50 protein-coding genes (1 of these 50 cut by a window edge) are annotated in these 56,962 nt (G+C 68.2%); 30 read left to right on the forward strand and 20 right to left on the reverse strand.

What is annotated here, in order from left to right:
* The first annotated feature begins 1,979 nt into the window (after positions 1-1,979).
* The 5 genes from AC1RVW_RS01100 to AC1RVW_RS01120 all read left to right on the forward strand — a co-directional run bounded on the left by AC1RVW_RS01100 (position 1,980) and on the right by AC1RVW_RS01120 (position 7,614).
* Complete coding sequence (locus tag AC1RVW_RS01100) at positions 1,980-2,246, forward strand: hypothetical protein (protein WP_493197515.1); 267 nt, start codon at positions 1,980-1,982, stop codon at positions 2,244-2,246.
* Positions 2,243-4,141 carry a site-specific integrase gene (locus tag AC1RVW_RS01105; protein WP_493197517.1) on the forward strand — a complete coding sequence of 633 codons (1,899 nt, stop codon included), beginning with the start codon at positions 2,243-2,245 and terminating at the stop codon, positions 4,139-4,141. Before AC1RVW_RS01100 ends, AC1RVW_RS01105 begins: the two co-directional genes overlap by 4 nt.
* Before the next feature lie 90 nt (positions 4,142-4,231).
* Entirely contained in the window at positions 4,232-4,393 is a 162-nt protein-coding gene (locus AC1RVW_RS01110; protein ID WP_409196868.1) for an HHHH-motif protein, read from the forward strand.
* A gap of 114 nt (positions 4,394-4,507) precedes the next feature.
* Entirely contained in the window at positions 4,508-6,250 is a 1,743-nt protein-coding gene (locus AC1RVW_RS01115; RefSeq protein ID WP_493197519.1) for an ABC transporter permease, read from the forward strand.
* A gap of 2 nt (positions 6,251-6,252) precedes the next feature.
* Positions 6,253-7,614: an ABC transporter ATP-binding protein gene (locus tag AC1RVW_RS01120; RefSeq protein ID WP_493197521.1), complete on the forward strand. Its 1,362-nt coding sequence runs from the start codon at positions 6,253-6,255 to the stop codon at positions 7,612-7,614.
* Between the two features lie 24 nt (positions 7,615-7,638).
* Here the strand turns inward: AC1RVW_RS01120 and AC1RVW_RS01125 are convergent, their stop codons facing one another.
* Positions 7,639-9,972: a TonB-dependent receptor gene (locus tag AC1RVW_RS01125; protein WP_493197523.1), complete on the reverse strand. Its 2,334-nt coding sequence runs from the start codon at positions 9,970-9,972 to the stop codon at positions 7,639-7,641.
* A gap of 123 nt (positions 9,973-10,095) precedes the next feature.
* A complete protein-coding gene (locus tag AC1RVW_RS01130) occupies positions 10,096-10,455 on the reverse strand; it encodes a DUF2946 family protein (RefSeq protein ID WP_493197525.1) in 360 nt (119 codons plus the stop codon).
* Between the two features lie 71 nt (positions 10,456-10,526).
* Between AC1RVW_RS01130 and AC1RVW_RS01135 the strand changes: the two genes are divergently transcribed.
* From AC1RVW_RS01135 to AC1RVW_RS01160, 6 genes are all read left to right on the forward strand, one after another.
* A complete protein-coding gene (locus tag AC1RVW_RS01135) occupies positions 10,527-10,898 on the forward strand; it encodes a DUF2946 family protein (protein WP_493197527.1) in 372 nt (123 codons plus the stop codon).
* A gap of 103 nt (positions 10,899-11,001) precedes the next feature.
* Complete coding sequence (locus tag AC1RVW_RS01140; RefSeq protein ID WP_493197529.1) at positions 11,002-13,170, forward strand: TonB-dependent siderophore receptor; 2,169 nt, start codon at positions 11,002-11,004, stop codon at positions 13,168-13,170.
* Position 13,171: 1 nt separating this feature from the next.
* Complete coding sequence (locus tag AC1RVW_RS01145; protein ID WP_493197531.1) at positions 13,172-14,728, forward strand: ABC transporter substrate-binding protein; 1,557 nt, start codon at positions 13,172-13,174, stop codon at positions 14,726-14,728.
* Positions 14,725-15,690 (forward strand): ABC transporter permease, encoded by a 966-nt coding sequence (locus AC1RVW_RS01150; protein WP_493197533.1) that lies wholly within the window; start codon positions 14,725-14,727, stop codon positions 15,688-15,690. Before AC1RVW_RS01145 ends, AC1RVW_RS01150 begins: the two co-directional genes overlap by 4 nt.
* Positions 15,687-16,523: an ABC transporter permease gene (locus tag AC1RVW_RS01155; RefSeq protein WP_493197535.1), complete on the forward strand. Its 837-nt coding sequence runs from the start codon at positions 15,687-15,689 to the stop codon at positions 16,521-16,523. The genes AC1RVW_RS01150 and AC1RVW_RS01155 overlap by 4 nt, the downstream gene beginning before the upstream one ends.
* Entirely contained in the window at positions 16,520-17,926 is a 1,407-nt protein-coding gene (locus AC1RVW_RS01160; protein ID WP_493197537.1) for an ABC transporter ATP-binding protein, read from the forward strand. The genes AC1RVW_RS01155 and AC1RVW_RS01160 overlap by 4 nt, the downstream gene beginning before the upstream one ends.
* A 62-nt stretch (positions 17,927-17,988) precedes the next feature.
* Here AC1RVW_RS01160 and AC1RVW_RS01165 read toward each other — a convergent pair whose 3' ends face one another.
* On the reverse strand, positions 17,989-18,417 hold the full coding sequence (locus AC1RVW_RS01165; RefSeq protein ID WP_106937930.1) for a universal stress protein: 429 nt from the start codon (positions 18,415-18,417) through the stop codon (positions 17,989-17,991).
* 206 nt (positions 18,418-18,623) lie between these two features.
* On the opposite strand from AC1RVW_RS01165, the gene AC1RVW_RS01170 reads away from it, so the two are divergent.
* Complete coding sequence (locus tag AC1RVW_RS01170) at positions 18,624-21,827, forward strand: EAL domain-containing protein (protein WP_493197539.1); 3,204 nt, start codon at positions 18,624-18,626, stop codon at positions 21,825-21,827.
* 10 nt (positions 21,828-21,837) lie between these two features.
* On the opposite strand, the gene AC1RVW_RS01175 is transcribed toward AC1RVW_RS01170, so the two are convergent.
* The 6 genes from AC1RVW_RS01175 to AC1RVW_RS01200 form a co-directional block, all read right to left on the reverse strand.
* Positions 21,838-22,173: a hypothetical protein gene (locus tag AC1RVW_RS01175; RefSeq protein ID WP_493197541.1), complete on the reverse strand. Its 336-nt coding sequence runs from the start codon at positions 22,171-22,173 to the stop codon at positions 21,838-21,840.
* Between the two features lie 159 nt (positions 22,174-22,332).
* Positions 22,333-23,631, reverse strand: a complete 1,299-nt coding sequence (locus AC1RVW_RS01180) for a cation:proton antiporter (RefSeq protein WP_493197543.1) — start codon at positions 23,629-23,631, stop codon at positions 22,333-22,335.
* 34 nt (positions 23,632-23,665) lie between these two features.
* Positions 23,666-25,981, reverse strand: a complete 2,316-nt coding sequence (locus tag AC1RVW_RS01185; protein WP_493197545.1) for a xanthine dehydrogenase family protein molybdopterin-binding subunit — start codon at positions 25,979-25,981, stop codon at positions 23,666-23,668.
* Positions 25,978-26,967 (reverse strand): FAD binding domain-containing protein, encoded by a 990-nt coding sequence (locus tag AC1RVW_RS01190; RefSeq protein ID WP_493197547.1) that lies wholly within the window; start codon positions 26,965-26,967, stop codon positions 25,978-25,980. Before AC1RVW_RS01190 ends, AC1RVW_RS01185 begins: the two co-directional genes overlap by 4 nt.
* Positions 26,964-27,470 (reverse strand): 2Fe-2S iron-sulfur cluster-binding protein, encoded by a 507-nt coding sequence (locus tag AC1RVW_RS01195; protein WP_493197549.1) that lies wholly within the window; start codon positions 27,468-27,470, stop codon positions 26,964-26,966. Before AC1RVW_RS01195 ends, AC1RVW_RS01190 begins: the two co-directional genes overlap by 4 nt.
* Positions 27,471-27,622: 152 nt before the next feature.
* Positions 27,623-28,405 (reverse strand): exodeoxyribonuclease III, encoded by a 783-nt coding sequence (locus AC1RVW_RS01200; protein WP_493197550.1) that lies wholly within the window; start codon positions 28,403-28,405, stop codon positions 27,623-27,625.
* Between the two features lie 220 nt (positions 28,406-28,625).
* Here AC1RVW_RS01200 and AC1RVW_RS01205 point away from each other — a divergent pair, with 220 nt between their 5' ends.
* The 7 genes from AC1RVW_RS01205 to AC1RVW_RS01235 all read left to right on the forward strand — a co-directional run bounded on the left by AC1RVW_RS01205 (position 28,626) and on the right by AC1RVW_RS01235 (position 36,755).
* Positions 28,626-30,929 (forward strand): FdhF/YdeP family oxidoreductase, encoded by a 2,304-nt coding sequence (locus AC1RVW_RS01205; protein WP_493197552.1) that lies wholly within the window; start codon positions 28,626-28,628, stop codon positions 30,927-30,929.
* A 131-nt stretch (positions 30,930-31,060) separates the two neighbouring features.
* Positions 31,061-31,549, forward strand: a complete 489-nt coding sequence (locus AC1RVW_RS01210) for a hemerythrin domain-containing protein (protein WP_493197554.1) — start codon at positions 31,061-31,063, stop codon at positions 31,547-31,549.
* 98 nt (positions 31,550-31,647) lie between these two features.
* Entirely contained in the window at positions 31,648-32,157 is a 510-nt protein-coding gene (locus AC1RVW_RS01215; protein WP_155742663.1) for a low affinity iron permease family protein, read from the forward strand.
* Complete coding sequence (locus AC1RVW_RS01220; protein ID WP_081271029.1) at positions 32,154-32,555, forward strand: response regulator; 402 nt, start codon at positions 32,154-32,156, stop codon at positions 32,553-32,555. The genes AC1RVW_RS01215 and AC1RVW_RS01220 overlap by 4 nt, the downstream gene beginning before the upstream one ends.
* 9 nt (positions 32,556-32,564) lie before the next feature.
* Positions 32,565-35,177: an excinuclease ABC subunit UvrA gene (locus AC1RVW_RS01225; RefSeq protein ID WP_493197556.1), complete on the forward strand. Its 2,613-nt coding sequence runs from the start codon at positions 32,565-32,567 to the stop codon at positions 35,175-35,177.
* A gap of 115 nt (positions 35,178-35,292) precedes the next feature.
* A complete protein-coding gene (locus tag AC1RVW_RS01230; protein WP_106937920.1) occupies positions 35,293-36,165 on the forward strand; it encodes a glucose 1-dehydrogenase in 873 nt (290 codons plus the stop codon).
* Positions 36,166-36,344: 179 nt separating this feature from the next.
* Positions 36,345-36,755, forward strand: a complete 411-nt coding sequence (locus tag AC1RVW_RS01235) for a hypothetical protein (protein WP_081271026.1) — start codon at positions 36,345-36,347, stop codon at positions 36,753-36,755.
* A gap of 133 nt (positions 36,756-36,888) precedes the next feature.
* Here AC1RVW_RS01235 and AC1RVW_RS01240 read toward each other — a convergent pair whose 3' ends face one another.
* From AC1RVW_RS01240 to AC1RVW_RS01260, 5 genes are all read right to left on the reverse strand, one after another.
* The gene (locus AC1RVW_RS01240) at positions 36,889-37,962 is read right to left on the reverse strand and encodes an extracellular catalytic domain type 1 short-chain-length polyhydroxyalkanoate depolymerase (protein ID WP_493197558.1); all 1,074 of its coding nucleotides are present in this window, start codon (positions 37,960-37,962) and stop codon (positions 36,889-36,891) included.
* Between the two features lie 28 nt (positions 37,963-37,990).
* Complete coding sequence (locus AC1RVW_RS01245) at positions 37,991-38,416, reverse strand: CopG family transcriptional regulator (protein ID WP_409196390.1); 426 nt, start codon at positions 38,414-38,416, stop codon at positions 37,991-37,993.
* A gap of 69 nt (positions 38,417-38,485) precedes the next feature.
* On the reverse strand, positions 38,486-38,902 hold the full coding sequence (locus AC1RVW_RS01250) for a hypothetical protein (RefSeq protein WP_409196391.1): 417 nt from the start codon (positions 38,900-38,902) through the stop codon (positions 38,486-38,488).
* 53 nt (positions 38,903-38,955) lie between these two features.
* Positions 38,956-39,330, reverse strand: a complete 375-nt coding sequence (locus tag AC1RVW_RS01255; protein WP_409196392.1) for a response regulator — start codon at positions 39,328-39,330, stop codon at positions 38,956-38,958.
* 22 nt (positions 39,331-39,352) lie between these two features.
* The gene (locus AC1RVW_RS01260; protein WP_081271022.1) at positions 39,353-40,069 is read right to left on the reverse strand and encodes a glycosyltransferase family 2 protein; all 717 of its coding nucleotides are present in this window, start codon (positions 40,067-40,069) and stop codon (positions 39,353-39,355) included.
* 251 nt (positions 40,070-40,320) lie between these two features.
* On the opposite strand from AC1RVW_RS01260, the gene AC1RVW_RS01265 reads away from it, so the two are divergent.
* A complete protein-coding gene (locus tag AC1RVW_RS01265; protein WP_493197560.1) occupies positions 40,321-40,635 on the forward strand; it encodes a hypothetical protein in 315 nt (104 codons plus the stop codon).
* A gap of 37 nt (positions 40,636-40,672) precedes the next feature.
* Here the strand turns inward: AC1RVW_RS01265 and AC1RVW_RS01270 are convergent, their stop codons facing one another.
* On the reverse strand, positions 40,673-41,569 hold the full coding sequence (locus AC1RVW_RS01270; protein WP_493197562.1) for a LysR family transcriptional regulator: 897 nt from the start codon (positions 41,567-41,569) through the stop codon (positions 40,673-40,675).
* Positions 41,570-41,668: 99 nt separating this feature from the next.
* Between AC1RVW_RS01270 and AC1RVW_RS01275 the strand changes: the two genes are divergently transcribed.
* Positions 41,669-42,535, forward strand: coding sequence for an SDR family oxidoreductase (locus AC1RVW_RS01275; protein ID WP_493197564.1), 867 nt, complete (start codon positions 41,669-41,671; stop codon positions 42,533-42,535).
* Between the two features lie 41 nt (positions 42,536-42,576).
* Complete coding sequence (locus AC1RVW_RS01280) at positions 42,577-43,284, forward strand: NAD(P)-dependent oxidoreductase (protein WP_493197566.1); 708 nt, start codon at positions 42,577-42,579, stop codon at positions 43,282-43,284.
* 11 nt (positions 43,285-43,295) lie between these two features.
* On the opposite strand, the gene AC1RVW_RS01285 is transcribed toward AC1RVW_RS01280, so the two are convergent.
* From AC1RVW_RS01285 to AC1RVW_RS01300, 4 genes are all read right to left on the reverse strand, one after another.
* The gene (locus AC1RVW_RS01285) at positions 43,296-45,044 is read right to left on the reverse strand and encodes a RecQ family ATP-dependent DNA helicase (RefSeq protein WP_493197568.1); all 1,749 of its coding nucleotides are present in this window, start codon (positions 45,042-45,044) and stop codon (positions 43,296-43,298) included.
* Entirely contained in the window at positions 45,044-45,376 is a 333-nt protein-coding gene (locus tag AC1RVW_RS01290; protein WP_493197570.1) for a hypothetical protein, read from the reverse strand. The genes AC1RVW_RS01285 and AC1RVW_RS01290 overlap by 1 nt, the downstream gene beginning before the upstream one ends.
* 2 nt (positions 45,377-45,378) lie before the next feature.
* Entirely contained in the window at positions 45,379-45,825 is a 447-nt protein-coding gene (locus AC1RVW_RS01295) for a DUF2934 domain-containing protein (RefSeq protein WP_493197572.1), read from the reverse strand.
* Between the two features lie 182 nt (positions 45,826-46,007).
* Complete coding sequence (locus AC1RVW_RS01300; protein ID WP_493197574.1) at positions 46,008-47,180, reverse strand: PAS domain-containing sensor histidine kinase; 1,173 nt, start codon at positions 47,178-47,180, stop codon at positions 46,008-46,010.
* A 125-nt stretch (positions 47,181-47,305) separates the two neighbouring features.
* On the opposite strand from AC1RVW_RS01300, the gene AC1RVW_RS01305 reads away from it, so the two are divergent.
* On the forward strand, positions 47,306-49,744 hold the full coding sequence (locus tag AC1RVW_RS01305) for a catalase (protein WP_493197576.1): 2,439 nt from the start codon (positions 47,306-47,308) through the stop codon (positions 49,742-49,744).
* 13 nt (positions 49,745-49,757) lie between these two features.
* Here AC1RVW_RS01305 and AC1RVW_RS01310 read toward each other — a convergent pair whose 3' ends face one another.
* Positions 49,758-50,111, reverse strand: a complete 354-nt coding sequence (locus AC1RVW_RS01310; RefSeq protein ID WP_493197577.1) for a hypothetical protein — start codon at positions 50,109-50,111, stop codon at positions 49,758-49,760.
* 167 nt (positions 50,112-50,278) lie between these two features.
* On the opposite strand from AC1RVW_RS01310, the gene glgX reads away from it, so the two are divergent.
* The 7 genes from glgX to AC1RVW_RS01345 all read left to right on the forward strand — a co-directional run.
* Positions 50,279-52,423 (forward strand): glycogen debranching protein GlgX, encoded by a 2,145-nt coding sequence (glgX, locus tag AC1RVW_RS01315; protein ID WP_285412575.1) that lies wholly within the window; start codon positions 50,279-50,281, stop codon positions 52,421-52,423.
* Between the two features lie 249 nt (positions 52,424-52,672).
* Positions 52,673-53,473 (forward strand): hypothetical protein, encoded by an 801-nt coding sequence (locus AC1RVW_RS01320; RefSeq protein ID WP_493197579.1) that lies wholly within the window; start codon positions 52,673-52,675, stop codon positions 53,471-53,473.
* Complete coding sequence (locus AC1RVW_RS01325; RefSeq protein WP_493197580.1) at positions 53,443-54,342, forward strand: lactonase family protein; 900 nt, start codon at positions 53,443-53,445, stop codon at positions 54,340-54,342. Before AC1RVW_RS01320 ends, AC1RVW_RS01325 begins: the two co-directional genes overlap by 31 nt.
* A gap of 217 nt (positions 54,343-54,559) precedes the next feature.
* On the forward strand, positions 54,560-54,751 hold the full coding sequence (locus tag AC1RVW_RS01330) for a CsbD family protein (RefSeq protein ID WP_493197582.1): 192 nt from the start codon (positions 54,560-54,562) through the stop codon (positions 54,749-54,751).
* A 54-nt stretch (positions 54,752-54,805) separates the two neighbouring features.
* Positions 54,806-55,054 carry a CsbD family protein gene (locus tag AC1RVW_RS01335; RefSeq protein ID WP_081271008.1) on the forward strand — a complete coding sequence of 83 codons (249 nt, stop codon included), beginning with the start codon at positions 54,806-54,808 and terminating at the stop codon, positions 55,052-55,054.
* 29 nt (positions 55,055-55,083) lie between these two features.
* The gene (locus AC1RVW_RS01340; RefSeq protein ID WP_493197584.1) at positions 55,084-56,064 is read left to right on the forward strand and encodes a hypothetical protein; all 981 of its coding nucleotides are present in this window, start codon (positions 55,084-55,086) and stop codon (positions 56,062-56,064) included.
* An 84-nt stretch (positions 56,065-56,148) separates the two neighbouring features.
* A protein-coding gene (locus AC1RVW_RS01345; protein WP_493197586.1) for a PAS domain S-box protein crosses the window boundary here: on the forward strand, positions 56,149-56,962 show its 5' portion. 662 nt of this gene lie beyond the right edge of the window; the window shows 814 of its 1,476 coding nt (coding positions 1-814); its start codon is at positions 56,149-56,151; its stop codon lies beyond the right edge, outside the window.

A 56,962-nucleotide genomic window follows, 5' to 3' on the forward strand; every position in this document is an offset into this window, starting at 1 on the left:
CGACGAGGAACCGGGGGGGAGGGGAGAGAAGCTCCGGGGCTACTGAATGTCGCCGTCCCCCCATTCAGCCGAGGTTCTCTACTGGCAGAGCTTTCCCAAACTCTTGAGTCGGCGGGATGCAGACAGGCCGGACGTCTCGCCCGGTATGGTGAATCACCGGTCTGCATCGAACGCACAGAGGCGCCGCCCCCCAAACCCGCATCGCCGGCCTGTTCCTCTTCGTGGACGGGCCTGGCCTCGTCATGAGGGCTCACGAATACCCCGCGCCACTCAGCCCCAAGTAGGCGGCCTGTCCGCGTCCACCGGCGAGCGCGCTCGGAGCTACGCGCGTTCACACTGTCGGCGACCGCATGCGCAGCGCCGGAAGCAACCGTCGGACTGCCGTCGTTCCCGTCGTAAGTGCGCCCCGTTGCTTGGGCCTTGATCAGGCTGACAAAGTCGAGCGCCGCGCAGAAGCACTTCCGGTGGATCACCTCCGCGCATGCATGCGATTTGGGTTCGGAGGGCCGGCGGCGTGACGTCTCGGGCACCCCACGCGGCTTTGCCGGCGTCGCCTGGAACCTTCCGGCCCATGCCAAAGGTGCATCGAGCGCCCAGGCCGACTGGCTTGCCCGGTTCGGGCTTTTTTCAAGGCGCTTGCAGCGCCTTGCTCAAACTGGGAGGGTACGTTCCGTTCCGCGCCGGGTTGTGCAATCACGTCTGCGGCAGGCATCGGTCGCGCGTGGCACGGGCGTCTGAACGTTGCCGCATTCCTTTCCGCCCGCCGGCAGACGTTCTGGTTGAATGCCGGTCAGACCCGACTGGCCGTGATGTGAGCATCGTTGGGATTTGAGCACGTAGTGCGTCACAACGCCCAGGGCCATCCGCGCCAAGGACCTGCGCATGCGCCGACGAGGTGCTCTTGCACGGACACGGGACAGCAGCCTTCAGCGGCTCGTTTGCGAAGCTGCCCCTCAGCCCGAAAGCGTCGGCCGCCCGCTGTCGTGGTGCACTGCGGCCCAAGATGCGCGGGCCGCTTGTCGTCGGCCCAGTTGCTTGCGCCGTAGTTTTTACCCTGGCGGCGCGCCGCCTCCCTGTTGTGGAGGGGGTCCACCCGTCCGCAGCACACCCCTCTTGGACCGTGCTACAGGAACGGAGACGTGCGAAGCAAGTGGCCCGCTGCCCTACACACGACTCGCCCTAATTCGATAAGTGTGCGCAAGCTAACTTTTAACAAGGCGGGTTAACTTGGCAAGACAGCCCGCTTCCGCACAAAGGCTCGTTCGCCCGTCAAATCCCAAAAGTACTCACAAAAGGGAACTGTGGAGACAACCGGGCGATGAGGACGTGCCCTTGGCGCGCTTGCCCAATACCTCTCACATTGCCTCGCGACAAAGAGGCTGAGCGCAACCCTCACGGCTTGCAGGAACAGCACGCTCGGCGACCGGCGCTGCCCAACGTCCCGCGCAGGGCGGCGAACCCTGACTCTGGCATCACGTGCTCCCCCCATCGGCACACCGGCATTTAAGGGGGCAGGGTGGCACGCCGAGGGCCCCCTCGTAAATCCTTAATGCAAGCACCCACTTAGGAGTGGAAGCACATGCAGTGCCTCACCATACGCCTAACTACCTCGACGCAATGCGCTTAAGTGGATGGCGTCATCGGAAAAAATAGCAATTGAATCAAAGACTTAGCGCATACCTCGACTTTCGTTTCTTCGAAATGGCTAGAGATCACCTAAAATTGACGTTGATGATTATGCAAAATCAAAACAGCCGGCCGAGCCGGCGCGGCCCGGGTGCCGCAAAGAAGATGGAGCACGCCTGCTGCCGCAGCCGCGGCGGGTCAGCCTCCACCAATCCTACGGACCAACCCTTGCAACAGCGTGCGGCCGTACGCTCGACGGCCCGAACACGGATGCCCTCGAGACCACCGTCGGCCTGGGGCCGAGCGCGCATTGCACGAGCAGCCGGCGGCGCCAAAATGCAGGGAGCGGGGCGATGACCCGCCATGACGCGCCGAGTGCCGCGGAACTGGCTCAGTTGGAAGACGGCGTGCTTGAGCGCCTGGCGCTCGACTGGCGTGCGAGTGCATCGCGCGGCGAAAAGCAGGCCTACGGGGTTGCCCACATGCTGGAGGTCGAACTGCGACGCCGCGTTCGCGGCAGGCGGGCCGAGCAGCAGCCGCCGCTCCCCGCGAGCGCCCCGCGGCCGTGGTGGCAGTTCTGGCAAGCACGACGGGCACCCGGTGTGCCGCGCTCGCCGTGAAAAAAACGACACCCCCGCGCAAGCTCCATCGGGGCCACTTCGCGTTCATGCGCGCGCTCGCTCAAGGGGTCGAGGAGCGCGCTGCCTGGGATCGCTACCTGCGCCTGGAGGGCGAGCACGTCGACCTGCGCACGGTGCGCCACACCGTGGCCTGGATCCGGGACGCGTTCGCCGCCGCCGCGCGCCGTGAACAGAAGCCCGGCACCGCGCGCCTGATCCTGCTTGACGCCGAGCGCTTCACCGCGACACCGGCGCTGCCGAGCTTGGCCGAGTTTGCCCAGGCCCAGGGCATGGAGGACTTCTCGGAGGCCGAACAGATCGAGGCGTATGAAGCCGCCTTTCCACAGGGCGGCGGCGCCGCGGGACCGGCGCGCGCGCGGGGAGGCGCTCAGCCTTCGCGCCGCGCACGCGTCATCGAGCGCCAACTGGAGGCGCTGCACTGGCTCGAGAGCCTCGTCGCACAGGATCCGCGCCCGGGCGACAGCGTGGCCGCCTGGCTGCATCCGGCGCTGGCCGAGCGGCTCGAACGCGCGGGCCTTGCGACGCTTTCCGCGCTGGTGCTGCACATCAACGACGCCGGCGCGCGCTGGTGGGCGAACGTCCCAGGCGTGGGCGAACACAAGGCCGCGCGCATCCTCGACTGGCTTCACGCCAATGAGCAGGTGCTGGGGCTGCGCATCGGCGTGCATGCGGCGCGCCGGCGCGCGCAGCTCGGCCCCGCCGCGCTGACCGAGGTGGTTCCGCCCGCCACGGCGCTGGTGCCCTACGAGAAATTCGTGCTGCCGCCTGGGCTGGACGGCCGCGCCGGGAGCGCCCGCGCGCCGAGGCAGGCGTGCCGACTCTCTGCGGCCAATGACCACGAGGCGATCGGCGCGTGGCTGCTCGCGAAGGGTGGCGGCGTCGCGAAGGAGCCCTTGTCGGCCACGCAGCGCTCGTACCGCAAGGAGGCCGAGCGGCTGCTGCTCTGGGCGGTGCTGGAGCGCGGCAAGGCCATGTCCTCGCTCACCCGCGAAGACGCGGCCGCCTATCGTGCCTTCCTTGCCCGGCCGCCCGTTGCCTGGTGCGGACCGCGACATCACCAGCGCTGGTCCCCGATGTGGCGGCCGCTTGAGGGCCCGCTGACGACGGTGGCGCTGCGCCAGGCGCTGGTCATTCTCCGCAGCCTGTTCGCCTTCCTCACGTCCCAGGGCTATGTGACGGGCAATCCCTTCGACGAGACGCTTTTGCCCTCGCAGGCCGGGCAGCCGCTGGGCACCAACCGCACCCTGAGCTTCGCGCAGTGGGACCACATCGATGCGCGGTTGCGCTCGCATGGGGACACCGAGGCCGGTCGACGGTTGCGCCGCGGCATGCACTGGCTGTATGCGACCGGGCTGCGCCTGGCCGAGATCGCTGGCGCCTGCTGCGGGGATCTGCGTCTACGACAGGACGCGACGCCGGGCGACGGTTCGGTGCCGCCCGTCTGGCTGCTGACGGTGACCGGCAGAGCAGGGGGGCGCCGCGAGGTTCCGGTGGCGCTGGCGCTGATCGAGGACCTGGAGGAAGAACTGGCGCGCCACGGCTTCGATCGACGGGTCGACGCACCCGCCAATCGCGACGTTCCCGTGCTGGCGCGTTTCGACACGGGGGCCGAGCATCCGGCCGCCTGGTCGTCCTCGGGGCTCTACCAGGCCATCAAGGCGTTCCTGGCGCGCATCGCACAGGATCTCGATGCCTCCGACGCCGAACACCTGCGAAAGGCCAGCACGCACTGGCTGCGCCATACCCACGGCGCGCACGCCCTGCAGGGCAGGGCGGGGCGGGCACCGTTGCCGCTGGCGGTGGTGCAGAACAACCTGGGTCACGCGTTGCCCAGCACGACCCGGATGTATGCCGCGAAGCGGCGACCCGCCTGAAAAATGTCATCCGAGTGTTAACCAGGATCGTTGAGAGGCTGCGCCTGATATACGACGCATTCTTCGATGCCATTGCTTAGAAAGACCACCATGAAAACCAAGCAGCTCATCTCCGCCGGCATCCTCGCATTTGCCGGCATGGCCTTGTTGGCCCCAGGCATCGCCTCCGCCGCGCCCCGCCACCACCCCAAGCACAAGGTGTGCAAGTGGGACGCACGCCATCACCACCGTGTGTGCCACTGGGTACGCTGATCCACCAGGAAAAGCCCGCCCCGCCAAACTCAGGATGCCTCGCGAAGCGGGGCATTTTTTCATTCGTTCGAAAAGAGCTGCGGCTATCGTCGAAGCAAAGAACTGCAAGCCCGCATGAAAAGTACCGCCCCCCAGCTTGCGATCGTGGAAGAGCGGCGCACGCTCGGCTGGATCGATGCGCTGTTCCTGCTGATCCTGCTGGGCCTCCTGTGGAGCGCGCTGCACTTCGGCAAGGGCATGCTCGTGCACTTCGATCCGGCGGCGGTGCCGCAGATCGACAGCTCGCCGAGCCAGATTCCCTATTACGCGGGCCGCACGCTGATGCGCATGTGGATCGCGTTCGGCTTCTCGCTGTTCTTCGCCATTGCCACCGGCTACCTGGCGGCAAAGAACCGCACGGCGCGCGCCTTCATCCTGCCGGCCCTCGATGTGCTGCAGTCGGTGCCGGTGCTGGGCTTCCTGTCTGCCACCGTGGCGGGTTTCATGGCGCTGTTCCCCGGCAGCCTGCTGGGCGTCGAGTGCGCTGCCATCTTCGCCATCTTCACGGGACAGGTCTGGAACATGGCGTTCGGGTTCTATCACTCGATGGTGACCATTCCCAACGACATGCAGGAGGCGGCGTCGACCTACGGGCTGACGCGCGCGCAGCGCTTTCGCACCGTCGAGCTGCCGGCTTCGGCTCACAGCCTGATATGGAACTCCATGATGTCCTTCGGCGGTGGCTGGTTCTTCGTGGCGCAGAGCGAGGCCATCAGCGTGATGAACAAGGACATCAAGCTGCCGGGCCTGGGTTCCTACATGGCGCAGGCCATCGCGCAGGGCAACAACACGGCCGCCCTCTGGGCCGTGGTGGCCATGATCTTGCTGATCCTCGTGAGCGACCAGCTGGTCTGGCGCCCGCTGCTGGCGTGGGCCGACAAGTTCAAGATCGAACTGACCGAATCGGCGACGCCGGCAACCTCATGGGTCTACAACCTGCTGCGCGGCGCCTACCTGTTCACCTGGATCGGCGAGCGGCTCTGGCTGCCGCTGAAGGACCGGGTGTCGCGGGTGCCCAATCCGGCCGCGCGGGTTCCGGTGCGGCTCGGGGCCGGCGGGCAGAAGCTGCTCTGGCGCGCGGCGGGCTTCGTGCTCGCCGTGTGGATCGGCTTGGAGATCCTCAGGGCCCTGGCGGCTGCCGTGGCGGCGCTGCACGGCGCGCTGACGCTGGCCGCCTTCGGCCACATCGTCTGGCTCGGCGCGCTGACGGCCCTGCGCGTCGCCGCCATGACGGTGCTGGCCACGCTGATCTGGGTGCCGGTCGGCGTGTGGATCGGCTCGCAGCCGCGCGTTGCGCGGTTCGCCCAGCCGCTGGCGCAGATCGGCGCGTCGTTCCCGGTGAACATGACCTTCCCGATCGTCGTGGGCTTCTTCGTGGCCGCCCACGTCACGCTCGACTGGGGCAGCATCCTGCTCATCGCGATGGGCACGCAGTGGTACATCCTGTTCAACGTGATCGCGGGCGCCATGGCCATCCCCAACGACCTCAAGGAAGCGGCACGGGTCTACGGCCTGCGCGACTGGAACCTGTGGCGCACGCTGATCCTGCCGGCGATCTTTCCGTACTGGGTCACGGGCGCCTGCACGGCCGCCGGCGGGGCGTGGAACGCGAGCATCGTGGCCGAACTCGCCACCTGGGGCAGCACGACCCTGAAGGCGCAGGGCCTGGGCGCCTACATCGCCACGGTCACCAAGGAGGGGGACACGGCGCTGATCATCGCCAGCATCGGCGTGATGTCGATCTTCGTCGTGCTGATGAACAAGCTCATCTGGCGCCGCCTGTACGCATTCGCCGAGCGCCGATTCAAGCTGGATTGAAAATGAACACAACCTCCCGTTCCCTCGAGTCGGCCAAGCCGGTGGCCGAGCTGTGCGCCGTCACCAAGACGTTCAGGACCGCCGGCAACCACGAGCTCAAGGTGCTCGACAACATCGACCTCGCCGTCCACGAAGGCGAGTTCCTGGCGCTGCTGGGGCAGTCTGGTTCGGGCAAGTCGACCATCCTGCGCTGCCTCACCGGCCTGATCGCGCCGACCTCGGGCCGCGCGCTGGCCGGCGGCAGATCGCTCGACGGCGTGAATCCCGATGCCTCGGTCGTCTTCCAGACCTTCGCGCTCTACCCGTGGCTGACCGTGGAGCAGAACGTTGCGGTGGGCCTCATGTCGAAAAAGATCGGCCGCGCCGAGCGCGACGCCGCGGTCAACCGCGCGATCGAACTGATCGGCCTGGGCAACTACCACGCGGCCTTCCCCCGCGAGCTGTCGGGCGGCATGCGCCAGCGGGTGGGCATCGCGCGGGCGCTGGTGTCCCGGCCCAGGCTGCTGTGCCTGGACGAGGCCTTCAGCGCGCTGGACGTGCTGACCGCGGAGAACCTGCGCCAGGAGCTGATCAGCCTGTGGCGCGGCCCGAACGGCGATCTCAGCTCGGTCTTCATGGTCACGCACAACATCGAGGAGGCCGTGGAGATGGCCACGCGCATCGTGGTCGTGTTCCCCCGGCCGGGGCGTGTCGGGCTCGTGCTGGAGAACAAGCTGCCGTACCCGCGGGACACCAAGCACCCTGAATTCCAGCGGCTGGTCAGCGTGATCCACGAGTCCATCACCACGATGACGCTGCCCGACCTGCCGCCCGAGGCGAGCGAGAAGGGCCAGCCGATCTCGCGCGCCCGCACGCGCATGGAGTCCATTCCGCTGGTGCCGGTGGGCCAGATCCTCGGGTTGATGAGCATCCTCAGCGACTCGCCGGACCTGTCCAACATCTACGACATCTCGGACGAGATCGGCAAGGAGTTCGGCGAGACGATCGCGATCCTCAAGGCGGCCGAGATCCTCGACCTCATCGACACGCCCCGCCAGGAAGTGCGTTTCACGGAACTGGGCCGCAAGTTCGTGGCCGCGGACCGCCTCGGCAAGCGCGCGATCTTCGAGGAGCAGGTCTTCAAGCTGCGGCTCTTCCACATCATCATCGCGCTGCTCAAGGAGTACGAGGAAGTCGAGGCCGAGCGCGTGATCAAGGACATCGGCAGCGCCTTGCCTTACGACAATCCCGAGAAGACCTTCGAGACCATGATCGCCTGGGGCCGCTACGCGGGCCTGATGGACTACAACGCGAAGACCGGCATGGTGTTCGTCCCGCAGAACGATGATTCGAGCGACGACGCCCACCTGCACGGGGTGAACTGAACGGCCCTCGATGCGCGCCCGGCCTCACAGGTCGAACCGCAGCTCGGCCGTGTAGGTGCGCTGCGGATACGGGTGGAAGTTCCAGTACTGGTAGTTGTTGGCGTTGTCGATGCCGAAGGCGGCCGACCACTGCTTGTCGATCTGGTAGCGCACGCGGAAGTCGACCGTGAAGTACTTGCTCGCGCCGAAGTAGGCGAAGGCGTTCACGTCGCTGTTGTCCAGGTTGGAGTACTGCCGGCCGCTGTAGCGCGCCGCGGCCGTGAACGACCAGCGCGCATCGGGCTTGTACGTGGCGTAGACGGTCGAGCGCCAGCGCGGCACGCGCGGCTGCCACTTGCCCACGGCGGCCGGAAACGCGGCGTCCGCCACCGTCTTCGAGTCGGCATAGGTCAGGCTGCCGCCCAGGTCGAGGCCCTTGATGAGCACGTTCTGCCCGGTGTAGGCGATCTCCACGCCGGTGGTGCGCACCTTGTCGATGTTCTGCACGCGCGAGACGGTGGAGTTGGGAATCAGCTGGCTGTACAGCGCGTTCTTCGTGGTCTCGTGGAACAGCGTGGCGCGCAGCAGGCCGTTGCCCAGGTCCTTCTCGGCCGACAGTTCGCCGGTCCATGACTTCTCGGGCTTCAGCGTGGGGTCGTTGATGAAGGAGAGCGCGCCGCCCGAGGTGGCGCCGTAGAGCTCGCCGACTGTGGGGTAGCGCACGGCGCGGCCCACGGAGGCCTTGAGCACCGTGTCCTTGGTCAACTGGTAGGCCAGCGCGGCCTTGGGCGACACGTCGGATTCGCTGCGCGAGGCGTACGACTGCGCAGTGGCCGCCGTGGCCGTGAAGCCGTCCTTGGCTTCCCAGTGCTCGTAGCGCAGGCCCAGCACGGCCTTCCACTTCGGCGCGAACGACCAGGCGTCCTGCGCCCAGGCGCTGTAGGTTTCCGTGCGCCCGCCCACGTTGCTCACGGGCGTGAACGCCGCGCCGTCCTGCCAGTTGCCCAGCACATTGGTCTTTACGATGCCGAGCTTGTACGCATCGCGCCCCACGCCGAAGTCGACGATGTGCGCGCCGCCCGCGCCCTGCGGGCGCCAGGTGCCCTTGGCCGCCAGGGTGTTCCAGCCGGTGCCGCCCTGGTCCTGCAGCGTGCCCGCGCCGCCGTAGGCCGCGAGCGGCAGCGCGGTGGTGGGCGCGCGCTGCGTGTCCTTCGAATAGTCGTAGAGGCTCGCGGCCAGCTCCCAGTCGAACACGCCCTGGGTGTTGCTCTTGACCGAGAGGCCGTGCATGTAGTGCGTGGCGCTGTCCGCGGTGAGGGGGAAGGCGGCGGGGGCCAGGTTGAAGCTGCGCCCGTTGATGTTCACCGGGCCGCTGTACACCGGCTGGCCCTGCGCATTCGTGAGGTAGCTGGCGGACTGCCCGTTCGCGGTGTTCTGCCACCAGCCGAGCGTGTAGGTGGCGCGCACCGTGGGCGAGAAGTCGTAGGCCAGCTTGAGCTTCGCGTGGTCCTGCAGCGTGTGGTACTGCGTGCCCGTGCCCAGGATGTACCAGGGCGTGTTGGTGGTGTTGAGGCCGCCGAGCGCGCCGTACACCGGCGTGCCCGCGCGCCCGGGCGTGCCGGAGGCGAGGGTGGCGGTGGTGAAGGTCAGCGGCTGGCCTTCGCTGTCGGTGCGGTTGATGTCGATCCACCAGGACCAGTCGCCGCTCCTGCTGCCCAGCGATGCACTGGTCTGCCAGCTGTTGAAGGTCTGGCGGGTGCTGTAGAGGTTGTTGGGCTGCGACGAGTAGCCGACCTTCACGTGCGCCTCCAGCTGCGTCGGCATGCGCGTGACGTAGTCGACCACCGCGCCGGCGGAGTTGCCGGGGTAGGCGGCAGAGAAGGGCCCGTACATCACGTCCACGCGCTCGATCTCCTCGGGCGTGACCAGGCCCCAGCGCGGCGCGAAGTTGGTGCCGTTGGCGATGCCGTTGCCCAGGTAGTTCGACAGCAGGATGCCGTCGGCGTAGACCGCCGAGCGCGCGCTGTTGCCCGTGCCCAACGCGCGGGTGGACAGGATGGCGTGGTTGTAGTCGCCGATGTAGCGCTTGCGCACCAGCAGGCTCGGCAGGTACTTGAGCGCGTCCTCGCTGTCGGTGGCGTTGATGCGCGTCTCGATCTCCTCGCGCGTGACGCCCTCGATGGTGGTGGGAATCTGCGTGGGCAGCGAGGTCGGCTGGCCGCCGGTGACGGTGACGACGCCGAGCGACTTGGTGCGCTCGGGCGTGTTGTCCGCGGTGGCTTCGGCGGCTTCTGCGGCCGCTGCGCCTTGCGCGAAAGCGGGCACGGCCAGCCAGGGGAATGCCGCGCCGAGCGCGAGCGACAAAAGGGTCTTGTTCATGGAAAGCTCTCTTTCGGCGCCAGGAAGGCGCCGACTCATTGCAGGGAAATGCGTTGCAGCGAGCGACGACTGCGCACGGCCAAGGCCATGGACAGCGTCACGTGCGACGGAACCGAAAACGAGTCAGGAGAGCGAAGGAGGCCCGCGCGCGGGCAAGGGCGCGGCAGTGGCCGCGGCAATGCGCGCGGCCGGGATCGGCTGCACGGCATGGCCCAGCGACAGAATGCGGGGGAGGTCGATGGGCTGCGCCGCGGGCGGGGGCGCACCGGTCAGCATGCACATCGGGCAGTCCAGATGGCTGGCGCCAAGTTCGCGCGCGCCGTCGTCGGTCTGCACGATCACCTTGATGGCGCCGGCCGCCGAACACACGAGCTGCATCGACTGTGGCTGGACCATCGGCGACGCGATCGCCACCCCCAGCGACAGCACGAACCACGCCAGCACGAAGCGGACGAGTTGGCGGGCATGGCGCAGGGCGGGCATGGGGCGATTATGTGCGCACTGCCCCTGGTCCGCGCCACCGGCTCTCACCGGTATGATCCCCCCGCCTCGCCATGCAGCTTCGTCCTCTCCATCTCCAACGCCTCCTTCGGCTTCTGTTGCTGGCCGTGTTCTTCAACGCGGCCATCGGCATGCCGTTGCACGAAGCCGGGCATCTGCGCCAGGCAATGGCAGGTGTGGAGCAGGAAGCCGCGCTCGAAGCCCGCGCGGATGCCGAGTCTCTCGGGCACACCGAGGAAGCTCACGGCCTGTGCGCGTGGTGCCTTGCCCATGTGCACCACGCCACTGCGCCCGCTCAACGGCTGGCCGCGCTCGAAGTGGCGTTTGCCTTGGCACTTCCACGTGCGCCGCCCGCGCTGGCCTTCGTGCCCGATCCGGGCCGCTGGCCCTTCGCCTCGCGCGATCCTCCGTACACATCGACCTGACATTCCGCCGCACCGCCCCAGCGGGGCTGTGACGCGTTCGTTTCTTTATCTTGCTGCCGGGCCCGTCGAAGGCGCGGCGGCACTGTCTCGTCGAGTGCCATTCATGATCGTCATTCTTTGCGAACGCGCGCGCAAACGCGTTCCCCTGTTCCGCCGCCTTCCTCTTGCGCTGTCCGTCTCGGCGCTGTTTGCCGGACCGGCCATCGCCCAGTCTTCCGATGCCCCTGTCGAGGGCCAGCTGAAACCCATCGAAGTGGTCGGCCGCGGCGAGTCGGGCACATACCAGGCCGAAGAAGCCGCCGGGGCCAAGACGGACCTGCCGCTGCGCGAGCTGCCGCAATCGGTGCGCATCGTCACGCGCCAGGCCATCGACGACCTGGGTGCCACCAAGCTCGATGACGTGCTGGACTACGTCGGCGGCGTCTCGCGCCAGAACAACTACGGCGGCCTCTGGGACAACATCGCCATCCGCGGTCTGCCCGGCAACGAGAGCACCGGGATGGCGACGCTGCTCAACGGCTTTTCCGCGAACCGGGGGTTCAACCCGCCGCGCGATCTGGCGGGTGTGGAGCGCATCGAGTTCCTCAAAGGCACCGCGGCTGCGCTTTACGGCAGCAGCGAACCCGGCGGCACGCTGAACATCGTGTCCAAGCGTCCGTTGTGGACGGCCGCGAATTCGGTCGAGGCCTACGCCGGGAGCCACGGCCTCAGGCGTGGCGCCTTCGACAGCACCGGCCCGATCGGCAAGAACTTCGCCTACCGGCTCAACGTGGCGGTGGAAGACCGCAACAGCTTCCGCGACTTCGTCAGCGCCAAACGCGAAGTCGTCGCGCCAGCCTTCACCTGGAAGCTCGGACGCGACACGGTGCTGGAATACGCGGGCGAATACCTGCGGCATGCCACGCCGCTGGACCGCGGCGTGGTGGCGGTCGACAACCGCCTGGGCGCCATTCCACGCAGCCGCTTCCTCGGCGAACCGGCCGATGGCGACATGACCGTCAAGAACCAGACGCACCAGTTCATCCTGTCCCATGAATGGAACTCGACGTGGCGCAGCCGGGTGGGCCTGTCGTACCGCGAGACTTCGCTCGAGGGCTTCTCCACCGAGCCGACTGCGCTGCTGGCCAACGGCAACCTCGCACGGCAGCGCCGCTACCGCGACTACAGCTCGAACGACATCGCACTGCAGGCCGAACTTCAGGGCAACGTGAAGACCGGCGCCATCGAGCACGAGCTCCTGTTCGGCGTGGAGAGCTTCCGCTTCGACATGGACGCCCTGATGCTGCGTGCGAACCCGAGCACTGCCCGGCCGTACGCGATCAACATCTACAACCCCGTCTACGGCCAGTTCCAGCCGGTGCCCACGGCCAACACCGACACGCTGGAACACCAGAACAGCAACGCGTTCTATGTGCAGGACGCGATCAAGCTTTCGCCGGAATGGCGGCTCGTCGCGGGCGTGCGCGCCGACAACTACCGCCAGTCGCTGCTCAATCGCAGAAACGGCACCACGGCCAGCCAGGGACCTTCGTCGACCTCGCCGCGCATCGGTGTGAGCTGGCTGCCGACGCCGCAGTGGACTTTCTACGCCAACGCGGGCCGTTCGTTCAGGCCGAACACGGGCTCCGATTTCGCCTCGAACGGCTTTGTGCCCGAGACGGGCCGCGCGCTGGAGCTCGGCACCAAGTGGGAGAGTGCGGACCAGCGCATGGGCGCCACCGCGGCGCTCTTCGACATCCGCAAGCGCAACGTGCTGACCTCCGATCCGGTGAACACCGGCTATTCGGTGGCGGCGGGAGAAATCCGCAGCCGGGGCCTGGAGTTCGATTTCTCGGGCCAGGTCACGAGGAACTGGCGCGTCAATGCCAGCCTGGTACTCAACGACGTGGAGATCACGAAGGACAACACGCTGGAAGTCGGCGGCCGGCTGCTCAATGTCCCGCGGGTCAACGGCAGCGTGCTCGCGGTCTACGAGGACGGCTTCTCCAACGGCCAACGCTATGGCATCGGCGGCGGCTTCACCCACATGGGCAAGCGGCTGGGCCAGGCTCGCACGCAGGCTGAGGCGAATGCGGGAACGCCCGCGTTCGACCTGCCGGCCTACACCACCGCCAAGCTGGTTGCGTACTGGCGCCTCAACCCCACGCTGCGCGTGACGCTCGATGTCGACAACCTGTTCGACAGGACCTACTACGCCAGTTCGTACAGCCGCGTCTGGGTCACGCCAGGCATATCGCGCACCATCACCGTCGGCCTGCAGGCCAAGTTCTGAGATGACACAGCCATTCGTTTTGACGCGCCGCCGGGCGCTCCAGCTAGGTGCGGTCGGCCCGGCCGTCGCCGCATCGACCGCGTTGCAGGCACAACCGGCCCGAGCGCCGCTGCAGATCGTCGGTCCCTGGGAAATAAGCGGTCTTGCGCCCGCCAGCAGCGGTTACGTCTTCACCCGCATGCAGATCACCGAGACGCTGATGGAGGCCGGCGACGACGGCACCCCGCTGCCGGGCCTGGCCGAGCGCTGGCGCGTGTCGGCCGACGGCCTGGTGTGGCATTTCACGCTGCGTGCCGCGGCGCGCTTTCACGACGGCACGCCGGTCACGGCGGCCGCGGTCGTGCGCTGCCTGCAGGCGGCGCGTGTGGCGCCGGCGCTGCTGAGCCTGGCGCCGATCAGATCCCTCGAGGCCGATGGCTCCGGCGTCGTCGTGGTCAGGCTCGCATCGCCTCATGGCGGATTGCCGGCGCTGCTGGCACACAGCAGCACGATGGTGCTCGCGCCCGCGAGCTACGGCTCCGGCGGTGAGGTCAAGGCCGTCCTCGGCAGCGGCCCCTACCGCGTGGTGTCGCTCGCACCCCCGCAGCAAGTGGAGGCGGCCGTGTTCGAAGGCTATGACGGCGCCAGGCCTGCCGTGGAGCGCGTGCGCTACCTGACGGTCGGTCGCTCCGAAACCCGCGCGCTGATGGCCGAGGGTGGGCAGGCCGACCTCGCCTATGGCCTCGACCCGGCCAGCCTCGTGCGCCTGCGCAAGCGTGGCCGGGTGCGCGTCGATACGGTCACCCTGCCGCGCACCGCAATCCTCAAGGTCAACGCGGGCCTCCTGGCGTTGAAGGATCGACGTGTGCGTCAGGCGCTGAGCCTGTGCATCGATCGGGCCGGGATTGCCAAGGCATTGCTGCGCGACCCGGAGCTCTCGGCAACGCAGCTCTTTCCGCCCACGCTCAAGGCGTGGCACGACCCCACGCTGCCGCCGCTGATTCATGACCCGGGCTCCGCCGCGAGACTTCTGGCCGAGGCCGGCTGGCGCCGGGCGGCCGACGGACTGCGCGACGCTTCGGGCCGGCCGTTGCAACTGTCGCTGCGAACCTTTCCCGACCGACCCGAGCTTCCTGTCATCGCTTCGGCGCTGCAGGAGCAGTGGCGCCAGGCTGGCATCGCGGTCCAGGTCAATGTCGGCAATTCGGGCGACATTCCGCTGGGCCACCGCGACGGCAGCCTGCAATTGGGCCTGGCCGCGCGCAACTACTGCACCGTGCCCGACCCGACAGGGACGCTGCTGCAGGATTTCACCGCCGCTGGCGGTGACTGGGGCGCGATGGGCTGGCGCAGCGATGCGCTGGTCCAGGCGCTGTCCGAGCTGTCGCGCGGCACGTCGTCGGCAGAGCGCGCGGCCGCGCTGCGTGCTCGGGTCACGGCGGTGCTCCAAGCCGAGTTGCCGGTGATCCCCGTCACCTGGTATCGCCAGCAGGTCGCGGTCAGCGGGCGTGTCACCGGCGTCAGCCTCGATCCGCTGGAGCGTTCCTATCGGCTCAGCGCGATGAGGTGGAGCGCATGAGCGGGAAACGCACAGCCTGGACGGGCATCCTGCTGCGCCGTGCCATCCAGATCGTCGCGCTGGGCCTGCTGGTGGGCACGGTGTGCTTCTTCATGGCACGTTCGCTGCCGGGCGACATGGCCACCCGCATCGCGGCGGGACGCTACGGCTACGACCTCGTGAGCAACGCGGCGGCCGATGCCGTGCGCATCGAGCTCGGGCTCGACCGGCCCTTGTGGCTCGCGCTGCTGCAGTGGTGGGGAGAAATCGCACGCCTCGATTTCGGCACTTCGCTGGTCACCGGCAATTCGGTCTGGAGTGAAGTGGTGCATCAACTGGGCGCCACCATCGACCTGGCGGTCGCTTCCTTGGTCATCGCGGTCGTCGTCGGCTTGCCGCTGGGCACCTGGTCCGGACTGCATGCGGGCGGCTGGATCGACCGGCTCACGCTGGCGCTGGCGGTGGTGCTGCGCGCGGTGCCGCCCTTCCTGCTCGCCGTGTTGCTGATGGTGCTGGTCGCGGTGCGGCTCGGGGCGTTGCCGGTGGCGGGCGACCACCACGTGGGCAGCGTGCTCCTGCCTGCGCTCACGTTGGGCCTGGGCCTGGCCGCGGGGCTGGCGCGCGTGACCCGGGCCGCGATGCGCGAAGCGGCCGCTTCTCCATCCTTCGAGTTCGCCCGCACCAAGGGGCTGTCGGACCGGCAGGCGCTGGTGCGCCACGGCCTGCGCCAGGCCGCGGCGCCGGTGGTGGCCTATCTCGGTGTGCACGCGGTGTTCCTGGTCGAAGGCGCCGTCGTGGTCGAGACCTTGTTCGCCTGGCCCGGGATCGGTCATGCACTGGTGCATGCGGTGTTCGGTCGCGACGTGCCGATGATCCAGGGGGCTGCGCTGTGCATGGGCCTGCTGTTCGTGGTGTTCAACCTGCTGGTGGATGCGGGTTGCCTCGCGCTTGATCCGCGCCGGCGCAGGGGGGAGGCGGCATGAACGGCAGTCTGCTCGACGCATCCGCGCTCACCGGGCGGAGGTCGCGGCGCGCGGCGACGCGCCGTCGCACGGGCCTCTGCATCCTCGCATCGGTGGCGGTGTTTTCGTTGTTCGGGCCGGCCGTGATCGGCATCGACCCGGCCCGCCAGACGCTCGCCGACACGCTGCTGCCGCCGGGCGCGGCCCACTGGCTGGGCACCGACGTGCTGGGCCGCAGCGTGCTTGCGCGCCTGGCACACGCGGCCCGGCTCTCGCTCGGTCTCGCATTGCTGGCCGCAGTGACCGCGGCCATTCCCGGCGTGCTGCTGGGCGTTGTTGCCAGTTGGCGCGGCGGGCGCATCGAACGCGGGCTGGTCATGCTGGCCGATGCGGTGCTCTCGGTGCCAGGCCTGCTGCTGGTGCTGCTGTTCGCCGCACTGGCGCCGGGACGCTACTGGGCGCTCTACATCGGCCTCTCGCTGTCGCTGTGGGTCGAGTACTTTCGCGTCGCTCGCGCGGCGAGCCGGCCGGTGCTCGCGGGTGATGCGGTGCAGGCTTCGCGCCTGTTGGGCTTCGGGCCGGGCTATGTCCTGCGCAGGCATCTGCTGCCGGCACTCGCACCGGTGTTGGGCACCTTGCTGGCCTTCAGCGCCGCGCAGGCCGTGCTGGCGCTGGCCGCGTTGGGCTTCATCGGCGTGGGGCTGCAGCCACCGACGCCTGAACTGGGACTGATGATGATTGAATTCCTTCCCCACTACGAGGAAGCGCCATGGCTCATCGCGGCGCCGGTGGCGCTGTTGATGCTGCTGGTGCTCGGGATGATGCTGCTCGTTTCGGAGGGGGAACCGGCATGACCACTTCGTCCGTCCTGCTCGCTGTCGAGAATCTTGGTGTGCACGCCGGCGCCAGGCCGCTGCTGCGCGACGTGTCCTTCAGTCTGCGCCCCGGCGAAGTGCTCACGCTGCTCGGTGAAAGCGGTGCCGGCAAATCGCTGCTGGCTCAGGCCGTGATGGGGAACCTTCCCGCGGCGTTGCGCGCTGGAGGCAGGGTCTCGCTGGACGGCGTCGAAAGTCGTGCCGAGGAGGCCAGGGCGCGTCGGTCGCTTTGGGGACGCACGCTCGCATTGCTGCCACAGGAGCCCGCTCTGGCGCTGGATCCGCTGATGCGCATCGCGCCCCAGTTGTCCGAAACGCACGAACTGGTTCGTGGCGCCGCCTTCGAGGAGGCCGAGGCGGCGGCCGCGAGAGACCTCGATGCCGCGGGTCTGGCCGCCTCGGCGCGGCGCTATGCGTGGGAGTTGTCCGGCGGCATGGCGCAGCGCGCCGCCGCAACCGTCGCCTGTGCAGGCGGCGCACGCGTACTCCTGGCGGACGAACCCACCAAGGGTCTGGATGCGCATTGGCGCGACCATACTGTGGCGATGCTTCAGTCGGTGCAGCGCAGCGGCGGCTGCGTCGTGGTCATCACGCATGACCTGCGCGTTGCGCGGGCGCTGGGCGGACAGCTGATCGTGCTGCGCGCGGGCGAAGTGGTCGAACAGGGCGACGCCCAAGCTGTCCTCGCGAGCCCGCGGCATGCGTACACGCGGCGGCTCGTTGCGGCCGAGCCGGCCCATTGGCCACGGAGGGCGACGGTCGCAACAGGTGCACCGGTGCTGAGCGCGCATGGCCTGTCGAAGGGCTTTGGCGGCAAGCCGCTGTTCGACGGGCTCGATCTGCAGATCCGTGCCGGCGACCGCTACGTGTTGCAGGGCCCCAGCGGCACGGGAAAGAGCACGCTGGGCAATGTGCTGCTGGGCCTGCTGCCGGCCGATCGGGGCGTGGTGCGGCGTGCCGAAGGCCTGTCCTCGACCGCCTTCCAGAAGCTCTACCAGGACCCGGTCGGGTCTTTCGCGCCCAGCGTCAGCCTGGAGAGTTCGCTGCGGGATGTGGCCGCGCGCCATCGCTGCGCCTGGCCGGGTGTGCTGCAGCAGCTCGAACGGCTGGGCGTACCCGCGGATTTGCTGGGGCGTCGGCCCGCGGAGGTGTCCGGCGGCGAACTGCAGCGCGTCGCGCTTGCACGCGTACTCACGGTGCGGCCCGCCCTGGTGTTTGCCGATGAACCGACCTCACGGCTGGATCCTTTGTCGCAGCAGGAGGCCATGGACGTGCTCCTCGATGCGCTGGACGAGCGCGGCGCCGCGTTGATGCTGGTGACGCACGACGAAGACATTGCGGATGCCGTGGGAACGACCCGGTGGAGATTCGTGCAGACCTGAGTCCCTGGCCGAAAAAAAAGCGACGAGTCGACCTGTCCCGGGTCATGTGGAGCAGGCCGCCGTCACTTCACGATCACGACGGGCTGCTTTGCGTTCGCGAGCACGCGCTGCGCCACGGAGCCAAGCAGCAGATCCGCCAGCGCGCCACGGCCCTTCGAGCCCAGCACGATCATGTCGAAGCCGCCGGCGGTCGCGCAGTCGATGATCTCCTGGGCCACGTGGCCGGTGCGGATCTCCATGTCGTAGCCGATGCCGTCGTCCTTCAGCAGCTTGCGGGCAGGCCTGAGTTCCTTTTCGCTGAGTTCGCGCAGATAGTCCGCGACTTCCGCCTTCCCGACGAAAGCCCTGGCATGGCGCAGGCCGGTGTCGTCATGCACGCTGACCAGCGTGATCTTGTTCGAACTGGTGCGCAGCAGGTGCGCAAGCTTGGCCGCGTATTTCACCGCGCGAAGCGAGTTCTTGGATCCGTCGACCGCGACGAGTAGCTTCATGGTTTGAGTTCGATTGATTGACGGGCCCACACAGCCTATCGCGTGCACGGCCTCTCGCGCAGCCGCGATCCGTGCGGCGTTTGACACAGATCAAGCGAATGCGGAACCGATGCGCCGGCGCGGCGGTGCTTGTGCCCAGTGATCCTTGGCCGCTCGGCGCCAACGAGGCCTAAAGATTGCATACATGCACCAGACCCTGGAGGGATATGGTGCATTTCATTACGCGTCGCCTCAGCCGGCTCAGCGTTGGCCGCAAGCTGCTGGTCATCTACCTGCTCGACCTGAGCGCGGTCATCTTCATCAGCGGCATCCTCATCAACGAGAAGTTCATCGCGATCGATTTCGGCCGCAAGGAGATGGCGGGCGCGGCCTACATCGACCGCATGCGCCCGTCGCTGCTGGCCGCCGCCGGCTGGCACGGCGCCGAGCCAGCGCCGCCGCTGGCGCTCGAGCGGCTCGAGCAGCAGTACGGCGAGGGCTTGCAGAGCGCCGAGGTCAGCCAGCGGTTCCGCGAGGCGCTGGCGTCCGCCGCCCAGGCCGGCCCCGCCGGGCGCGAGACGGCCAGGCGCGCGGCGCTCGAGCAGGGGCGCGCACTGGTGACGCGCATCGGCAACCAGTCGAACCTGATCCTCGACCCGGACCTCGACAGCTACTACACGATGTCGCTGGTGCTGCTGCGCTTTCCGGAGTTGCTCGAACTCGGCGCCGACATGGCCGCGCGGCTGCACGCCCCTGGTGCCAGCGGGCTCGCCGCGACCGAGGCGCGGACGCAGTACTTCATCCTCGAAGGGCGCATCGACGCCATCGCGGCCAGCATCCGCAGCGACTATGCGGAGGCTTTCGCCGCCGCCAAGGGGCCGTTGCAGTCGCGGCTCGACCCGTCGCGTGCGCGCCTGCTGGCCAGCATCGAGGGGTTCAGGCGTGCTTCGCGCAGCGTGCTGGAATCGAGCGACAGCACCGACGCCGGGGCGAGCCACCGCGGTCTCGCGGCGTTCGACGCGGCCCAGCAGACGCTGTTTGCCGAACTCGACGGCGCGTGGTCGGGCGCCATCGGCGAGCTCGACGCCATGCTCACCTCGCGCGAGCACGGCTTCTTCGCACGCATGTGGATGCACCTGGGCACGGCACTGTTCCTGCTGCTGATGATCCTCACGGCGGTGTTCTACGTCGCGCGCCAGATCTCGCTGCCGCTGCGCCGGCTGTCCGGCGTGGTCGACACCGTGCGCCGCACCGGCGACCACAGCCTGCGCGCGCACTGGGACAGCGGCGACGAGATCGGCCTGCTGGTGCTGGGCTTCAACGACATGCTCGCGCAGCTCGACCGTCAGCGGCAGGCGCAGCAGGAGCTCGCGGCCAGCGCCCGCGCGGCCGAAGCGCAGCGCGACCTGGTCGCGGCCATTCCGATCCCGCTGATGGTCACGGCCATTCCGAACCACGAAGTGCTCAACGCCAACCCCAGCGCGCTGGCGTGGCTTGGCGGGGGCACGCGCGACCCGTGGGCGCTGGGCTTGGCGCCCGGCGTGCGCTCGCGCTTCTTCCAGCAGCTGGCCGACCGCGGCGCCGTCGACGAATTCGAGGTGCGCTGGCTCGGGGGCGCCGAGCCGTCGTGGGCGGTGCTGTCGGCGCGGCGGCTGGTCTACCAGGGGCAGGACGCGCTGCTCACCGCCTTCACGCCCATCAACCACCTCAAACTGATGGAGCAGCGGCTGATGCTCTGGGCCAAGGTATTCGAGGCCTCGTCCGAGGGCATCCTGATCATCGACGGGCAGCATCGCATCCTCACGGCGAACCGGGCGCTGTGCCGCCTCACCGGCCACGACCTGAGCGATCTGGTGGGCGAGCCGCCCGAACAGCTCATGCGCGACGACACTGCGCATTTCGCCGACCTGTGGCCGGTGCTCGACCAGCGCGGCACCTGGCAGGGCGAGGTCAGCGTGCGCCGGCGCAACGGCGACAGCTACCCCGCCTGGCTGGTCGCCAGCGTGGTGCGCGACGGACCGGATCGCATCTCGCATTACATCTTCACGTCCATCGATGTGAGCGACCGCAAGCGCAGCGAGGCGCGCATCCGCTTCCTGGCCCATCACGACGTGCTGACCGAGCTGCCCAACCGGTCGCTGTGCATCGAGCGCCTGGGGCTGGCGCTGCAGCAGGCCCGGCGCAAGGGGCAGCGCGTGGGGGTGCTGTTCATCGACCTGGACCGCTTCAAGAACATCAACGACTCGCTGGGCCACCACGTGGGCGACGCGCTGCTGCGCTCGGTTGCCGCGCGCATGAGCCAGGCCGTGCGGCCCGGCGACACGGTGAGCCGCCTGGGCGGCGACGAGTTCGTCGTGGTGCTGAACGACGTGGCCGACGGCCAGGAGATCCTGTCGCTGGTCGAGCGCCGGCTCATCGCGCTGATCCGCCAGCCCCATGACATCGACGGCGCCGAGATCCATGTGTCGTGCAGCGTGGGCATCGCGGTGTACCCCGACGACGCGCAGGACATCGACGCGCTCATGCGCCATGCCGACGTCGCCATGTACCAGAGCAAGGCGAGCGGGCGCGACACCGCGCGCTTCTTCACCCCCGAGATGAACGAGCGCGCCCAGCAACGGCTGCAGCTGGAGTCCAGCCTGCGCCATGCGATCGAGCGCGGCGAACTGAGCCTGCACTACCAGCCGCGCATCGATGCGCACGCTGGCGCGCTGATCTGCGTGGAGGCGCTGCTGCGCTGGCAGAGCGCGGAACTGGGACAGGTGCCCCCCGCGCAGTTCATCCCGATCGCCGAGGAGTCGGGGCAGATCGTGGCCATCGGCGCGTGGGTGATCGAGCAGGCCTGCGCGCAGCACGCCGCCTGGCGCCGCGAGGGGCTGGGCGCGATCCGGGTGGCGATCAACATGTCGGCGCTGCAGTTGCGCGACGGCGGCTTGCTGGAGGTGCTGCGCGGCGCCATCGCGCTGCACGGCGTGTCGCCGGGCGATCTGGAGCTGGAGCTCACCGAGTCGACGCTGATGGACGCGGCCGAGCAGTCCCTGTCGCAGCTGCAGGGGCTGAAGTCGCTCGGCGTGATGCTGTCGATCGACGACTTCGGCACCGGCTATTCGAGCCTGAACTACCTCAACCGCTTTCCCATCGACAAGCTGAAGATCGACCGCTCCTTCATCCACAGGATGCTGGGCGACCCCACCGACATGGCCATCGCGCGAGCGATCATCGGCCTGGGCCATGCCCTGGGACTGCGCGTCGTGGCCGAGGGCGTGGAGCGGCGCGAGGAAGCGGACAGCCTGCGCGCCGCGCGTTGCGACGAGCTGCAGGGCTTTCTCATCGCCCGGCCGATGCCGCCTGGCAAGCTGGCGGGCTGGATCGAACAGGCGTCACCGCCGGCGTGGCGCGCGCACGGCGCCTTCGATGGCGCCCCGGCGTAGCGCCCCGCGCCTAGCGGTCGGCGGCGCCCGCTGCGCGAGCCTCGATCCAGGCCAGGCATTGCTCGCGCAGCAGGTCCATCGAGGCGAGCGCGTTGGCCTGGGGCTCGAAGATGGCGAGTTCGCCATGCGACTGGCCCTGGCAGTGGATCTGCGCCGAGCCCGTGAATTTCTCGAGCGACGGCACCAGCTGGTAGCGGAACTCCCACCCGCCGGGGTGGCGCTCCGACTCGCTGAATGAACCGGCGCACGCCGCGTCGGTAGCGGCGGCCGCGCGCGGTGCGGCGTTGTCGCGGTGTGCGCGAAGCGCGGGTCGTGTCGGGGGCGGCGGGAAATAGGCGGAAATCATGGATGTGTCTGTGGTCGGGCCTGCGTCTGTCCTGGCGTGCTCGTCCGGGCGCAAGGCACGGCGACGCAACGGCGAAGAATTTAGATCCGCTCCCGCGCAAGTTCTGTCGGAAGACATGCCGAGATGGGGTGCCGAGATGGCGTGCCGCACGTCGCCGTCTCAGCCTCTGCGTTGCGTCGCCGCCTGATAGAGGTTCATGAGCGGCGTGGCCGATATGCCGTGCACGATCACGGACACGGCCACGGTGACCAGCACGGCTTCGCCGATGGCGCCGATTTCCGACGGGCGTGCGCCGTGCGTCGACGCATAGGCGAGGTAATAGATGGAGCCCACCCCGCGGATGCCGAACCATGCGCCCAGCCGTCGCTGCGACGCCGTCCAGCTGCCTTTGGCCGTGGAGATGTAGATGGCGACCGGGCGGGCCACCGCGATCAGCACACCGGCAATCAGCACGTTCCTCGCCGTCAGCATCTCGACCCGCAGCAGGCATCCGATCACCAGCATGGCCGCGAGCTCCACGAATTTCTCCAGTTCCTTGGCGAACTCGAGCACGTCGCGCGTCATGTCGTCCGCCGTCCTGGCCTGCGCGACGGCGTCCACCTTCGCCTGGGGACGCGCCTTCGACCGGCTGGCAAGCGCGGCCTCGCTTTCCACCTGGCGCTCGACATTGCGCATGCTCAGGCCGGCAACGAAGACGGCCAGGAAGCCGTAGACCGCGGCGTGCAGGGCGATGCCGTAGGTCAGCGCGATGAGGCCCAGCGCAAGAAAGCTCTCCATGCCGAGCGCCTGCTTTTTTTCCGTCTGGAGGAACAGCACGAGCCGGGTGAACGCGGCGCCGCAGGTCCATCCCAGCGCCAGGCCCCCGCCGATCGCCCACAGGACATCCAGCCCGAGCCAGCGCAGCCCCGCGGTTCCCAGGTCGTGCGCGCCGCTCAGCCCCAGCGCGAGCATCACGAACGGAAAGGCCGCGCCGTCGTTCAGGCCGCCTTCGGCGGTGAGCCCGAATCGCAGGTCGTCCCGGTCGTTCTCATGCCTGACCTGCACGTCGGACGCCAGCACCGGGTCCGTGGGAGCCAGGATGGCCGCGAGCAGCAGCGCGGCGCCCAGCGACAGCTTCAGTGCCAGCCCAGCGAGCGTCATCAGCATGATCGTGACGACCATGCCCACGCTGGCGAGCAGGACCGGCTGGACCCAGCTCGACAACCGCAGGCGGATGCGCAGCCGAAGGCCGACTGCGAAGAGCGAAACCAGCACCGCGACTTCGGTGATGGTTTCGATCAGCGCCGCATCCGCCTTGATGCCCAGCTTCAAAAGGTCGAAGCCGCCGGGCCCCACCGCAAAGCCCAGGCCCATGTAGAGCGCGGCCGCGCTGATGGGCAGCGTCTTGAGCAAGGTGCCGGACAGCGCCATCAGGATCAGCAAGGCGCCGACCAGCAGGTCCCAGGTCGCCGCGGTCATGAGCGGGGCTTCTCGGCGGGGCGGGCTGGCACCCTCAGCCCATCAGCTTGTCCAGGGTGATGGGCAGGGTGCGGACACGCTTGCCGCACGCGTTGAACACCGCGTTGGCCACGGCGGCGCCGACCCCGGTGATGCCGATCTCGCCGACGCCGCGCGCGCCCATGGGCGAGTGCGGGTCAGGGATGTCGGTCCACATCACATCGATCTGCGGCACGTCCATGTGCACCGGCACGTGGTAGTCGCTGAGGCTGGGATTCATGATGCGGCCGTTGCGTTCGTCGAACTGGGTCTCTTCCATCAGCGCGAGTCCCAGGCCCATGACGATGCCGCCGCGGAACTGGCTGGCCGCGGTCTTGGCGTTGACGATGCGGCCGCAGTCGAACGAGCCCAGGAAGCGGGACACGCGCGTCTCGCCCGTCACCTCGTTCACCCGCACTTCGCAGAACATGGCACCGTGCGAATGCATCGACCAGTGCTGCACCTCCAGCGGCCTGGGCGCGTCGGCCTCGACCGCCAGCGTGTCGCGGCCGGCGCGCGCCAGGATGGCCGCATAGCGCTCGAACCGGGCAGGGTCGTCGGCTTTTGCCAGGCCCCCATCGCGCCCGATGACCTCGTCCGGCTGCAGGCCGTGCAGGGGCGATTCCTTGCCGCAGAGCTTCAGCAGTGCGGCGAACAGTTCGTGCTGCGCCGCCATGACGGCGCTGCCGATCGACGCGGTCTGCTGCGAACCGCCCGCAAGCACCACCCCGGGGAAGGCCGAGTCGCCGTGGCAGAACCGGACCTGATCCATGGACAGCCCGAGCCGCTCGGCGGTGACCTGCGTCTGCGCCGTGGCGGTGCCCATGCCCATTTCATGCGCGGCGATCTCCACCGTCGCGTGGCCGTCGCGCGAGAGCGTGATGCGGGCCGCGCCGCCCGGCATCCGGTAGTACGGATACGTGGCGGTGGCGCAGCCCATGCCGATCAGCCACTCGCCGTCGCGGCGTGCCGCCGGCGTCGCGTTGCGCCGGTTCCAGCCGAAGCGCTGCGCGCCCGCGCGGTACGCCTCGACGATGTGCCGGGACGAGAAGGGCACGCCCGTGGTCGGATCCTTCTCGGGCTCGTTGCGGATGCGCAGCTCGATCGGGTCCATCTTCATGGCGTGGGCCAGCTCGTCGATGGCGCTTTCCAGCGCGAAGGTGCCCACCGCCTCGCCGGGCGCGCGCATGAAGGTGTTGGCCAGCATGTCGAGCGTCGCCACCTCGACGTCGAGCTTGAAGCTGCCCGCCGCGTAGGCCGAGCGTGCCGGCAGCACGAACGGCTCCGGCATGTTGTTGTGCTCGGTCATGGTCACGACGCCGGTGTGGATCAGCGCGTCGAAGCGTCCGTCCGCCTGTGCGCCGATGGCCACGCGCTGCTCGGTGTTGGTTCGCCCGCCCACGACGCGATAGACCCCTTCGCGCGATAGCATGATGCGCACCGGCCGCCCGGCGAGCTTGGAAGCCGCCGCCGCCAGCACCTGGTGGCGCCAGAGGGTCTTGCCGCCGAAGCCGCCGCCCACGAACTGCGAGGTCACGTGCACCTGCTTCTCGTCGATCCCGAAGATCTCCGCCATGGACCACGCCATGTGCGCCACGGCCTGCGACGCGTCATGGATGAACAGTTCGTCGCCCTTCCAGGCGACGGTCGCCGCGTGCAGCTCGATGGCGTTGTGGTTGTGGCGCGGCGTGGCATACGTGACGTCGACCCGGTGCGCGGCGGCAGCCAGCGCCGCCTCGGCGTCGCCGATCTCCATCTTCAGCGGCTCGCCCTGGAAGGTGCCGGGCTTCGTCCCCTTGGCCTTCGCAGCCGCGAACGCGGTCGTGGCCGGCTCGCGGTCATAGACCACGTGCACCAGCGACGCGGCGTGATCGGCTTGCTCCTGCGTCCGGGCGAGCACGACGGCGATGGGCTGGCCGTTCCAGTGGACCTGATCGTCCTGCAGGATGGGCAGGTCGTCGCCGCCGGCGGCCTTGTCCTTGGACATGAACAGCGGCATGGGCTTCATGCGCGGTGCGTTTCCGTGGCTCATGACGAGCTCCACGCCGGGCGACGCCTCGGCGGCGGCCGTGTCGAGCGTGGCAATGCGCCCGCGCGCGACCGTGCTGTAGACCAGCGCGGCGTAGAGCATCCCTTCCAGAGGGAACTCGGCCGCGAACCGCGCCTGTCCCTGCACCTTGAGCGGCCCGTCCAGGCGCGAGACCGGCGCACCGACAAGGCCTTGCGCGCGCGCGATCAGCGGGTCCGGCGTGCCGCCGGGCATCCACGCGTCGGGCGCGGCCTCGATGGCTTTCTTCATGACCGCCTGGACGGTCTCCTGGATGATGCTCATGCTTTCATCTCCTTGAGTTCGGCAAGCACTGCCGCGATCGTTCGCCGGGCGAGTTCGACCTTGAATCCGTTGTGGCGCAGGGGCTGCGCCTGGGCGAGTTCCGCCTGCGCGGCGGCTCGGAATGCCTCGGCGGTCGCTGGCTGCCCGCGCAGCGCGTCTTCCGCCTTCCAGGCGCGCCAGGGTTTGTGCGCGACACCGCCGAGGGCGATGCGCACGTCCTTGACGGTGTCGCCGTCCAGTTCCAGGGCTGCCGCCACCGACACCAGCGCAAAGGCATAGCTGGCGCGGTCGCGCACCTTGCGGTAGGTCGAGCGCGCGCCGAAGGCCAGCGCGGGCAGCTCCACGGCGGTGATGAGTTCACCGGGCCTGAGCTGCGTTTCGAGCTCGGGCTGATCGCCGGGCAGGCGATGCAGGTCGGTGAATGGCAGCGCGCGTTCGCCTTCGGCGTTGCGCAGGTGCACCACGGCACCCAGCGCTGCGAGCGCCACGCACATGTCGGACGGATGCGTGGCGACGCAGCTCGGCGAGGCTCCCAGGATGGCGTGATAGCGGTTGATGCCCTCGGCCGCGTCGCACCCCTGCCCGGGATGGCGCTTGTTGCAGCGCGAGCCGCCGTCGTCGTCGTAGAAGTACGCGCAGCGCGTGCGCTGCAGCATGTTGCCGCCCACCGTCGCCATGTTGCGGATCTGCGCGGATGCGCCGGCGGTGATGGCCCGTGCCAGCACCGGGTAGCGCGCTCGCACCGCCGGGTGCGAGGCGAGGGCGGTGTTGCGGGTGGCCGCGCCGATCAGCAGGCTGCCGTCGGCGCGCTCTTCGATCTCGTGATCGAGCTGCGTCACATCGACCAGCGCGACGGGGCGCTCGATGGTCTCGCGCATCAGGTCGACCAGGTTCGTGCCGCCGCCGAGGTACTTGGCGCCGGGCCGGGCGCCGAGCTCGAGCGCATCGTCCACGTTCTGCGCCCTGCCATAGGTGAAGGGAGTCATGTGGGCGCCCTCTCGAATTCTTCGGCGATCGCCGCGGCGATGCCGTTGTACGCGCCACAGCGGCAGAGGTTGCCGCTCATGCGTTCACGCAGTTCGTCGTGGGTGAGCGCAATGGCCGGCGTGCGCAGATCGGCGGTCACGTGGCTGGGAACGCCGCGGCGGAGTTCCTGCACCATGCCCACGGCCGAACAGATCTGCCCGGGCGTGCAGTAGCCGCACTGGAAGCCGTCATGCGCGACGAAGGCCTCCTGCAACGGATGCATGCCTGAGTCCGGCGCGAGGCCCTCGATGGTGGTGACGGACTTGCCCTGGCACTGCACCGCCAGCGTCAGGCATGACAGCACGCGTTCGCCGTCGACGAGCACGGTGCAGGCGCCGCAGGCACCCTGGTCGCAGCCCTTCTTGGCGCCGAACAGATGTTGGTGCTCGCGCAGGAAATCCAGCAGCGAGACCCGTGGGTCGTCGGGCAGCTCGGCTGTCGACCCGTTGATGGTGATTGGCATGTGCGTCCTCGTGGGGAAGAGGTGTGTAAACAGTTGTCGCGACGCGCACGACGCGCGTCGGATGCGGGGACTGATTTCTTAACACGCGCAAGCCGGCGGCGGCGTCAGCCATTTCCTTCAGCACCCCGGGGTGCAGCGCCCTCGGCCGGCGGTCAGGCCGCAGGCAGGTCGAGCTCGATCCAGGCGGGCGCGTGGTCGCTCGCGCCGGGACGTCCCCGCACGTCGCGGTCGACCCCGGCCGCGCGCAGCATGGGCGCCAGTTCCGCGTTCAGCAGCAGGTGGTCGATGCGCAGACCGGCATCCCTTGGGTAGCGGTTGCGCCAGTACGTCCAGAACGTGTAGGGCACGCGGTCGGGGTGGCAGGCGCGGATGGCGTCCGTCCATCCCTGCTTCATCAGCCGCGCGAAAGCCAGCCGGCTCTCCGGCTGCAGCAGCGCGTCCTCGCGCCAGGACGCGGGGTTGTAGATGTCGGCATCGGTGGGCACCACGTTGTAGTCGCCCGCCAGCACGACGGGCATGCCGCTGGAGAAGAGCTTCTTCGCATGCCGGTTGAACGCCTCGAACCACTGCAGCTTGTAGTCGAACTTCGGCCCGGGCTGCGGGTTGCCATTGGGCAGGTAGAGGCAGCCCACCACCACGCCGTGGACCACCGCTTCGACATAGCGGCTCTGCGGATCGTCGTCCATGCCCGGCAGGCCGCGTCCCGTTTCGATCGGCTCGCATCCGCGCGCGAGGATGGCCACGCCGTTCCACGCACGCTGCCCATGGGCGACCACGCCGTAGCCTGCGCTGCGGATCGCCTCCAGCGGCAGCTTCTCGTCCGGCGACTTGAGCTCCTGCAGGCAGGCGACGTCGGGCCGGGATTGCGCCAGCCACTCCAGAAGGCGTTCCAGGCGGCTTCCGATGCCGTTGACGTTGAAAGTGGCGATCTTCATCGTGGCGCTCCCCCAGGGAAGAAATAGCGGATCTTCATCCCGCGCCGGTTGCACGTGCGTGGGACAAGGCATCCTCCCGGGCGGTGACAACGCTTGCAGCGCGGACCTGCGGGCTGGCCGACACCCCCTGTAGACGCACAGGCGCGCTCGGCGGCGGCCTACAGGCAGCAGCCGGCAACGGTATACGGTTGCGGCACTCTTGTTCTTCTTGGAACCGTCAGTGACAGACAGCACGCGATTCGAACCCTATACCCACTCAGCGGGCGGCTGGGGTTCCCTGAAGGCCGTGAGCACCTACCTGCTGCGCGAGCGAATTCCCATCGTCGGCGCGGAAGCGCTCTGGAAGCAGAATAAGCCCGGCGGGTTCGCCTGCGTGAGTTGCGCGTGGGCCAAGCCCGAGCATCCGCGTCCGGCGGAATTCTGCGAGAACGGTGCCAAGGCCACGGCGTGGGAGCTCACCGCCAAGCGTGCGCCCGCATCGTTCTTCCTCGAGCACACGGTGAGCAGCCTGCTGGCATGGAGCGATCACGACCTGGAAGCGCAGGGCCGCCTGACGGTGCCGATGAAATGGGATGCCGATTCCGACCGGTACCTGGAGATCGGCTGGCAGGAGGCCTTCGAAGGCATCGGCGCCGAGATGCGTGCCCTGCATGCACAGGATCCCGCATCGGTGGTTTTCTATGCCTCGGGCCGGGCCTCGCTGGAGGCCAGCTACATGTATCAGTTACTCGCACGCCTGTACGGCAACAACAACCTGCCCGACAGCTCGAACATGTGCCATGAAAGTACCTCGGTGGCCTTGCCCGCGACCATCGGCGTGCCCGTGGGCACGGTCCGGCTGGACGACTTCGAGCTGTGCGATGCGATCTTCATCTTCGGCCACAACACGGGCGTGAGCAGTCCGCGCATGCTCCACCAGCTGCAGGACGCGCGCAAGCGTGGCGTGCCGATCGTCACGTTCAATCCGCTGCGCGAGCGAGGGCTCGTGGAGTTCGTGAACCCGCAGTCGCCCACCGAGATGCTCACGCCGGCGAACACCCAGATCAGCACCCAGTACCTGCAGGTGAAGAACGGCGGCGATCTCGCCGCGCTCACCGGCATGTGCAAGGCGCTGGTCGCGGCCGACGACGACGCCCTGGCGTCGGGCCGGGCGCGCGTGCTGGACGCGGCGTTCATCGCCGAGCACACCGACGGCTTCGACACCTTCGCGGCCTTCCTGCGCGAAGCAGGCTGGGACGACATCGAGTCGGAGTCCGGGCTGTCGCGCGAAGCGCTCGAAGCCGCGGCCGCCACCTTCGCCGGCGCGAAGGCGGTGATCGGCATCTACGGCATGGGCCTCACGCAGCACCGCAAGGGCGTGGAGAACGTGCAGATGGTTTCCAACCTGCTGCTGCTCGGCGGACACATCGGTCGGCCGGGCGCCGGCATCTGTCCCGTGCGCGGCCATTCGAACGTGCAGGGGCAAAGGACCGTGGGCATCACCGAGAAGCCGGAACTGGCCCCCCTGGACAGGCTGGCGACGATGTACGGCTTCGAACCGCCGCGCGAAAAGGGCCTGAACACGGTGGAGACCTGCGAGGGCGTGTTCAAGGGACAGGTTCGCGCCTTCATCGGGCTGGGCGGCAACTTCGTGCGCGCGGTGCCCGATTCCGACCGGCTGGAGCCGGCATGGCGCAACCTGCAGTTGACCGTGCAGGTGGCCACCAAGCTCAACCGCAGCCACCTGGTGCATGGGAAGGTGTCGTACCTCCTGCCTTGCCGGGGCCGCATCGAGGTCGACCGCCAGGAAAGCGGCGAGCAGACCGTGGCGATGGAGGATTCGACCGGCGTGATGCACGCTTCCCGGGGCGTTGCGGAGCCGGCGGCGGCCACGCTGCTGTCGGAACCCGCCATCGTCGCCGGCATTGCCAAGGCCAGCCTGCCACCGAACCCGAAGGTCCCGTGGGACGGCTGGGTGGCAGACTATGCCCTGGTGCGCGACCACATCGCGCAGGCTTTCCCGGAGATCTTTCACGACTTCAATGAGCGCCTGAAGGCGCCAGGGGGCTTCCCGCGGCCGCTGCCCGCCAAGGAGCGCGTGTGGAAGACACCCAACGGCAAGGCCTGCTTCAAGGGCTATGGCAACCTGCGCGCCGATCCGGACACGCCCGAGACCGGTCCCGAGGTGCTGCGGCTCATGACGCTGCGCAGCGACGACCAGTTCAACACCACGATCTACAGCCTGGACGACCGCTTCCGCGGCGTCTACGGCACGCGCCGCGTGCTGCTGATGAACCACGACGACATCCGGCGGCTCGGCTTCGCGGAAGGCGACAGCGTGGACGTGCACACGGCCGTCGATGACGGCCATGCGCGAAGCGTCCGGGGGCTGCGCGTCACGCCCTGCGACATCCCGGCGGGTTGCGCGGGCGGCTACTACCCCGAATGCAATCCGCTCGTGCCGCTGGCGCACCACGCCGAGCACAGCAAGGTGCCCGCTTCCAAGGCCATTCCGATCCGGCTGAGCCCGTCTGCGAATGCCTGACGAAGGCGAAGCCGCTCTCGGCGGTGCTGCGCACGGTTTCGGCGAGACCGACTCCGGATCGGGAAGAGGTCCTACGAGCCTGCTTTCAACGCATCGCGATCGTTCGATGAACCAACCCACGGAGACCCCCGATGACCACCAAGCGCGCCCAACCCGATGCATGCTCCCTGCTCGATGCAGACCACAGGAACGTCAAGAAGATGTTCGCCGCCTATGAGGAGCTCACCAAGTCAAGAGCCGCTTCCGCGCGCGACAAGCGCCGCGACCTCGCAATGCAGATCTGCATGGAGCTCACGGTGCATGCGCAGATCGAGGAAGAAATCTTCTATCCCGCGGCTCGCGCGGCGATCAAGGAGACGGATCTTCTGGATGAAGCGGAGGTCGAGCACGCGGGTGCGAAAGACCTGATCGCCCAGATCCAGGAAGCAGGCGAGGTGGACGACATGTTCGACGCGAAGGTCAAGGTCCTGGGCGAGTACATCGACCACCATGTGAAGGAAGAACGCAACGAACTCTTCCCGAAAGCGAGGGTGGCGCGCAAACTCGACCTGGTGGCGATGCGCGACGAACTCGCCGCCCGCAAGGAGGAATTGATGGCCGAGATGTCGGTCATGGCCTGAGGGACGTCTTTTTCCTGCCCGCTTCCCTTGCCGGCAAAGCGAGCCGCCCTTCGGGCGGCTTTGTCGCATGTTGACCGGAGCCCGAACGTATGCCCGACATGACCTCATCAGATTGGCAGTCCGCCGACGATCCCGTCGGCTCGATGCCCGACACCGCCAGCGCTTCGTATGCCCGTCGGTCGCGCGTGCTGTCCGCCTTCGACCACTTCGCCAGCCGGGTGACGCGCTGGGCGGGCACGCCGCTGGCGTTCTGCATGGCGCTCTTGGCGGTGCTGTTGTGGGCACTCGTCGGCCCGCTGTTCCACTTTTCGGAGAACTGGCAGCTGGTGATCAACACGGGCACGACCATCGTGACCTTCCTGATGGTCTTCCTCATTCAGCAGAGCCAGAACAAGGACAGCGTCGCGCTGCATCTCAAGCTCAACGAACTGCTGGCAGCGAGCAAGGTCGCGAGCAATCGCATGATCGGCATCGAAGACCTGGACGAGCAGGACCTGCGCGAGGTCGCGGAGTTCTACGTGCGGCTTGCAGCACGTGCGCGCAACTCTGTCGCCTGCAAGGAGCGCCACTCGATCGACGAGCAGAATCTTGCGGAGCAGCGATCATGAAGTTCGCCGTTTTCCTGGTGGAGGACGAGCCTGTCATTCAGGAAAGCCTCAAGGTCGTGATCGAGGGTTTCCTGCGCGCGGAGGTCATCGGCGCGGCGCGTTCCGAAGCCGAAGCCGTGGCCTGGCTCCAGGCGAACGAAGGCGGCTGGCACCTGCTGGTGGTGGATCTGTTCCTCACGCAGGGATCGGGGCTCGGCGTGCTCTCCGCACTGGCGCAATGCGCGCGAAGGGGCGCGGTGGTGGCATTGACCAATGCGGCGTCGCCTGGCAACCGCACCGCCTGCCTGCGGCTCGGTGCGGACGCGGTCTTCGACAAGGCCGCCGAGATCAACGAGTTCCTGAGCTACTGCGAGACCGCGGCAAAGCGGCATCCGGGCCAGGCGCGCAGCCTGCCCTGAAGCGCAACCATGCCGGATCCAAAATTCGCCCCTGACCGGTTCGTTCGCGTGCGCGGCGCGCGTGAACACAATCTGCGCAACGTGGATGTCGACATCCCGCGCGACGCGCTGGTGGTCTTCAGCGGCATCTCGGGCTCGGGCAAGTCATCGCTCGCCTTCGGCACGCTCTATGCCGAAGCGCAGCGGCGCTATTTCGAATCGGTCGCACCGTATGCGCGCCGGCTGATCGACCAGGTGGGCGTGCCCGCGGTCGATGCCATCGACGGCCTGCCGCCGGCGGTGGCCCTGCAGCAGCAGCGCGGCACGCCGGGCGCCCGCTCGTCAGTGGGCAGCGTCACGACGCTGTCGAGCCTGCTGCGCATGCTCTATTCGCGGGCGGGCGACTACCCCGCGCGGCAACCCATGCTGTACGCGGAAGATTTCTCCCCGAACACGCCGCAAGGCGCCTGCCCGACCTGCCACGGCCTGGGCCGTGTCTTCGAGGTCACCGAGCAGTCGATGGTGCCCGACGACACGCTCACCATCCGCGAACGCGCGATCGCCGCCTGGCCGCCCGCGTGGCACGGGCAGAACCTGCGCGACATTCTGGTGACGATGGGCATCGACGTCGACAAGCCCTGGCGCGAGCTGCCGAAAAAGACGCGCGACTGGATCCTCTTCACCGAGGTGCAGCCCACGGTGCCGGTGTATGCGGGCTTCACGCCGGCCGAGACGCGCGCCGCCCTGCGCAGCAAGATGGAGCCGAGCTACCAGGGCACCTTCATGGGGGCGCGAAAGTATGTGCTGCACACCTTCGCGACCACCCACAGCGCGTTGATGAAGAACCGCGTCGCGCGCTTCATGGTGGGTGGCGATTGCCCCCAGTGCCATGGCAAGCGGCTCAAGCAGGAGGCCCTGTCGGTACGCTTCGCGGGCCATGACATCGGCGAGATCGCGCGCATGCCGCTGCATCGGTTCGCGGATGTGCTGCGGCCCGTGGCACTCGGCGACGCCGCCGGTGCCGCGGCTCCGGGGCCGGTCCGGCGCGCCGCGCTTCGCACGGCCGGTGCGGGCGCGGGCAGCCATGCGGGCGCACCCGACGTGCGGCGCACGCCCAACCAGTCGCAGGAAAAGCGCATGGCCGCACAGCGCATCGCCCACGAGATGCTCGAGCGCGTGACCACGCTGCTCGAGCTGGGGCTGGGCTACCTGTCGCTCGACCGCAGCACGCCGACGCTCTCGCCCGGCGAACTGCAGCGCCTTCGGCTGGCCACGCAGATCCGCTCCAACCTCTTCGGCGTCGTGTATGTGCTCGACGAGCCCTCGGCCGGCCTGCATCCCGCGGACGGCGAGGCGCTGGTGCTCGCGCTCGAAACGCTCAAGCGATCGGGCAATTCGCTCTTCGTGGTCGAGCACGACCTCGACCTGATGCGGCGCGCCGACTGGCTGGTGGATGTGGGGCCGGGCGCGGGAGAAGAGGGCGGCGTCGTGCTCTACAGCGGGCCGCCCGAGGGCCTTCGCCACGTGGCGCAATCGCACACGGCCCGTTACCTGTTCTCGGCGCAGTCGGCGCCCGCGCGGGCGTCGCGCACGCCGAAGGGATGGCTGAAGCTGGAGGGCGTCACGCGCAACAACCTGTCGGGCGTGGCGGCGGCATTCCCGCTCGGTGTGCTGAGCGCCGTGACCGGCGTGTCGGGCTCCGGCAAATCCAGCCTGGTCAGCCAGGCGCTGGTCGAACTGGTGGCCGCGCATCTGGGCCATGAGCCGCCGCCGGCCGAGGAAGAGCAGGGGGACGAACCGGCGGTCGCGGGCCGCACGGGTGGACGCATCGTGCAGGGCATGGAGGGAATCCGGCGGCTGGTGCGCGTCGACCAGAAACCCATCGGCCGCACGCCGCGTTCCAACCTGGCGACCTACACCGGGCTCTTCGACCATGTGCGCAAGCTGTTTGCCGCCACCCGCGCCGCGAAGGCGCGTCGTTTCGACGCCGGGCGGTTTTCGTTCAACGTGGCCAAGGGCCGATGCCCGACCTGCGAGGGCGAGGGCTTCGTCAGCGTCGAACTGCTGTTCATGCCCAGCGTGTACGCGCCTTGCCCGGCCTGCCACGGCTCGCGCTTCAACGCGCAGACATTGAGCGTGCGCCTGCGCGGGCGCACCATCGCCGATGTGCTGGGGATGACGGTGGAAGAGGCATACGCCTTCTTCGAAGCCGACGCTGCCATCGAGCGGCCGCTGCAATTGCTGAGGTCCATCGGACTGGGCTACCTGCGGCTGGGGCAGCCCGCCACGGAATTGTCGGGCGGCGAGGCGCAGCGCATCAAGCTCGCCACCGAACTGCAGCGGGCGCAACGCGGCGATGCGCTCTATGTGCTGGACGAGCCGACCACGGGCTTGCATCCCGCCGACGTCGACAAGCTGACCGCGCAGCTCAACAGCCTCGTGGATGCGGGCAACACCGTGATCGTGATCGAGCACGAGATGCGCCTGGTCGCGGGCTGCGACTGGGTGATCGACATGGGGCCCGGGGCCGGCGGGGAAGGGGGGCGCATCGTCGCCAGCGGAACGCCAGGCGACGTTGCAAAGAGCACGCAGGGCCGCACCGCCCCCTATCTGGCGCGCTGGACCGCATCCGGGCGCGGCTGACGGGCGCTCGGAATCGAGCGCATCAGGTCGGGCGTTTGTCCGACGGCAGCGTGTTCCTCGGCGGGTAATTTGAACGGCAGACACGCCTGATTCACACCCCCCGAAGGAGCACACCATGACGGATCCACTGCACGCCGGTCCCCGACCGCCTTTCCACACACCCGAACAATCGCCGCCCGGACTCGAGTCGAAGATGGAGCCGCGGCCCGACTTCGGCGAGTCTTCCTATGTCGGCAGCGGCAAGCTGCAGGGCAAGGCTGCGCTGATCACCGGTGGTGACAGCGGCATCGGCCGTGCCGTGGCGCTTGCCTTCGCGCGGGAGGGCGCCGACGTGCTGATCTCGTACCTGGCCGACGAAGAATCCGACGCACAGGTGTGCAAGCAGCTCATCGAGCGCGAAGGCCGGGTGTGCGTGGCCGTGCCCGGCGACATCTGCGAGGAGGCGCATTGCAACCGGCTCGTCGCGACCGCCATCGAGCGCTTCGGCAAGCTCGACGTGCTCGTGAACAACGCCGCGTTCCAGATGAGCCACAAGGACCTGGGTGAGATCACGGCCGAAGAGTTCGACCGCACCTTCCGCACCAACGTCTACGCCAACTTCTTCCTTTGCAAGGCTGCCTCGGCGCACATGCGGCCGGGCAGCGCGATCATCAGCACCGCGTCGGTCAACGCGGACAAGCCCAATGCCACGCTCGTCGCCTACGCCGCGACCAAGGGCGCCATCCAGAACATGTCGGGCGGCATGGCGCAGTTGCTCGCGGAAAAGGGCATCCGCGTGAATTGCGTGGCGCCGGGGCCCTTCTGGACGCCGCTGATTCCCTCCACCATGCCGCCGGAGAAGGTCAAGGAGTTCGGCAAGCAGACGCCGATGAAGCGTCCCGGCCAGCCGGCGGAGCTGCAGGCCGTGTATGTGCTGCTGGCCTCCGACCAGGCGAGCTACATCTCGGGCGCGACCATACCGGTCACGGGCGGCGTGCCGTTCATCTGAGGCTGCGGGAGATGGCGGCAGGCCCATGTGCACTTCCTGCCTGCGCGCGCGAATGGCAACGACCTAGCCCGCTTGAAGGCGTCGTCCTACCCGGAAGGTCTTTCCGATTTCCTACATTGATTTCACCGGAGACGCACAGTGCACTCCGCAGATCAATCAACTCCGTGAGGGACATTCCCATGAAAAAACATCTTCTCGTTCTCGCCATCGCTTCTTCCTGCTTCGCCATGACCGCTGCCAACGCAGCCGACGGCATGACGAAGGATCAATACAAGGTCGCCAAGGAAAAGATCTCGGCCGACTACAAGGTGGCCAAGGCCAAGTGCGACGCGTTGAAGGACAACGCCAAGGACGTGTGCATGAAGGAAGCTAAGGGCACTGAAAACGTCGCCAAGGCCCAACTGGAGCAGGACTACAAGCCGAGCGCCAGCCACGCCAAGAAGGTCGCCGAAGAGACCGCCACCATGAACTACGAAGTGGCCAAGGAAAAGTGCGACGACCAGTCCGGCGATGCCAAGAGCGCCTGCGTGAACCAGGCCAAGGCCGATCACGACAAGGCCAAGGCCGACATCAAGGCCATGAAGAGCTGATTTGTTTCAGCGACATCGGGGATTCGCCTGCACGCTGTGTAAATAGCCTGCAGCGGCCCCCGAAAAATGCCCTCCCGGCTTGAGCCCGGAGGGCATTTTTCATGGGCAGTCTGGCGTCTTTCGGTCGCGGCTGCTACCGCGCCAGCCGCTGGCCGAGGAAGAAGCGCAGCATCTCCCGGCTTGCATCGACGCCGTCGGGCTGCGTGTAGCTGCCTTGCGCACTGCCCCCCGACCAGGCGTGGCCCGCGCCGTGCAGGCGCCAATGCTCCGCCTGCCCGCGACCGGGCGATGCGGCGTAGAGCGTGCGGGTGTAGCGCCGGCCTGCCGGCGAACGGCCTTCGTCGACCGCCCCGGGCGCCGCGCCCGCCACGATGGCCAGGCCGTTGCTCGCATGCACCGTGGTGTCGGCGTCGCCATGAAAAACAATGGTCGGCGGCGAGGACATGTCGGGACCGGACCCGCTGGCCGCGGGCCCCGAGCGCATGGCGTTCAGCGCGCTCATCATGTCGTGCGCCGCGCCATGCGGCAGGCCCGAGTGCACGCCGATGGCCGCATAGATGTCCGGGTAGCAATGCCCGAGGATGTCGGCCATGGCACCGCCCGCCGACAGGCCGGCGACGTACACGCGCAGGCGGTCCGCGTCCTGCTGCGCGACGACGTGCTGCGTGAGCGCGGCCAGTAGCTCCGGCTCGCCGCGCCCGCGCTGCTGGTGCGGTGTCTTGAACCAGTTCCAGCACTTCTGGCCGTGCGCGCGTTGCGTCTGCTCGGCGTAGACAACGATCGCGCCGCTGCCGCGTGCGTGCTCGTTCATTCGCGTGCCGGCTGCGAAGTCGGCCGCCGACTGCGTGCAGCCGTGCAGCATCAGCACCACCGGGCGCGGCGTGGCGGCTTCGCCGGCGGCGCGCTTCGGCACGAAGAGCATGTAGTCGATGCTTCGGCCCTTGTGTGCGAAAGAGGCTCGGGTCCATACGTCCGCTTCGCCTTGCTCCTCGCGCGGCGGCGGGGTGTGTGCAGGCCGCTCGCGCTCGATCACTCGCGCCTCGACATCGATCACGTCGGCGGCGTCGAGCCCCGTCGCTGGCGCTGCGGGTCGCGCGTTCGCTTCCCCGCGCAGCGCGCGCTGGATGGCTTCGGTGGCCTTGGCCAGCTGCCCGGTGCGCGTGAGCTCGGCGGCTTCGTTCATCAGGCCGGAGAAAAGTGGATTCATGGTGTGGGCCCGTGAGGTACCGGTGAGGTCAATGGACACGTCCCGCCAGCGCGGCTTTCACCGCGGGTGGAGCGTGGAATGCGCCGAGCACGGTCAGCGATTCGATGGTCGCCAGGGCCAGTGCGGGGGTTACGTCCGGCGCGATCACGGCCAGGCCGAGCACGCGGATCTGCAGCATCTCGCCCGCGGCGCGCACGGCCTCGAGATCCGCCGCCGAGAAGCTTTGCAAGCCCAGCACCAGCGTCTTTCTCGACACCGCCTGGCGCAGCGCGTCGGCATGCGACGCCAGGTGGGTGCGGATCGCCGTGCGGATGAAATCCGTGCGATTCGAGTAGAAGCCCTCGGCCACCAGCAGATCGATGTGGCCGAGGTCCACGAAGCCCATGTTGATGGTGATCTTCTCGGACTCGGGGGCTTTGGCGAGAGGGAGTTTGGGCGAGGTCGTCAGTGACATGCGCCATCCTACCACCATCCATATGGATGGTCTATGGATGTTTTTGGGATGGTGTGACGGTGGACCGGCTCAGACTTTCTTCCAGCTGCGGCCGTCGACCGTGCGATAGGTGCCGCCTGTGGCGCAGCAGCCACCGGCACCGAAGGCCCGGCGCCCGAGCGTCGCGGTCAATGCGGTGCCGTCGAAAGACAGCGACTGCCGTTCGCAGGAGGTCCAGAACGGATAGGGGTCGGGCTTGAGGACGCTTGTCCAACGGACCTCGCGGCCCGCGCGGTATTCGACCTGGAACACCTCGCAGTCATGGACCAGGAAATGCGCGGGCGCGCCGGCGAGGCGGCCTTGGAACACCTGCTCGGCGGGCGCGTCACGCGTGAAGACGGCTTCGGGGCTCAGCGCCGGCGGTGCGGCCGGTGCCGTAGACACGTCGCAGCCCGACAGCGCGCACACAGCCAACAAAGCGCAAAGAATTCGATCCGTATGGCTCATGGGCAGTGAGCATGCCATCGTTCAAGCCGGCAAGGGCGCGAGGGCGCCGAGCGCTAGAGCCTGTTCAACTGCTCGAGAAAATCCAGCAGTCCGTCGATCTCGGTCGATTTGTCGAAGACCGCATCCGCTCCCAGCAGCAGCGCGCGGCGACGGACTTCCTCGGTCGCATAGTTCGAGAAGATGACGACCCGCTGGTGCGGCAGCCGTGCCCGGCAGCGGTCGACCACGTTGAGGCCCGAGCCTTCACGCAGGAAGAGGTCCACGACGGCGACGTCCCAGTGCCCATCGTGTGCGTCGAGCCACGCCATCGCTTCTTCTTCGGTCTCGGCAATGCCGGCCACGCGGGCTGCGGACAAGCTCTCGATGGTCGGAATGAGGTTGTCTCGAATGACTTGGTTGTCCTCGACGAGGAACGCAGTGACAGGCATGGTCCGTGCGCGACGGTGCCGTTCAGACGGTCGCGGCAGGCGGCGCCAGCAACGGAGCCGTCGTGACCTCGGCGATGCGCTGCGCCACGGCGTTCAGCAACGCGCCCGCGAATCCGCCCGGCGCCCGCGCATCGGTACGCGCGCTGGTCACCACGCGGGGCCGCGAACTCCACGCGACGCGCCGACCCGCCTTGACCAGCGCATCGACGAGCTCGGCGTCTTCGCTGCATGCCAGGTGCCTGAAGCCGCCCACGCTGCGGTAGGCCTCGGCAGACACGCCGAGGTTCGCGCCGTGCACATGGCGGTGGTCCTCGCGATCGAAATACGTCTGCTGGAAGTGCGCCTGCAGCAGATCGGCATGGCACCCGTGGGGAGACCAGTCCTGCACGCACACCGTGCCGCAGACCACGTCGGCCTGCAACGACAGCTGGCTGGCCAGCCACTCTTCGGAAACCAGGGTGTCCGCGTCGGTGAAGGCCAGCCATCTCGCCGCGCGCGACAGCATGACCTGCGCGCCCACGGCGCGGGCCAGGCCCACGTTGCGCGCTCGCACGCTCACGGTCGCGGCACCGGCGTTCGCGGCCAGCACGCCGGTCGCGTCGGTGCAGTCGTCGAGCACCACGATCGTTTCCACCGGCTCGCCCATGAGTGCCGGATGTCGCGCGGCCAGCCGCGTGGCCGCCAGGCAATCGCGAATGACCTGCTCTTCGTTGTGCGCCGGGATGACGATGCCGATCATGGTGGGGCCCTCAATGGTGTTGCTGTTTTGGTGGAATCGACGATGTGAATCCGCAAGATAGATTCACGGTCAAGGGGGCCGCGTCAGGCGACAAGCGGCGGGGCTGTAGGCGGCCTTCATGCAGCCCGCCCGCAAGAGGCGCCGAAGCGGGCCCACCTACAGGCGTTCCACATGCGCCCCGACACACGGTGCGAGCCGCGAACTGCCCAATGGCATCTCGACAAGTTGTCGACATGAAGCAGGAGAGCGAAATGGAACCGATGAAGCCCATGAAGCCCATGAAGAACATGGCCCCCATGAAGCCGATGGAGCCGCCGGACAGCAGCTGGTGGCCCGGCGGCCTGTCCGACCCCTCGAGCACCGGCAGCCAGAACGGCGTGAGCTACGCCTTCTTCGCGCAGCAGCGGCGGCTGATCGTGAAACAGAATGGCACGGTCAGGCAGTACGACACGGAGGGGCACCGCATCACCGGCGTGAGCCAGCAGCAACAGAACGCCGAAGGCGGCGCTCCGACCTTCGCCAGCCAGGACGGACCGGTGAAGCTTTCGTCGCTGAAGGAGGTCTGACTCTCTCGTCGCACCGCGACGCCGCCGTGCCCGGGCCTCAATCGATGAAGGACGCCAGCTCGTCGGGCGTGCCGGCGGGAAATGCCTCGTTCAGGAAGTCCAGGAATGCTGAAACGCGCGGGCTCAGCAGCCTGCGCGACGGATAGAGCACCCACAGTGCAATCTCGGGCCCTTCGACATCGCCCCAGTGCACCAGCCTGCCGGCGCTCAGGTCGTGAGCGACCAGCGACAGCGGCAGCTGCGCCGTTCCCACGCCCGCCCTGACAGCGTCGCGAACCATGAACAACGAAGACAGGCGCAGCACAGGTTCCACGGCGATGCGCCGCCTGCCGGACGCGGCGGCCACCTCCCAGCTCGAATGCGAGGCCGCCGCCCCGCCCGCGCGCACCACGGCCGGGGCGGCCGCGGTGCCTTTCGGGCGGGCGAGCGCCGGGCTCGCCACCACGACGAGCCGGTCACGCAGGAAGATACGGCCCACCAGCCGCGCATCGGGGTCCGGGTTCACGCGGATCACCAGGTCGTAACCCTCTTCCACCATGTCGACCGGCCGGTCCTCGGTGGTGACCTCCAGGTGCACGTTCCTGTATTTCAGGGCGAAGCCGGCGGCGAGCTTGCCCATCGCGGCTTGCGAGAAGAGCAGCGGCGCGCTCACCCTCAGCCTGCCGCGCGGCGCTCCGCCGCCAGAGGCGATCTGCGCCGCGGTTTCGTCGAGTTCGGTCAGCAATACCGATGTCCGCTCGTGGAGGGCGCGGCCTTCCTCGGTGAGCTTCAGGGTGCGCGCGCCCCTCTCGAACAGCCGCAGCTCGAGCGCGCTTTCCAGGTCGGCGACGCGGCGCGACAGGGTCGCCTTGGGCCGCCCGGATTCCCGGGCCGCGCGCCCGAAGCCGCCGTGACGCGCCACCAGGTTGAAGTCGGTGAGGGCGAGGAAGTCCATGTGTTCCAGCAGTGAGACGAGGTGTCCAAATATATGGGCTATCGGTCCATCGATGGAACTTTGAAGATCGAGGCTCCTTCAACGAACCGGAGTTCTTCCGTGACCATCCTCATCACCGGCGCCAGCGGCGCCATCGGCCGCCAGGTCGTCCAACATCTCGTCGACCGCGGTGCCGCGGTGCGTGCGCTCGTGCGCAATCCTTCCAAGGTCGCGTTCCCGGCCGGCGTGGAGGTCGTGCAGGGCGACCTGCTGGACGTGCAGGCAACACGCCGCGCCCTGGCGGGGGTGTCGACTCTGTTCCTGCTCAACGGCGTCGTGCCCGACGAATTCACGCAGGCACTCGTCACGCTCAACCTGGCGCGCGAGGCGGGGATCGCGCGCGTCGTCTACCTGTCGGTGATCCACAGCGACAAGTACCTCAACGTTCCCCATTTCGCGGGCAAGTTCGGCGTGGAGCGCATGCTCGAGCAGATGGGCTTCGGCGCCACCATCCTGCGCCCGGCTTACTTCATGCAGAACGACCTCACGGTCAAGGATGTCGTGCTCGGGCATGGCGTCTATCCGATGCCGGTCGGCGGCAAGGGGCTCGCGATGATCGACACGCGCGACATCGCGCAGATCGCCGCCATCGAACTGCTGCGGCGCGACGCGTCGCAACCGCTGCCGCTGCAGCGCATCAACCTGGTGGGCCCCGACACGCTGACGGGCGCCGATGTCGCCGGCCTGTGGTCGGCCGTGTCGGGTCGCCCGATTGCCTACGGCGGCGACGACACGGCCGCCTTCGAGAAGAACCTGCTGAACTTCATGCCGGGCTGGATGGCCTACGACATGCGCCTCATGAGCGAACGCTTCCTGTCGGAGGGAATGATCCCCGAGGCCGGCGACGTGGAGCGCCTCACTGCGCTGCTGGGGCGTCCCCTGCGCTCGTACCGCGATTTCGCTTCCGAGGTCTGCGCGGCGGCCTGAGCGCCGCGCCGGCCCAGCCACGCACACGAAAGGATCCCACCATGATCTATCCATCCGCCACCGAGAAGGTGCCTGGCCGCGAGCAGGCGATGCGCGACGCCGCGGACCAGGGCCGCCGCCGGAGCGTCCTGGTGCTCGGCGCCACCGGCGGCACGGGCCGGCTGATCGTCCAGCAGGCGCTGGCACGCGGGCATGACGTCCACGCGCTGGTGCGCTCGCCCGAGAAGGCGACCGGGCTGGAGGGCGCAACGCTCACTTTCGGGGACGCCCGCGACGAACGGGCGTTGCGCACCGCCCTCGAGGGCAGGGATGCCGTCGTCAGCGCGCTGGGCACGCCGGCCAGCCCGCTGCGGGAGGTGACCCTGCTCTCCGCCGCGACGCGTGCCCTTGTCGGCGCCATGCGCGCGGAAAGCGTCAGGCGGCTTGTCTGCATCACCGGCATGGGTGCCGGGGACAGCGCCGGGCACGGCGGCTTCTTCTTCGACCGGCTGATCTTTCCCGCGCTGTTGCGCAAGGTCTACGACGACAAGAACCGGCAGGAAGCGCTGGTGCGGCAAAGCGGGCTGGACTGGGTGCTGGTGCGGCCGTCGGTGCTCAACGACAAGGCCTCCGGACCGGTGGTGCGTGCCTTCACGGATCTCTCCGGCTTCCATGGGGGAACCATCGCAAGGGCGGACGCCGCGCGCTTCGTGCTGGACCAGGTGAACAGCGACGCCTGGCTGCACCGTTCACCCCTGATCTCCTGGTGAAGTGGCCGGCGTCAGGCCGCCTGCGCGCATGCCGGCAGCGACTTCCGCACGGCGGCGGCGGCGCGCGCCACTGACCGGCGCAGGGCCGTCACATAGTCCGGATGAAAGCAGCGTTCGCTTCCATCGTCGAACCCCACCGTGACCGAGCTGCCGTCCGACGCCACCACGGTGCCCCGGCCGAAGCGCCGGACCTTCACGGCGTCGCCGGCGCAAAAGGCCGACAGCGCCGGCGAGGCCTGTTGCGCGTTGCCGGCGCTCACGACGATGGGTTGGGCCATGGCCGCCTCATGCGCGGCAATGCGCCGGCAGTTGTCGCACGTGCCGCAGCGCCGCATGCGCGCGGACTCGTCCAGATCGCCCAGCAGCATCTGCCATCGGCACTGGCCGGACTGCGCGTACGCCACCATGCGTTCGAGCGTCTCGCGGTCCTGCACGCGCCGCTGCGTGTAGGTCTCGAGCAAGTCGCGCAGGTCGGCGTCGGTGATCTCGGTCTTGCGCACCGACAGGCGTGCGCGCCGGTCGGCCCTGAGCACCTGTGCCTGCTTGAGCAGCGCGATGCCGGCCTGCAGCCGGGTGCGTGGCTGCTCCAGCGCATCGAGCAGGCGGACGGCCGTCCAGCCCGCGGGATCGGGCGGTGACGCCAGCAATTGCCGGTGGATCGCGTCGAGGTCCTCGAGCTGCGGATACTTGCCGGCAAGAAAGAACTGCTGCACCGTCCGGTCCTTGGCGTGGAAGAGCAGGGTGCAGCGTGCGCGCTCGCCGTCGCGCCCGGCGCGTCCGGCTTCCTGGTAGTACGCATGCAGGCTCGAGGGCATCTGGCCATGCAGCACGAAGCGGATGTCGGGCTTGTCGATGCCCATGCCGAACGCATTGGTGGCCACCATGACCCGCACCTCGCCCGCCATGAAGGCCTCCTGCGCAGCGGTGCGCTCGCGCGAACCGAGCTTGCCGTGATAGAGCGCCGCGGCCACGTCGCGTGCCTTCAGCGCATCGAAGATGCGCTGGGCGGCCTTCACCGTCGCGGCATACACGATGCCGCTGCCTGTCTCCTGCGCCACCAGCTCGACGGTGCGGCGCAAACGCTCGTCCTCGTCGGCCAGCTGCTCGACCGCAAACTGCAGGTTGTCGCGGTAGGCGCCCGTATCGACCAGGCCCGTGCGGGGAATGCCCAGCTGCTTCATCACGTCGGCGACCACCTCTTCGCCGGCCGTGGCCGTCAGCGCCAGCACGGCCGGGCTGCGCAGCGCCTTGATGGACGGGCCGATCTCCAGGAAGGCGGGGCGAAAGTCGTGCCCCCACTGCGAAATGCAATGCGCCTCGTCCACGACGACCAGCGCCGTCGGATGCGCACCCATGCGCCGGAGGAAATCGGGCTCCGCCAGCCGCTCGGGCGTCGTCAGCACGATGCGCGCGCTGCCGTCGGCGATGTCGCGCTCGGCCTGCGCAATTTCTTCGGCGCCGAGCGCGCTGTTGACCTGCACCGCGTGGATGCCCAGCTGCCGCATTCGGTCGCACTGGTCTTTCATGAGCGCGATGAGCGGCGACACCACCACTGTCTTGCCCTCGAGCAGCAGCGCGGGCAATTGGTAGCACAGCGACTTGCCCGCGCCCGTGGGCATCACGGCGAGTGTCGGCAAGCCTGCCATGACTCGCTCGATCACCTCGGCCTGGCCGCGGCGCAAATGCCGGTGGCCGAAGACGCCGTGCAATACCTGCCGCACGCTGCCGTGGATGCCCTTCGCCTTCGTATGGCCTGCCATCAGACTTCCTCGGCGTCGCTGTCGTCCCCCTCATCCCCTGCGTCCTGCTCGCCTTCGGCCGCAAGCTCGTCGGCGCGTGCCGCATCGGGGTCGTCGATGGAGGTCGACGCTTCGAAGGCGTCATCGGGAAAGACGCCCACCCGGTCGGGCAGGATGTCCGCGTTGGTGGCTTCCTCGAAGCCGGCCTCGCCGCCTTCATTGGCCGCGTGGTCGCCCGTGCCCAGGGCATCGCTGCCGCTGTCGCTCGAGTCGCTGGGGCCCAGGCTTTCTTCGTCGGTTCCCTTGGGGTCGAGGGGCGGGCGTTCGCCGCCCAGGATGCTGCTGGTCGCCATGGTCAGGTTCCTCGCGTCGGGTTGGAGGCGTTCGCCTTCCGGTCGATTTCCTGCTCGGCCTGCAGCCAGTCCTGCTGTTCGCTGCCGGCGCCGCCGCCTTCGCGCTCACGCCGCTGGTAGGCGTCGTAGGCGGCGCGGCGGATCGCTTCCTCGCGCGAGACTTCGCCGGGCGTGTCATCCGGCGCGTTGCCTTGGCCTGCACCGGGCTCGCGATTGGGCGCCGGCGTCAGGTCCTCGGTCAGGCCGAACGCCGCGGAGTCGTCCTGCTTCGTGGCGGCCACGTTCTTGCGCTTGTCCTGCATGCGCTCGGTCGGACCGGGACCGGACACGTCCTCGCCCGCGGCGGTCTTCCTGCCGGTGAAGCTCTTGCCCGCTCCCATGTTGTCGACGCCGCCGCTGGTGGCGGGGCGGGTTCCGTCGCCGGAACCGCTGACGGGGGTATCGCTCATGTCGTTCTCCTGTGTGCTGGTGTTGAGAGGTGCCGGCCAAGGGCCGTCGAAGGCCGCGCACGTCTGAAGGTTCGAGCGCACGGGGATGCCGCGGCGTAGGCGCACTTCAGCACCGGCTGTATGAGATTGGAGTTCGTTGCGCCGCCGACCGCACGTGCCGTGCGGCCCGGGACACCCGACGATCAGGCGTCGTCGCCCGGGTTCAGCGGAAGGCGAACGCTGAACTCGCTGCCATGGCCCTTGCCGTCGCAGCGCACATCCACGAAGCCGCCATGCGCGTGGACCAGATCCCTGACCAGCGACAGCCCGACGCCGAAGCCGCCTTCGGAGTTCTGCGGATTCTCCTGGGTGAACAGCTCGAAGATCACCGGCAGCAGGGACGGGTCGATGCCGATGCCGGTGTCCTCCACCCTGATCACCGCGTGGTCGATCTCGACCGTGCAGCGCAGCCAGATGCTGCCGCCCGGCGGGGTGTACTTGATGGCGTTGTGAAGCAGGTTGAACACGATCTGGTGAACTCGCTCCCGGTCCGCCACCACCGGCACGGGCACGGGCGGCACCAGCACCGAGACCACGTGCTGCTTCTTGTTCGCCTCCGAGAGCACGACGGCCGCGATCTTCTCGATCTCCGCCCCGAGGTCGAAGCGCGTCTTGCTCAGGCTGAGCTTGCCTGCGCCGAAGCGCACCACCTCGGCCAGGTCTTTCATCATCCGCTCCAGCAGGATGATCTGGTGATTGACCACGCCTGCCGGGCCGGCCAGTTCATCGGTCACCAGCCCCTTCCTGGCCATGATCTCGGCGGCCATGCCCATCGGCCCGAGGGCGTTGCGCACTTCGTGCACCAGCCGGCCGAAGAATGCGTCGCGCCCGTGGATCGCATCGTGCGCGCCCTGCAGCCGGTTCTCCGTGGTCTCGATCTGCGCGCGCAGGTTGGTGCGGTCCGCCATCACCTTCACGAACCCGACATGCACGCCCTGTTCCCGCAGCGCGACCATGCTGCCCGTGACCCAGATGCGCGCCCCGTCCTTGCGCAGATGCCAGCGGTCGTCTTCCGAGCGGTTCGCGGAAACCGCGACCTGGCGCTCGAGCGCGGGCAGGCCCAGGGCGCGGTCCTCGGCCACGAACAACACATCGATGGGCTGCCCCACGATGTCGTCCTCGGCATAGCCGAAGAGGGCCGCAGCGGCACCTTGCCAGGCGGTGATCGTGCCCGCCGTGTCGAGCACGGCGAACGCGATGTCCGGCGACTGCTGCCAGAGCAGGATCGCAGCCCGTGCAGGGTCGACGGGCGTCGCGGTGGCCCGCGCACCGTTCGCAGGGGGGGTGTGAGGTGCTTCCTCGTCGGGCGTGGTCATCGGTCCATCGTAGACACGGCGCGTGCGCACCGCGTCAGCGCGCTTACCGCGCGCCGTGCGGCGGCCTCCTACATGGAGGCTCCGGATGCACGCCCAGCATCGCCCGCTCACTTCACGAGTCGACCATGCCCAAAAAACCCCCAGTCAAGGCGGCAGCTTCAAGCGCAGCCGAAATCCTCGCGGCACGCGCCGCGGCACGCAACACCGACAGCGGGCCCGCGAGCCCGGCGCCCGCAGCCGCCGGCAAGGGCGATGCGCCCGCGCAGCGCGCGATCGACACGCAGGCGCTGGCCAGCGGCATGACCGCGAACGTCAACAAGCCGCTCGAGCACGGCGAGGCCAACGCGCAGTCGACACCGGCAGGCGTGACAGTGGCGCCGCCTTCGCGCCTGCCTGGCGCCAGCACGCTGTCCGAAGCCAATGCGTCGGACAAGACCGGCGCCGTCGCGCCGGAGGCGCTCAACGCGACCATCGGTACGCTCGATCGCGTGCGCGTCGATTCGAGCGGCCAGGTGCTCACGACCAACCAGGGCGTGCACATCGCGGACAACCAGAACTCGCTCAAGGCGGGCGCGCGCGGGCCGGTGCTGCTCGAAGACTTCATCCTGCGCGAGAAGCTCACGCACTTCGACCACGAACGCATTCCCGAGCGCATCGTGCATGCGCGCGGCTCGGGCGCGCACGGCTTCTTCGAGTGCTACGAGCCGCTCACGCAGTACACCAAGGCCGCGCCCTTCAAGGAGGAGGGCAAGGTCACGCCGGTGTTCGTGCGCTTCTCGACGGTGGCCGGCGAGCGCGGCTCCAAGGACACCGCGCGCGACGTGCGCGGCTTCGCCGTGAAGTTCTACACCGACGAGGGCAACTGGGACCTGGTCGGCAACAACATGCCGGTGTTCTTCATCCAGGATGCGATGAAGTTCCCCGACCTCGTGCACGCGGTGAAGCCGGAGCCGCACCACCAGATGCCGCAGGCCGCGAGCGCGCACGACACCTTCTGGGACTTCGTCTCGCTGATGCCCGAGTCGACGCACATGCTCATGTGGCAGATGAGCGACCGCGCCATTCCGCGCAGCTACCGCATGATGCAGGGCTTCGGGGTGCACACCTTCCGCCTCGTCAACGACGCCGGCGAGAGCGTGCTGGTGAAGTTCCACTGGCAGCCCAAGCTGGGCACGCACTCGCTGGTGTGGGAGGAGGCCGTGAAGATCTCCGGCGCCGATCCCGACTTTCATCGGCGCGACCTGTGGGAGGCCATCGACGCAGGTGAATATCCCGAGTGGGAGCTCGGCCTGCAGATCTTCACCGAGGAGCAGGCCGAGCAGTTCAGCTTCGACATCCTGGATGCCACCAAGCTGATCCCCGAAGAGCTCGTGCCGGTGCAGATCGTCGGGCGCCTGGTGCTCAACCGGAACCCCGACAACTTCTTCGCGGAGACCGAGCAGGTGGCTTTCTGCACGGCGCACGTCGTCCCCGGCATCGACTTCACGAACGACCCGCTGCTGGCGGGGCGCATCCACTCTTACGTGGACACGCAGATCAGCCGCCTGGGCGGCCCGAATTTCCACGAGCTGCCGATCAACGCGCCGATCGCGCAGGTGCACAACAACCAGCGCGACGGCATGCACCGCCAGGCCATCCATCGCGGACGCGTGGCCTACGAGCCCAACTCGCTGGCCGGCGGCTGCCCGTTCCAGGCCGGCGCGGCGCAGGGCTTCATGAGCGTGGCACGGCGTGTCGACGCCAAGGAGAGCGCGGACAAGGTGCGCATCAAGCCCGAGAAGTTCGCGGACCACTACACGCAGGCGCGGCTGTTCTTCGAGAGCCAGACCGAAGTGGAGCAGGCCCACATCGGCAATGCGTTCCGCTTCGAGCTGTCGAAGGTCACGGTGCCCGCCATTCGTGAGCGGGTGGTCTCCATGCTGATGAACGCCGCGCCCGACCTGGCGCAGCGCCTGGCGCAGGACCTCGGCATGGAGCTTCCGGCACCGATGCCGAAGGCGCTGGAAACGCCCGCCACGCCTGAGGTGGAACAGTCGCCCGCGCTGTCGCTGACGGCACGCCCGGGTGACGGCGGCATCCGCACGCGCAAGGTGGCGGTGCTGGTGGCCAACGGCGTGGAAGGCGCGTCGCTGGAGAAGGTGATTGCCGCGCTGGTGGCCGAGGGTGCGGTGCCGCGGCTCGTGGGTGCGCGGCTGGGCACCTGCGCGGGCGCCGGCGGAGAGAAGTTCGCGGTCGATGCGACCATGGAAAACTCCCCGGGCTTCCTCTTCGACGCGCTCGTGCTGCCCGATGGCGCGCAGGCCGTGGAGGCGCTCGATGCTGACGCGCACACGCTCGAATTCCTGCGCGACCAGTACTGGCACTGCAAGACCATCCTGGCGCTCGGCGCGTCGGAAGCGCTGCTCGCTCAAGCACAGATCCCGCTGACGATGCCCGACGGGGAGCCGGATCCGGGGCTGATCCTGGCCGACGCCGCCAGTGTGGACGACGCCATCACCGCTTTCATCACGGCCGTGGGCGGCCCACGCCAGTTCGGCCGCGAGAACGACCCGCCACGGGCCTGATCGGCGCGGGCGATCAGGAAAGCCGGTCCTGGCCCTTTCGCGCCTTCGCGAACCCGACCAGCAGCAGCACGACGCCAAAGCCCATGAGGAACATGGCCAAGGCGTTGCCGCCGATCTCGCTGTTGTTGGCCGCGCTGATCGCCCTGGCTGCCGCGTTGGCGTCGGTCGCGGTCATCGCGGTCGCGAAGGCTGCTTCCTTGCACTGGGCGAGCAAGGCGGCGTCCGCGTTGCGGGCCGTCATGTTCGCGCGGCATTTCGCTTCCAGCGCGGCATCCGCCCCGGGCGGCCCGCCGGCAAAGGCGAGGAACGCGCCAATCAACAGCGCGACAACGCCAGCAAGCATGAGCATTCGGGCGGGTTTGTTCATCGACTTTCCTTTTGTTGAAAACCTTGATTTTCGGGGCGTGCCGGCTCGGGCTTTTGTACTAACTGGACCGCATCCATGTGGTCCTACGTTTGCTCAGCGGTCTATCCGATGTCCGTTGCCGGGCCGTGCGGTGACGCTCTCACCCTCTGAAACTCGGGTACGCCGACATGTCCACTGCTTCCGACGCCAACGCCACATATTCTGCGGAGGAGGGCCATGCTTATCCGCTTGGGGCCACGTACCGAGACGACGGGGTCAACTTCGCAGTCTTTTCGGCGCATGCGACCCGGGTCGACGTCTGCATCTACGACGAGGCCGGTGAAAAGGAACTGGGCTGTGTCACCCTGCCGGAATACACCGACGAGGTGTGGCACGGCTTCATCCCGGGCCTGCAGCCCGGCGCGCGCTATGGCCTGCGTGTTCATGGCCCCTATGAGCCGGAGAAGGGCCACCGCTTCAATCACCACAAGCTCCTGCTCGATCCCTATGCCAAGGCCCACATGGGCGAGCTCAAATGGGGACCCGAGCTGTTCGGCTACACCGTGGGCCACCCGGACGGCGACCTGAGCTTCGACGAGCGCGACAGCGCGCCCTTCATGCCGAAATGCGTGGTCGTGGATTCGAAGTTCGCGTGGTCGCAGCCCCAGGGACCGATGGTGCCCTGGAGCGACACGGTGTTCTATGAAACCCATGTTCGCGGCTTCACGATGCGCCACCCGGGCGTGCCAGAGAACCTCAGAGGCACCTTCGCGGGCATGGCTCAGGATGCGGTGATCGCCGGGATGCGTGAGCTGGGCGTTACCAGCGTCGAGCTGCTGCCGATCCAGTATTTTCTGAACCAGCCGTTCCTGACGGACAAGGGACTGACCAACTTCTGGGGCTACGACACGATCGGCTTCTTCGCGCTGGACCAGCGCTACATGGACGGTCCGCACATCGACGAGTTCAAGCACATGGTGGACCGTTTCCACAGCCAGGGGCTCGAGGTGATCCTCGACGTGGTCTACAACCACACGCCCGAGGGCAACGAACTGGGCCCGACCATTTCCTTCAAGGGCATCGACAACGCGAGCTACTACCGCCTGATGCCGAACGAGCCGCGCTACTACATCAACGACACGGGCACCGGCAACACAGTCAACCTGAGCCATCCGCGTGTGCTCCAGATGGTCACGGACAGCCTGCGGTACTGGGTGACCGAAATGCGCGTGGACGGCTTTCGCTTCGATCTGGCCACGATCCTGGCGCGCGAGCCGCACGGCTTCGACGAAGGCGGCGGCTTCCTGAAGAGCTGCCGGCAGGATCCGGTGCTCTCCAGCGTGAAGCTCATCGCGGAGCCGTGGGACATCGGCCCGGGCGGCTACCAGGTCGGCGGCTTTCCGCCGGGATGGGCCGAGTGGAACGACCAGTTCCGCGACACGGTGCGTGCATTCTGGAAGGGCGATGAAGCCATGGCGCCCAAATTGGCGTCCTGCGTCACGGCCAGTGCCGACCGCTTCAACAACCGCGGCCGCCGCCCCTGGGCGTCGGTGAACTTCATCAGCGCGCACGACGGGTTCACGCTGGCCGATACCGTGAGCTACAACGAGCGGCACAACGAAGCCAACGGCGAAGACAACCGCGATGGCCATTCGGACAACCGCAGCTGGAACTGCGGCGCCGAAGGTCCCACCGACGACCCCCAGATCCTTGCACTGCGCGCGCGGCAGCAGCGAAACCAGCTGGCCACGCTGTTCCTGTCCCAAGGCACGCCGATGCTGCTGGCCGGTGATGAGTTCGGGCGAACGCAAAAGGGCAACAACAACGCGTACTGCCAGGACGACGATATTTCGTGGGTGGACTGGGAGGCCGCAGGCACGGACGCTGCTCGCGCATTGCGCGGCTTCACGCAGAAGCTGCTGGCGCTTCGCAGGCAGACCCCCGTGCTGCGCCGCAATCGCTTCCTGACGGGAGCGACATTCGGAGGAGAGGGCGGCGCCAAGGACGCCGCCTGGTTCGCTCCCGACGGCAACGAGATGACGCCCGCGCACTGGGAAGACACGCAGACGCGGTCGTTCGCGCTGCTTCTGGATGGCAGAGCGCCCGTGTCGGCGGTCGACCGGCCCGCGCACGACACCAGCGCGCTCGTCATCTTCAATGGCTGGCAGGACGCGGTGCCTTTCAAGCTTCCCCCCGCACCCGGCGAACCCTGGACGCTGGCCATGGAAACGAACAACGACGCGAACGGTTCATCGAACGAGACCTTCGAGGAATATCTTGCGACCGGCCGTTCGGTCCTGGTTTTCCTGAGCGCGCCGCGTGCGTCCGAGTGATCGCCTCAGGGCTGCGCCAGCATCTCCTGCACCCGCGCCGCCAAGGCTTCGGCCGGAAAGGGCTTGGTCATCCTGGAGCACCTCGGTGACCAGCATCCGGAGCGTCGGTTCGTCATCGACCACCGGACCCGGCTGACGCAGCGCCTGCGCGTCGGCGGACTCAAGTAACATTGTTGCGCCAATTGTTTCTTAGAGTAAGTCGACATGCCTCTGACCAGCAGCATCCGCGCCGCCACCTCTTTGCGTCTTTTGCGAAACGCATCGCTGCTGCTGTTGCCGCTCGCCGTGCTCTCGTGCGGCGGCGGTGGTGGCGGAGGGTCCGGGTTCTCGGCCTTTCCGCTGCCGATCGGGGGCGCTGGCAGTGGCGGCGCGCCCACGGTGCAGGCGTCCACGTATGCCGTGGGCGGCAGCGTCAGCGGCCTCCTGGGCAGCGGGCTGGTGCTGCAGCAGGCCGGCTCGGCCGACGTGGCGGTCGCGGCGGACGGCCGCTTCGTTTTCGGGGACCGTCGTGCCAAGGGCGCCAGCTACGCAGTCACGGTGAAGCAGCAACCCGCCAACCCGCCACAGACATGCACGGTCAACCGCGGCGCGGGCACGGTGGGCGAGGCCGACGTGGGCGACATCGCGGTCGTGTGCTCGGCTGCCGCGTTCAATGTGAGTGTCAAGGTCACGAAGCTTGCGGGCGGCGACCGGGTGGTGCTGCAGAACAATGCGGGCGACGACCTGACGGTCACGGCCAACGGCACTTTCAGCTTCGCCACGCCGGTGGCCAGCGGTGCCGGGTATGGCGTCACCGTGAAGACGCAGCCCGCGGCGGCGCAGACGTGCGTGGCGCACGGTGCGTTCGGCACCGTGGGCGCGTCCGACGTCACGTCCGTCGAAGTGCGTTGCACGGACGTCGGCCTTTCGCGTTTCGCCTACACGCCCAACGAAGGCTCGAACAACGCGAGCGCATTCGAGATCGGCGCTGGGGGGGGGGGGGGGGGGGGGGGGGGGGCTCGCGGCGGGCGCCCACGACGGTGGCCGCAGGCAGCTCGCCGCAGCACATGACGGTGGACCCCTCGGGGCGCTACGCGTATGTCGCCGGCTTGCTGAGCAGCACCGTCTTCGTGTTCTCGATCGACCCGGGCACTGGCGCGCTGCTGCCTGTGCAGAATGTCTTCGTCAACAGCGCCAGGTTCATTGCCATCGAACCGCAGGGCCGTTTCGCCTACGTGCTGGGCAACCGCAGTGTCGTGCAGTTTGCGATCGACAGCGCCACGGGGCAGCTTGGCGCGGCAACTTCCTTCGCCACCGGTGGCTCGCCCAACGACTTCTGGATGGCCATCGATGGCGAGAGCCGGTTCGCGTACCTTCCGCACCTCGATGGCAGCGTCGACGTGCTCGCCATCGACGCGACCTCCGGCGCATTGAGCGGGCCCGTGCAGAGCGTTGTCCTGCCGGTCGGACTGCAGGCATTCAACGTTGCGCTGGAACCCTCCGGACGGTTTGCCTACGTAGCGGCAACAGCCCCCAACCCGGCGCCTTCCAGGCTCATCGCGTATGCCATCGATCCGCGGGCGGGCACGCTGACGCAGGTTGCGTCGGTCGACACCGGAATGGCCGGACGCGGCCTCGGCATCGATCCGACAGGGCGATTCGTCTACGTCGCCAACGTCAACGCTGCGAACGTGTCGGCGTTCACCATCGACGCACGCACCGGCGTGCCGACGCCGCTGGCCGGCAGTCCCTTCACGAGCGGAGGGTCGGGGCCGACGTCGATCAGCGTGGACCGCACCGGCCGCCGTGTCTACATCGCCAACCAGATATCCAGCACGGTCTCGGTCTTCGACATCGATCCGGTCACCGGCGCCTTGTCGAGTCCGGTCCAGTTTCCGTCGGGCGGCACCAGTCCCCAATACGTCGCGCTCACGAAGTAGGGCCATCAAAACCGGCCGTGGGCGTGGCTCCCACACATGGGCTGCCGGTCGTCCTACGCTCCCTGAAAAATCACGTCCCGAATCGGGGCAAATGCACTACGTCTTCTAGTGCATCTGTCTGTGTTTCGAAGCCCTTCGCGAATCTACGATTTCTCCATTCGCTGCTGATGCGAACGCCTCGGGCAATTCCGCACGGGCAACCTTTGGAGATCACGAGATGAACAAGGACACGGTCGACGGCAATCTCAAGCAGATCAAGGGATCGGTCAAGGAAGCGCTGGGCAAGGTCACCGGCAACAAGCGCCTCGAAGTCGAAGGCGCGGCCGAGAAGCTGGCCGGCAAGGCACAGGAAGGCGTCGGCAAGACGCAGGAAGCGGCCAAGGACGCCGCCGACAAGCTGCGCAAGTAGTTCAGTGGCTCGCCGATATCCCATCCACATCAACTCACCACGAAGGAAATAGACATGTTTGAAAAAGCTGAAGGAACGATGCAGAACATCGCGGGCCGCGTCCAGGACGCATTCGGCGCCGCCACCGGCGACACCGCGACCCAGTTGGAAGGCAAGGCCAGGCAGGTGGCCGGCAAGGCGCAGCAGGGCTATGGCGCCGTGCTCGACCAGGTGCGTGAGTCGGCGGTGGTCAACCCCGTCGCGACCCTCGCGGTGGTGGCCAGTGTGAGCTTCGTCCTGGGCGCCCTCTGGGCCAAGCGCTGAGACGCATGCATTCCACGGGAGAGAAGAACATGACAACCACAACTGCAACGGTGCTCCTGCCGCATTCCGCCGAGGTTTATCGGGGGCGCGTGTCCTGGGGCGCGGTCTTCGTCGGCCTGTTCCTCGCGCTGGCGACTTACCTGTTCCTGGGCGTGCTTGGCACGGCCGTGGGCACCGGCTCCATCGACGCGCTGCGCGAGCGCAATCCGCTCGCGGGCTTCGGCATGGGAACCGGCCTGTGGGTCGGCGCCTCCACGCTCATCGCGCTGGCCGTGGGCGCCTTCTTCGCAGGGCGCTCGGCACCGGGCAAGGGCATCCTGCACGGCGTGCTGTGCTGGGCGGTGACGACGCTGGTCACGGTCTATGCCCTCTCGATGCTCGCAGGCGGCGTCATCGGCGCGGCCTCGGGTGTGGCGGGCACCGGCCTGTCGCTCGCCGGCCAGGGCGTGGCGGCCGCCGCGCCCACGCTGGCTTCGGGCGTGAAGGACCAGCTGCAGAAGAACGGGATCAACTTCGACATGTCGGACGCCCGCGCCCAGCTGGAAACCCTGCTGCGCCAGACCGGCAAGCCCGCGCTGGACCCTGACAAGCTGAAGGCCGACGCCCGCGCGGCGGCCAGCGACGGCAAGGCGACTGCCGCCGACGCGGCCACCGCGCCGCAGACATCGGCGGACGACCTCGCGGCCTTCTTCGATCGCCTGCGCCAGAAGGCGCAGCCCGGCCTCGATGCGGCGGACAAGGACGCGCTGGTGAACATCATTGCGGCGCGCACCGGCAAGAGCCGCGCCGAAGCCCAGCAGATCGCCGACAACTACGAGCAGAGCTTCAACCAGGCGGTGGCGAAGTACGACGCCTTCAAGCAGCAAGCCGAGCAGAAGGCCCGCGAAGCCGGTGATGCCGCGGCCAAGGGCGTGAGCCATGCGGCCTGGGCCGGCGTGATCGCGCTGCTGCTGGGTGTCCTGGTGTCGGGCGGCGCGGGCTTCCTGGGCCGGCGCAGCGTGCGCGACTGACGCGCGAGGCAACGCAAGCTCCCGCATCGCGAGCCGGGTTGTAATGGCGCGCATGCGGGACTTCCGCCGATCAAGACCTACACCATGAACGATCGCGTTCTACAGACCCAGACCGACAGGCGCCAGCTCCAGCAGATCATCACCGGGCTCACCGAGGGTGTGATGCTGATCGAGCCCGATCAGCGCATCGTCTGGGCCAACGAGGCGGCCCTGAAGATGCACGGCGTGGACAAGGTGGCCGAACTGGGCGCCGACGTCACGCAGTACCGCGAGCGGTTTCGCCTGCGATATCGCAACAACCATCCGCTGCAGGAAGGCCAGTACCCCATCGAGCGCGTGATCGCCGGCGAATGCTTCAGCGACGTGATCGTGGAGGTGTTTCCGGCGCACGACGACAGCGTCAACTGGGTGCACCGCGTGCGCAGCCTGGTGCTGACCAACAGCGACGGCGAGCCCGACTGCCTGGCGCTGATCCTGCACGACGCCAGCGAGTGGGCCAGTGCCGAGAATCGCTTCGAGAAGACCTTCAATGCCAACCCGGCGCCGGCCGTGATCTGCCGGCTGAGCGACCAGCGCTACATCAAGGTCAACCAGGGCTTCCTGGAGATGACCGGCTACGTGCGCGAGCAGGTCATCGGGCGCTCGGTGTACCAGCTCGATGTTTTCGAGAATGCCGACAGGCGCGACCTGGCAGTGGAGCGGCTCGGTGAAGGCGGCACCATCCCGCAGATGGAGGCCGAGCTTCGGCTGCCCGATGGCGGCCACAAGCCGGTGGTGGTGGCGGGCCAGCCGATCGACATCGGTGAAGAGGCCTGCATGCTCTTCACCTTCATGGACCTGGAACCGCGGCGCAAGGCCGAGAGCACCCTGCGCCAGAGCGAGGAACGGTTCCAGAAGG

The organism is Variovorax sp. MPBD4-3, assembly GCF_058809745.1.

Coding starts and splice junctions, on each gene's coding strand:
- AC1RVW_RS01100 (WP_493197515.1), top strand. CDS start 1,980: ATGACCCGCCATGACGCGCCGAGTGCCGCGGAACTGGCTCAGTTGGAA.
- AC1RVW_RS01110 (WP_409196868.1), top strand. CDS start 4,232: ATGAAAACCAAGCAGCTCATCTCCGCCGGCATCCTCGCATTTGCCGGC.
- AC1RVW_RS01115 (WP_493197519.1), top strand. CDS start 4,508: ATGAAAAGTACCGCCCCCCAGCTTGCGATCGTGGAAGAGCGGCGCACG.
- AC1RVW_RS01120 (WP_493197521.1), top strand. CDS start 6,253: ATGAACACAACCTCCCGTTCCCTCGAGTCGGCCAAGCCGGTGGCCGAG.
- AC1RVW_RS01125 (WP_493197523.1), bottom strand. CDS start 9,972: ATGAACAAGACCCTTTTGTCGCTCGCGCTCGGCGCGGCATTCCCCTGG.
- AC1RVW_RS01130 (WP_493197525.1), bottom strand. CDS start 10,455: ATGCCCGCCCTGCGCCATGCCCGCCAACTCGTCCGCTTCGTGCTGGCG.
- AC1RVW_RS01135 (WP_493197527.1), top strand. CDS start 10,527: ATGCAGCTTCGTCCTCTCCATCTCCAACGCCTCCTTCGGCTTCTGTTG.
- AC1RVW_RS01140 (WP_493197529.1), top strand. CDS start 11,002: ATGATCGTCATTCTTTGCGAACGCGCGCGCAAACGCGTTCCCCTGTTC.
- AC1RVW_RS01145 (WP_493197531.1), top strand. CDS start 13,172: ATGACACAGCCATTCGTTTTGACGCGCCGCCGGGCGCTCCAGCTAGGT.
- AC1RVW_RS01150 (WP_493197533.1), top strand. CDS start 14,725: ATGAGCGGGAAACGCACAGCCTGGACGGGCATCCTGCTGCGCCGTGCC.
- AC1RVW_RS01155 (WP_493197535.1), top strand. CDS start 15,687: ATGAACGGCAGTCTGCTCGACGCATCCGCGCTCACCGGGCGGAGGTCG.
- AC1RVW_RS01160 (WP_493197537.1), top strand. CDS start 16,520: ATGACCACTTCGTCCGTCCTGCTCGCTGTCGAGAATCTTGGTGTGCAC.
- AC1RVW_RS01165 (WP_106937930.1), bottom strand. CDS start 18,417: ATGAAGCTACTCGTCGCGGTCGACGGATCCAAGAACTCGCTTCGCGCG.
- AC1RVW_RS01170 (WP_493197539.1), top strand. CDS start 18,624: ATGGTGCATTTCATTACGCGTCGCCTCAGCCGGCTCAGCGTTGGCCGC.
- AC1RVW_RS01175 (WP_493197541.1), bottom strand. CDS start 22,173: ATGATTTCCGCCTATTTCCCGCCGCCCCCGACACGACCCGCGCTTCGC.
- AC1RVW_RS01180 (WP_493197543.1), bottom strand. CDS start 23,631: ATGACCGCGGCGACCTGGGACCTGCTGGTCGGCGCCTTGCTGATCCTG.
- AC1RVW_RS01185 (WP_493197545.1), bottom strand. CDS start 25,981: ATGAGCATCATCCAGGAGACCGTCCAGGCGGTCATGAAGAAAGCCATC.
- AC1RVW_RS01190 (WP_493197547.1), bottom strand. CDS start 26,967: ATGACTCCCTTCACCTATGGCAGGGCGCAGAACGTGGACGATGCGCTC.
- AC1RVW_RS01195 (WP_493197549.1), bottom strand. CDS start 27,470: ATGCCAATCACCATCAACGGGTCGACAGCCGAGCTGCCCGACGACCCA.
- AC1RVW_RS01200 (WP_493197550.1), bottom strand. CDS start 28,405: ATGAAGATCGCCACTTTCAACGTCAACGGCATCGGAAGCCGCCTGGAA.
- AC1RVW_RS01210 (WP_493197554.1), top strand. CDS start 31,061: ATGACCACCAAGCGCGCCCAACCCGATGCATGCTCCCTGCTCGATGCA.
- AC1RVW_RS01215 (WP_155742663.1), top strand. CDS start 31,648: ATGACCTCATCAGATTGGCAGTCCGCCGACGATCCCGTCGGCTCGATG.
- AC1RVW_RS01220 (WP_081271029.1), top strand. CDS start 32,154: ATGAAGTTCGCCGTTTTCCTGGTGGAGGACGAGCCTGTCATTCAGGAA.
- AC1RVW_RS01225 (WP_493197556.1), top strand. CDS start 32,565: ATGCCGGATCCAAAATTCGCCCCTGACCGGTTCGTTCGCGTGCGCGGC.
- AC1RVW_RS01230 (WP_106937920.1), top strand. CDS start 35,293: ATGACGGATCCACTGCACGCCGGTCCCCGACCGCCTTTCCACACACCC.
- AC1RVW_RS01235 (WP_081271026.1), top strand. CDS start 36,345: ATGAAAAAACATCTTCTCGTTCTCGCCATCGCTTCTTCCTGCTTCGCC.
- AC1RVW_RS01240 (WP_493197558.1), bottom strand. CDS start 37,962: ATGAATCCACTTTTCTCCGGCCTGATGAACGAAGCCGCCGAGCTCACG.
- AC1RVW_RS01245 (WP_409196390.1), bottom strand. CDS start 38,416: ATGTCACTGACGACCTCGCCCAAACTCCCTCTCGCCAAAGCCCCCGAG.
- AC1RVW_RS01250 (WP_409196391.1), bottom strand. CDS start 38,902: ATGAGCCATACGGATCGAATTCTTTGCGCTTTGTTGGCTGTGTGCGCG.
- AC1RVW_RS01255 (WP_409196392.1), bottom strand. CDS start 39,330: ATGCCTGTCACTGCGTTCCTCGTCGAGGACAACCAAGTCATTCGAGAC.
- AC1RVW_RS01260 (WP_081271022.1), bottom strand. CDS start 40,069: ATGATCGGCATCGTCATCCCGGCGCACAACGAAGAGCAGGTCATTCGC.
- AC1RVW_RS01265 (WP_493197560.1), top strand. CDS start 40,321: ATGGAACCGATGAAGCCCATGAAGCCCATGAAGAACATGGCCCCCATG.
- AC1RVW_RS01270 (WP_493197562.1), bottom strand. CDS start 41,569: ATGGACTTCCTCGCCCTCACCGACTTCAACCTGGTGGCGCGTCACGGC.
- AC1RVW_RS01280 (WP_493197566.1), top strand. CDS start 42,577: ATGATCTATCCATCCGCCACCGAGAAGGTGCCTGGCCGCGAGCAGGCG.
- AC1RVW_RS01285 (WP_493197568.1), bottom strand. CDS start 45,044: ATGGCAGGCCATACGAAGGCGAAGGGCATCCACGGCAGCGTGCGGCAG.
- AC1RVW_RS01290 (WP_493197570.1), bottom strand. CDS start 45,376: ATGGCGACCAGCAGCATCCTGGGCGGCGAACGCCCGCCCCTCGACCCC.
- AC1RVW_RS01295 (WP_493197572.1), bottom strand. CDS start 45,825: ATGAGCGATACCCCCGTCAGCGGTTCCGGCGACGGAACCCGCCCCGCC.
- AC1RVW_RS01300 (WP_493197574.1), bottom strand. CDS start 47,180: ATGACCACGCCCGACGAGGAAGCACCTCACACCCCCCCTGCGAACGGT.
- AC1RVW_RS01305 (WP_493197576.1), top strand. CDS start 47,306: ATGCCCAAAAAACCCCCAGTCAAGGCGGCAGCTTCAAGCGCAGCCGAA.
- AC1RVW_RS01310 (WP_493197577.1), bottom strand. CDS start 50,111: ATGAACAAACCCGCCCGAATGCTCATGCTTGCTGGCGTTGTCGCGCTG.
- glgX (WP_285412575.1), top strand. CDS start 50,279: ATGTCCACTGCTTCCGACGCCAACGCCACATATTCTGCGGAGGAGGGC.
- AC1RVW_RS01330 (WP_493197582.1), top strand. CDS start 54,560: ATGAACAAGGACACGGTCGACGGCAATCTCAAGCAGATCAAGGGATCG.
- AC1RVW_RS01335 (WP_081271008.1), top strand. CDS start 54,806: ATGTTTGAAAAAGCTGAAGGAACGATGCAGAACATCGCGGGCCGCGTC.
- AC1RVW_RS01340 (WP_493197584.1), top strand. CDS start 55,084: ATGACAACCACAACTGCAACGGTGCTCCTGCCGCATTCCGCCGAGGTT.